General features: G+C 69.2%; 57 protein-coding genes and 2 pseudogenes (1 of these 59 running past the window's edge). 45 read left to right on the top strand and 14 right to left on the bottom strand.

The window, feature by feature from the left end; genetic code table 11:
* Positions 1-24: 24 nt before the first annotated feature.
* Together DP939_RS06240 and DP939_RS06235 are read right to left on the bottom strand one after the other, a co-directional pair.
* Positions 25-447 carry a VOC family protein gene (locus tag DP939_RS06240; RefSeq protein ID WP_113979638.1) on the bottom strand — a complete coding sequence of 141 codons (423 nt, stop codon included), beginning with the start codon at positions 445-447 and terminating at the stop codon, positions 25-27.
* Positions 448-736: 289 nt separating this feature from the next.
* Positions 737-1,855 carry a S1 family peptidase gene (locus DP939_RS06235; protein WP_113979637.1) on the bottom strand — a complete coding sequence of 373 codons (1,119 nt, stop codon included), beginning with the start codon at positions 1,853-1,855 and terminating at the stop codon, positions 737-739.
* Between the two features lie 167 nt (positions 1,856-2,022).
* On the opposite strand from DP939_RS06235, the gene DP939_RS06230 reads away from it, so the two are divergent.
* Positions 2,023-2,574, top strand: coding sequence for a dihydrofolate reductase family protein (locus DP939_RS06230; protein ID WP_199564986.1), 552 nt, complete (start codon positions 2,023-2,025; stop codon positions 2,572-2,574).
* Between the two features lie 47 nt (positions 2,575-2,621).
* Here DP939_RS06230 and DP939_RS49075 read toward each other — a convergent pair.
* Positions 2,622-2,678, bottom strand: a pseudogene (locus DP939_RS49075) (hypothetical protein); the annotation flags it as partial.
* A gap of 122 nt (positions 2,679-2,800) precedes the next feature.
* On the opposite strand from DP939_RS49075, the gene DP939_RS06220 reads away from it, so the two are divergent.
* The 4 genes from DP939_RS06220 (at position 2,801) to DP939_RS06205 (ending at position 5,323) form a co-directional block, all read left to right on the top strand.
* Positions 2,801-3,436, top strand: a complete 636-nt coding sequence (locus DP939_RS06220) for an NAD(P)-dependent oxidoreductase (RefSeq protein ID WP_113979635.1) — start codon at positions 2,801-2,803, stop codon at positions 3,434-3,436.
* Between the two features lie 45 nt (positions 3,437-3,481).
* Positions 3,482-4,033 carry a PadR family transcriptional regulator gene (locus DP939_RS06215; RefSeq protein ID WP_113979634.1) on the top strand — a complete coding sequence of 184 codons (552 nt, stop codon included), beginning with the start codon at positions 3,482-3,484 and terminating at the stop codon, positions 4,031-4,033.
* 90 nt (positions 4,034-4,123) lie between these two features.
* Positions 4,124-4,711, top strand: a complete 588-nt coding sequence (locus DP939_RS06210; RefSeq protein WP_113979633.1) for a lipid II flippase MurJ — start codon at positions 4,124-4,126, stop codon at positions 4,709-4,711.
* Between the two features lie 72 nt (positions 4,712-4,783).
* Positions 4,784-5,323: an MBL fold metallo-hydrolase gene (locus tag DP939_RS06205; RefSeq protein ID WP_113979632.1), complete on the top strand. Its 540-nt coding sequence runs from the start codon at positions 4,784-4,786 to the stop codon at positions 5,321-5,323.
* A gap of 14 nt (positions 5,324-5,337) precedes the next feature.
* Here the strand turns inward: DP939_RS06205 and DP939_RS06200 are convergent, their stop codons facing one another.
* Genes DP939_RS06200 through DP939_RS06190 form a run of 3 tightly spaced genes read right to left on the bottom strand, consistent with a single transcriptional unit; the run spans position 5,338 to position 6,665 of the window.
* Complete coding sequence (locus DP939_RS06200) at positions 5,338-5,676, bottom strand: hypothetical protein (protein WP_147267893.1); 339 nt, start codon at positions 5,674-5,676, stop codon at positions 5,338-5,340.
* Complete coding sequence (locus DP939_RS06195) at positions 5,673-6,452, bottom strand: hypothetical protein (RefSeq protein WP_113979630.1); 780 nt, start codon at positions 6,450-6,452, stop codon at positions 5,673-5,675. The genes DP939_RS06200 and DP939_RS06195 overlap by 4 nt, the downstream gene beginning before the upstream one ends.
* A 27-nt stretch (positions 6,453-6,479) precedes the next feature.
* The gene (locus tag DP939_RS06190) at positions 6,480-6,665 is read right to left on the bottom strand and encodes a hypothetical protein (RefSeq protein ID WP_113979629.1); all 186 of its coding nucleotides are present in this window, start codon (positions 6,663-6,665) and stop codon (positions 6,480-6,482) included.
* A gap of 33 nt (positions 6,666-6,698) precedes the next feature.
* Here DP939_RS06190 and DP939_RS06185 point away from each other — a divergent pair, with 33 nt between their 5' ends.
* A complete protein-coding gene (locus tag DP939_RS06185; RefSeq protein ID WP_113979628.1) occupies positions 6,699-6,932 on the top strand; it encodes a hypothetical protein in 234 nt (77 codons plus the stop codon).
* A gap of 74 nt (positions 6,933-7,006) precedes the next feature.
* Here DP939_RS06185 and DP939_RS06180 read toward each other — a convergent pair whose 3' ends face one another.
* Together DP939_RS06180 and DP939_RS06175 are read right to left on the bottom strand one after the other, a co-directional pair.
* Positions 7,007-7,861 (bottom strand): enoyl-CoA hydratase/isomerase family protein, encoded by an 855-nt coding sequence (locus DP939_RS06180; RefSeq protein ID WP_113979627.1) that lies wholly within the window; start codon positions 7,859-7,861, stop codon positions 7,007-7,009.
* Between the two features lie 76 nt (positions 7,862-7,937).
* Positions 7,938-8,948 carry an Lrp/AsnC family transcriptional regulator gene (locus DP939_RS06175; protein WP_113979626.1) on the bottom strand — a complete coding sequence of 337 codons (1,011 nt, stop codon included), beginning with the start codon at positions 8,946-8,948 and terminating at the stop codon, positions 7,938-7,940.
* 112 nt (positions 8,949-9,060) lie between these two features.
* On the opposite strand from DP939_RS06175, the gene DP939_RS06170 reads away from it, so the two are divergent.
* The 16 genes from DP939_RS06170 to DP939_RS46740 all read left to right on the top strand — a co-directional run bounded on the left by DP939_RS06170 (position 9,061) and on the right by DP939_RS46740 (position 24,380).
* Positions 9,061-10,344 (top strand): metal-dependent hydrolase family protein, encoded by a 1,284-nt coding sequence (locus DP939_RS06170; protein ID WP_225878079.1) that lies wholly within the window; start codon positions 9,061-9,063, stop codon positions 10,342-10,344.
* Positions 10,341-11,822: an MFS transporter gene (locus DP939_RS06165; protein ID WP_199564985.1), complete on the top strand. Its 1,482-nt coding sequence runs from the start codon at positions 10,341-10,343 to the stop codon at positions 11,820-11,822. The genes DP939_RS06170 and DP939_RS06165 overlap by 4 nt, the downstream gene beginning before the upstream one ends.
* Positions 11,823-11,835: 13 nt before the next feature.
* Positions 11,836-12,222 (top strand): RidA family protein, encoded by a 387-nt coding sequence (locus DP939_RS06160; protein ID WP_113979625.1) that lies wholly within the window; start codon positions 11,836-11,838, stop codon positions 12,220-12,222.
* Entirely contained in the window at positions 12,219-13,184 is a 966-nt protein-coding gene (locus DP939_RS06155) for a threonine ammonia-lyase (protein ID WP_113979624.1), read from the top strand. The genes DP939_RS06160 and DP939_RS06155 overlap by 4 nt, the downstream gene beginning before the upstream one ends.
* Complete coding sequence (locus DP939_RS06150) at positions 13,181-13,714, top strand: hypothetical protein (protein ID WP_199564984.1); 534 nt, start codon at positions 13,181-13,183, stop codon at positions 13,712-13,714. The genes DP939_RS06155 and DP939_RS06150 overlap by 4 nt, the downstream gene beginning before the upstream one ends.
* A complete protein-coding gene (locus DP939_RS06145; RefSeq protein WP_113979622.1) occupies positions 13,714-14,292 on the top strand; it encodes a thiamine pyrophosphate-dependent enzyme in 579 nt (192 codons plus the stop codon). The genes DP939_RS06150 and DP939_RS06145 overlap by 1 nt, the downstream gene beginning before the upstream one ends.
* Complete coding sequence (locus DP939_RS06140; RefSeq protein WP_113979621.1) at positions 14,289-15,668, top strand: aldehyde dehydrogenase family protein; 1,380 nt, start codon at positions 14,289-14,291, stop codon at positions 15,666-15,668. Before DP939_RS06145 ends, DP939_RS06140 begins: the two co-directional genes overlap by 4 nt.
* Positions 15,669-16,138: 470 nt before the next feature.
* Complete coding sequence (locus DP939_RS06135) at positions 16,139-17,032, top strand: TauD/TfdA family dioxygenase (protein ID WP_113979620.1); 894 nt, start codon at positions 16,139-16,141, stop codon at positions 17,030-17,032.
* Positions 17,033-17,563 carry a ribonuclease E activity regulator RraA gene (gene rraA / locus DP939_RS06130; RefSeq protein ID WP_113979619.1) on the top strand — a complete coding sequence of 177 codons (531 nt, stop codon included), beginning with the start codon at positions 17,033-17,035 and terminating at the stop codon, positions 17,561-17,563.
* Entirely contained in the window at positions 17,554-18,465 is a 912-nt protein-coding gene (locus DP939_RS06125) for a MurR/RpiR family transcriptional regulator (protein WP_113979618.1), read from the top strand. The genes rraA and DP939_RS06125 overlap by 10 nt, the downstream gene beginning before the upstream one ends.
* A 2-nt stretch (positions 18,466-18,467) precedes the next feature.
* On the top strand, positions 18,468-19,142 hold the full coding sequence (locus DP939_RS06120; RefSeq protein ID WP_199564983.1) for an HAD family hydrolase: 675 nt from the start codon (positions 18,468-18,470) through the stop codon (positions 19,140-19,142).
* A 186-nt stretch (positions 19,143-19,328) separates the two neighbouring features.
* A complete protein-coding gene (locus tag DP939_RS06115) occupies positions 19,329-20,285 on the top strand; it encodes a carbohydrate ABC transporter permease (protein WP_113979617.1) in 957 nt (318 codons plus the stop codon).
* A complete protein-coding gene (locus DP939_RS06110) occupies positions 20,282-21,100 on the top strand; it encodes a carbohydrate ABC transporter permease (RefSeq protein ID WP_113979616.1) in 819 nt (272 codons plus the stop codon). Before DP939_RS06115 ends, DP939_RS06110 begins: the two co-directional genes overlap by 4 nt.
* A gap of 31 nt (positions 21,101-21,131) precedes the next feature.
* On the top strand, positions 21,132-22,421 hold the full coding sequence (locus DP939_RS06105; protein ID WP_113979615.1) for an ABC transporter substrate-binding protein: 1,290 nt from the start codon (positions 21,132-21,134) through the stop codon (positions 22,419-22,421).
* Complete coding sequence (locus tag DP939_RS06100; RefSeq protein ID WP_113979614.1) at positions 22,418-23,509, top strand: ABC transporter ATP-binding protein; 1,092 nt, start codon at positions 22,418-22,420, stop codon at positions 23,507-23,509. The genes DP939_RS06105 and DP939_RS06100 overlap by 4 nt, the downstream gene beginning before the upstream one ends.
* Positions 23,510-24,083: 574 nt before the next feature.
* Positions 24,084-24,380, top strand: coding sequence for a hypothetical protein (locus DP939_RS46740; RefSeq protein ID WP_199565048.1), 297 nt, complete (start codon positions 24,084-24,086; stop codon positions 24,378-24,380).
* 400 nt (positions 24,381-24,780) lie between these two features.
* On the opposite strand, the pseudogene DP939_RS47610 reads toward DP939_RS46740, so the two are convergent.
* A pseudogene (locus DP939_RS47610) lies at positions 24,781-25,198 on the bottom strand (transposase); the annotation flags it as partial.
* A 631-nt stretch (positions 25,199-25,829) separates the two neighbouring features.
* Between DP939_RS47610 and DP939_RS06080 the strand changes: the two are divergent.
* The 23 genes from DP939_RS06080 to DP939_RS05970 all read left to right on the top strand — a co-directional run bounded on the left by DP939_RS06080 (position 25,830) and on the right by DP939_RS05970 (position 51,438).
* On the top strand, positions 25,830-26,609 hold the full coding sequence (locus tag DP939_RS06080) for an SDR family NAD(P)-dependent oxidoreductase (RefSeq protein ID WP_113979613.1): 780 nt from the start codon (positions 25,830-25,832) through the stop codon (positions 26,607-26,609).
* Between the two features lie 409 nt (positions 26,610-27,018).
* On the top strand, positions 27,019-27,435 hold the full coding sequence (locus DP939_RS06075) for a cupin domain-containing protein (RefSeq protein ID WP_113979612.1): 417 nt from the start codon (positions 27,019-27,021) through the stop codon (positions 27,433-27,435).
* Complete coding sequence (locus tag DP939_RS06070) at positions 27,432-27,758, top strand: hypothetical protein (RefSeq protein ID WP_113979611.1); 327 nt, start codon at positions 27,432-27,434, stop codon at positions 27,756-27,758. Before DP939_RS06075 ends, DP939_RS06070 begins: the two co-directional genes overlap by 4 nt.
* Positions 27,755-28,156 carry a cupin domain-containing protein gene (locus DP939_RS06065; RefSeq protein WP_113979610.1) on the top strand — a complete coding sequence of 134 codons (402 nt, stop codon included), beginning with the start codon at positions 27,755-27,757 and terminating at the stop codon, positions 28,154-28,156. Before DP939_RS06070 ends, DP939_RS06065 begins: the two co-directional genes overlap by 4 nt.
* Complete coding sequence (locus DP939_RS06060) at positions 28,149-28,868, top strand: cupin domain-containing protein (protein WP_113979609.1); 720 nt, start codon at positions 28,149-28,151, stop codon at positions 28,866-28,868. Before DP939_RS06065 ends, DP939_RS06060 begins: the two co-directional genes overlap by 8 nt.
* A complete protein-coding gene (locus DP939_RS06055; RefSeq protein WP_113979608.1) occupies positions 28,865-29,251 on the top strand; it encodes a cupin domain-containing protein in 387 nt (128 codons plus the stop codon). The genes DP939_RS06060 and DP939_RS06055 overlap by 4 nt, the downstream gene beginning before the upstream one ends.
* A 19-nt stretch (positions 29,252-29,270) precedes the next feature.
* Positions 29,271-30,773 (top strand): GMC oxidoreductase, encoded by a 1,503-nt coding sequence (locus DP939_RS06050; RefSeq protein ID WP_199564981.1) that lies wholly within the window; start codon positions 29,271-29,273, stop codon positions 30,771-30,773.
* Positions 30,742-31,977 carry a DegT/DnrJ/EryC1/StrS family aminotransferase gene (locus DP939_RS06045; RefSeq protein ID WP_113979607.1) on the top strand — a complete coding sequence of 412 codons (1,236 nt, stop codon included), beginning with the start codon at positions 30,742-30,744 and terminating at the stop codon, positions 31,975-31,977. The genes DP939_RS06050 and DP939_RS06045 overlap by 32 nt, the downstream gene beginning before the upstream one ends.
* Entirely contained in the window at positions 31,974-33,527 is a 1,554-nt protein-coding gene (locus DP939_RS06040; RefSeq protein WP_113979606.1) for an iron-containing alcohol dehydrogenase, read from the top strand. The genes DP939_RS06045 and DP939_RS06040 overlap by 4 nt, the downstream gene beginning before the upstream one ends.
* Positions 33,524-34,087: a VOC family protein gene (locus tag DP939_RS06035; protein WP_199564980.1), complete on the top strand. Its 564-nt coding sequence runs from the start codon at positions 33,524-33,526 to the stop codon at positions 34,085-34,087. The genes DP939_RS06040 and DP939_RS06035 overlap by 4 nt, the downstream gene beginning before the upstream one ends.
* Positions 34,080-34,574 (top strand): quercetin 2,3-dioxygenase, encoded by a 495-nt coding sequence (locus tag DP939_RS06030; RefSeq protein WP_113979605.1) that lies wholly within the window; start codon positions 34,080-34,082, stop codon positions 34,572-34,574. The genes DP939_RS06035 and DP939_RS06030 overlap by 8 nt, the downstream gene beginning before the upstream one ends.
* A gap of 47 nt (positions 34,575-34,621) precedes the next feature.
* Positions 34,622-36,286: an FAD-binding oxidoreductase gene (locus tag DP939_RS06025; RefSeq protein WP_113979604.1), complete on the top strand. Its 1,665-nt coding sequence runs from the start codon at positions 34,622-34,624 to the stop codon at positions 36,284-36,286.
* A gap of 8 nt (positions 36,287-36,294) precedes the next feature.
* A complete protein-coding gene (locus DP939_RS06020) occupies positions 36,295-37,980 on the top strand; it encodes a CocE/NonD family hydrolase (protein ID WP_147267892.1) in 1,686 nt (561 codons plus the stop codon).
* A gap of 40 nt (positions 37,981-38,020) precedes the next feature.
* Entirely contained in the window at positions 38,021-38,893 is an 873-nt protein-coding gene (locus DP939_RS06015) for an arylamine N-acetyltransferase family protein (RefSeq protein WP_113979602.1), read from the top strand.
* Positions 38,894-39,067: 174 nt separating this feature from the next.
* Entirely contained in the window at positions 39,068-40,444 is a 1,377-nt protein-coding gene (locus tag DP939_RS06010; RefSeq protein ID WP_113979601.1) for an MFS transporter, read from the top strand.
* A 572-nt stretch (positions 40,445-41,016) separates the two neighbouring features.
* Positions 41,017-42,039 (top strand): ABC transporter substrate-binding protein, encoded by a 1,023-nt coding sequence (locus DP939_RS06005; protein ID WP_113979600.1) that lies wholly within the window; start codon positions 41,017-41,019, stop codon positions 42,037-42,039.
* Positions 42,036-43,094: a FecCD family ABC transporter permease gene (locus DP939_RS06000; protein WP_113979599.1), complete on the top strand. Its 1,059-nt coding sequence runs from the start codon at positions 42,036-42,038 to the stop codon at positions 43,092-43,094. The genes DP939_RS06005 and DP939_RS06000 overlap by 4 nt, the downstream gene beginning before the upstream one ends.
* Positions 43,091-43,843 (top strand): ABC transporter ATP-binding protein, encoded by a 753-nt coding sequence (locus tag DP939_RS05995; RefSeq protein WP_113979598.1) that lies wholly within the window; start codon positions 43,091-43,093, stop codon positions 43,841-43,843. The genes DP939_RS06000 and DP939_RS05995 overlap by 4 nt, the downstream gene beginning before the upstream one ends.
* Positions 43,840-45,564, top strand: a complete 1,725-nt coding sequence (locus DP939_RS05990; RefSeq protein ID WP_113979597.1) for an ABC transporter ATP-binding protein/permease — start codon at positions 43,840-43,842, stop codon at positions 45,562-45,564. The genes DP939_RS05995 and DP939_RS05990 overlap by 4 nt, the downstream gene beginning before the upstream one ends.
* On the top strand, positions 45,564-47,303 hold the full coding sequence (locus DP939_RS05985) for an ABC transporter ATP-binding protein (protein ID WP_113979596.1): 1,740 nt from the start codon (positions 45,564-45,566) through the stop codon (positions 47,301-47,303). Before DP939_RS05990 ends, DP939_RS05985 begins: the two co-directional genes overlap by 1 nt.
* 456 nt (positions 47,304-47,759) lie before the next feature.
* Positions 47,760-49,079, top strand: a complete 1,320-nt coding sequence (locus DP939_RS05980) for a YcaO-like family protein (protein WP_113979595.1) — start codon at positions 47,760-47,762, stop codon at positions 49,077-49,079.
* Between the two features lie 11 nt (positions 49,080-49,090).
* Complete coding sequence (locus DP939_RS05975; RefSeq protein ID WP_113979594.1) at positions 49,091-50,113, top strand: LLM class F420-dependent oxidoreductase; 1,023 nt, start codon at positions 49,091-49,093, stop codon at positions 50,111-50,113.
* Positions 50,110-51,438, top strand: coding sequence for an MATE family efflux transporter (locus DP939_RS05970; RefSeq protein ID WP_158578480.1), 1,329 nt, complete (start codon positions 50,110-50,112; stop codon positions 51,436-51,438). The genes DP939_RS05975 and DP939_RS05970 overlap by 4 nt, the downstream gene beginning before the upstream one ends.
* On the opposite strand, the gene DP939_RS05965 is transcribed toward DP939_RS05970, so the two are convergent.
* From DP939_RS05965 to DP939_RS05945, 5 genes are all read right to left on the bottom strand, one after another.
* Complete coding sequence (locus DP939_RS05965) at positions 51,371-51,880, bottom strand: GNAT family N-acetyltransferase (RefSeq protein WP_158578479.1); 510 nt, start codon at positions 51,878-51,880, stop codon at positions 51,371-51,373. The genes DP939_RS05970 and DP939_RS05965 overlap by 68 nt on opposite strands.
* Before the next feature lie 89 nt (positions 51,881-51,969).
* Positions 51,970-52,572 (bottom strand): superoxide dismutase, encoded by a 603-nt coding sequence (locus DP939_RS05960; RefSeq protein ID WP_113979591.1) that lies wholly within the window; start codon positions 52,570-52,572, stop codon positions 51,970-51,972.
* A 59-nt stretch (positions 52,573-52,631) separates the two neighbouring features.
* Positions 52,632-53,150 (bottom strand): Fur family transcriptional regulator, encoded by a 519-nt coding sequence (locus tag DP939_RS05955; RefSeq protein WP_158578478.1) that lies wholly within the window; start codon positions 53,148-53,150, stop codon positions 52,632-52,634.
* Positions 53,151-53,303: 153 nt separating this feature from the next.
* Positions 53,304-54,299 (bottom strand): ribonucleotide-diphosphate reductase subunit beta, encoded by a 996-nt coding sequence (locus DP939_RS05950; protein ID WP_113979589.1) that lies wholly within the window; start codon positions 54,297-54,299, stop codon positions 53,304-53,306.
* On the bottom strand, positions 54,299-56,232 hold the 3' portion of the coding sequence (locus DP939_RS05945; RefSeq protein ID WP_225878078.1) for a ribonucleoside-diphosphate reductase subunit alpha. The gene runs 433 nt beyond the window's last position; the window shows 1,934 of its 2,367 coding nt (coding positions 434-2,367); its start codon lies off the right edge, out of view — the gene reads right to left on this strand; its stop codon occupies positions 54,299-54,301. Before DP939_RS05945 ends, DP939_RS05950 begins: the two co-directional genes overlap by 1 nt.

Genomic DNA, 56,232 nt, shown 5'->3' with positions numbered 1-56,232 from the left:
CTCCCGCACCGCGAGTGTCGGTGTTCAGCCGTTGTAGTCGCTGACGACGTCGATGACCCAGGTGATGCCGTAGCGGTCCTTGAGCATGCCGTAGAGCGGGGCCCACTGCGCGGGTGCCAGCGGCTGCACGATGGTGGCGCCTTCGGAGAGCCTTTCCCAGTAGGTGGTGATCTCTTGTGTGGTCTGGCCGCGCAGGGACAGGAAGAACGCGTTCTCGCCCGGGTTCCACGGCGTTTGCGAGGGCACGTCGTAGGCCATCACGTGGAAGCCGTTGGCGGCCAGTACCTGGCCCCACATCACCTGGTCCGCCTCGGCGGGGTCTTGTACGTTCCCGGCGTCCTTGTAGGTGACGGCGGCGAGGTCGCCACCGAAAACGGACTGGTAGAACTCGAGTGCCGCGCGGGCCTGGCCACGGAAGTTCAGGTGGGTCACGGACGTGACGGCCATTATTGGGCTCCTGATCGTTGGTCGTCGTTTCTGGGCGCCGTTGTCCGGCGCGAGACAACACTCACAGGGGAAGGGGTCGGATAGTGGCCGCTTCTCCGGGCGATATCGGGTCATGCCGAAGACCTCGGATCGACAGGACCCCGCCCTGCCGGGGGCCGGGCGGCCCGGATAAGAAACGTGTGATCGCGGCAGTGTGTGCGACGGCCACCGGGCGGGGGCCGCCAAGGCCGCGCCCGCGGAGGCCGCTGGATTCAGCGTGACCGGTTGCGGGGCGGCCCTGGAACGGCGGTCACTGCGCGGTGAGCAGGGTGAGTCCGTAGACGGCCAGGACCTCGTTGATCGGCTGGTAGTAGCTGGCCCCGCCGGTGGAGCAGTTGCCGGTGCCGCCGGAGAGCACGCCCTGGGCCTGGTTGCCGGCCACGAGCGGCGCTCCGGAGTCGCCGGGCGCGGAGCAGACCGACGCGCGGATCAGGCCGGTGACCGTGCCGTCGGGGTAGTTGATGGTGGCGTTGTACTGCTGGATGGTGCCGCAGCGCGCGCCGACGGTCACCCCGAGGGAACAGGCGCTGGAACCCGGCTGCGCCTCGGTGGAGCCGGCGATCCGGATGCCGGTCGGGCGACCGACCAGGCCGACCGCCTTCAACGCCGGATCGAGAGACGCCCAAGCGTAGTCGTCGCCAGGATAGGACCAGCCTTCGACCTTGCCTATCGTGCTCGGGGGCGTGCCGTCCGGTCGGGGCTTGAGGCAGTGGCCGGCGGTGACGAATCCCTGTTTTTCGCCACGGCGCACCGTGAAGCCGATCACGCAGGTCCGGAGGCCGGTGAGGTAGAACGGGTCGCCGCCGCGGACGTCGCGGTACGGTACCGGCCGCTCGGCGGTGACCTCGACCCGTACGGCGGCGCGGTCCACGCCGCTCGCCCGCACGAACGCCTCCCCGGCAGCCGCGTCGGCGGCCAGCACCACGACATGGTTGGCCCGTACGTCCGCGTGCCAGCCGCGGATCGCCTGGCCTGGGGCCGGTGCCCGGTTGAGCGTGCCGACGATCGACTCCAGGTCGGCCAGCGACCGGCCGACGAGGACGGGCCGCGCGCCCGCCGCGGCGAGGGCACGGACGTCGGCGGCATCGGTGGTGGCGACCACCAACGCGCCGGTCTCGTCCACCCAGGAGCCACCGAAGCGGCCGGCCAAGCGAGCGCGCAGCGCGGGCGCCAGCTCGGCCGCCCGCTGTTCGCGGGCCGGCCGTTCGGCGGCCTGCGCGCGGGTCAGGCCCAGATCGCGGCCCACCTGCTCGGCCATCCCCGGCGGGTACCCGGAGGGGGCCGGCCGTGCCTGGGCGGGAGTTGCGGACAGTACGAGCGCCACCGCGGCGAGCACCAGGCCCGCGGCGGCTGGACGGTTCCTGCGCATGGCGACTCCTCACATGGCGGTGCCGCCACGGTACGGCGTGCGCCCGCGCTGGGGACCTACCGATCACGCCATCGCACGGCGCTATACACGGCCCGCCCTCACCTGCTGATCTTGCCGAGGAACACGTCCAGGACGGCGCGCAGGGGGACAACGGGATCCGGGACGTCATGATGAGCATCGACGACCCCGAGCAGGAGAGGTGTTTCGTCAGCCGCCTGTGGGAGGCCGGGGCCTTCCTCTTGGGCCGCGACACCGACGAGATCATGGCCGGATACCGGCCCACCGCCGAGGAGATCCCCAAGCTGAAGGCCGAGCCGGGCAAGGGGATCGTCGCCGCCGGCGGCACCACGTTCATGCGTTCACTGATCGAACTCGGCGTGGTCGACGAGTACCGGCTGTGCGTGCTGCCCGCCGTCGCCGGCAAGGGCGCGCCGCTGTTCCCCGTACTGGACCAGGCTCTCAACCTGCGCCTGGTCGAAAGCACCGCCTTTCCTCCGGAATCCTCGAACTGGTCTACACGCCGGCCGGCAGGTGACACCCAGCGCCTGCCCGTCCCCGGGGCCGTTCCACGCTCCGGCCAGGTCCCGCGTGCCGCTGAACCGGGCCGCCGGGTCCGAGGTCAGCCGGCCGGGAGGGGGGCTTGGCCGAGCACGCGGGCGCCGTTCGCGGCGGAGGCGCGGACCGCGGCGAACCCGGAAGCGATCATCTCCTGCTCGTAGGAGCGCAGCACCGGGATCAGCGGGCCGCCACGGGTCAGGGCGGCGGTGAGCGCCGCCGCGTCGCGGAGGGCATGGCCGGCCCCGGCCCCGGCCGCCGGGCTCATGGCGTGGGCGGCGTCTCCGAGCAGCGTGACGCGGGTGGTCTCCCACGGCGGGATGGCGTGTTCGAGCTGGAGTATTTGTGACTAGTCGCGTTTGACTACTTCTTTGCACTACTATCGCGGCTATGAGGATCGCTGTGCTGGGGGCCACCGGGCCCACGGGGGTTCAGATCGTTCGGGAGGCGGTCGCCGCCGGGTATGAGGTGACCGCTGTGGTGCGAAGGCCCGAAGCGGTGGAGGGGGAGAAGGTTCGGGTGGTGCGGGGGGATGTGCTGGAAGCGGGGTCGTTGGAAGGGGCCTTCGACGGGGTGGGGGCGGTGTTGTCCGCGGTCGGGTCGCATTCGGGGCGGAAGCCGACGTACGTCTACTCGCGCGGGATGGCGAACGTCCGGGCCGAGATGGTGGAGGCCGGGGTGCGGCGGCTGGTCGTGGTCGGGGCCGTGCCGGTGCAGACTCCGCAGGAGAGTGCGCCGCTGGATCGGTTCGTCGTCCATCCGTTGCTGCGGTCGCTGTTCGGCGGGGGTTATGACGATCTGCGCAGGATGGAGGCCGAGCTACGCGCCGGCGGCGGTGAGGTGGACTGGACGGTGCTGCGGGTGCCGAGGTTGCTCAACGGTCCGCCGCGGGGGGAGTACCGCGTCGCCGTCGAGCGGCCCTTGCGGGGTGCCCGCGACATCAGACGGGCCGACCTGGCCCGCGCCATGCTGGCGGCCATCGAGGATGCCGCACTGGTGGGGAAGGTGGCCACGGTCGCGAGGTGAGCACCGTGTTTGACTAGGCGGGCATGGTCAAGCTGAACTATTCGGGTGAACAGCGCACGGCTCTTCGTCCTCAGCATCCTGGCTCGCCGGGGGCCCATGCACGGCTACCAGATCCGGCAGGAGGCCAAGCTCGACCGCACCGAGTTGTGGACCGACATCAAGCCCGGTTCGCTGTACAACGTGCTGCACCGCATGGAGCAGGTGAACTTCGTGGAGGTCGTGCGCACTGAGCGTGGGGGCGGTGGCAACTCGCCCGAGCGCACCGTGTACGCGATCACCGACGAGGGCCGGGCGGAGCTGCTGATCCAGCGGGACGCGGCGCTGCGCGACGTCCGGGTGCGTCCTGATCCGGTGGACCTCGCGTTGCAGTACGTTCCCGACCTCAGTGAGCAGGAACTACGGGACGCGATCGACGCCCGGCGGCAGGCCCTGCTCGCCAACCTCGCGATGATGCAGCAGGAGCACCGCACCGCCCGGCCGTACCTGACCGGGCTGGAGCCGATGCTCTTCGAGCACAATCTCGCCCGCCTGCGCGCGGAGATCGCCTGGCACGAGGCGCTTCTGGAAGAACTGCCCACGTTGCTGGCCGACACCTGAACGAACGCCGCCCGACCCGGACCGGCCTCGTCCGGGTACCGGCATGCGGGAGCGGTCTGGGAGCGCCGCCCCGCGGCCGTCTCAGCGGGCGTGGGCGTCGGCCCTCATCTGACCGTTTTGCTGTTCGCGCACGGAAACGCCGCACCCGGCGCGGCCCACCTCACCGGCCTCGTGCTGGCCGCCTACGGGCTCGCACTGGTTCCGTTCGCCGGCTACCAGATCATGCTGCGCGTCTACTACGCCCTTGGCGACACGCGCACCCCGGCCCTGATCAGCGTGACGGTCTCCGCCGCTCTCCTCGTCACCAGCCTGGTCGCCGCGCGACTTCATCCGGGCACGGACATGGTCATCGCCCTCGCCGGATGCACCGCCATCGCCTACGCCTTGGGATTCGCGATCGTCGCGCAGTCGCTGCGGCGCCGCATCGGCCGCATCGATGGCCATCGCCTGCTCAGCTCTCACTCGCGCATGCTGGTGGCCGCGGTGGTCGCCGGGCTCACCGCCGCGGCGGTCGCTTCGGGCCTCAGCCCGGCTGCCGGTACGGGACCGGCCGGTTCGCTCGCCGTCGTTTGCGCCGCGACAGCCGTCGGCGCCTGTCTTTACACGGTGCTCGCCCGCCTCCTTCGGATCAGCGAGTTCACCGCCCTGACAGCCGGCTTGCGCACCACCCGTACCTGATCAAGGTCGAGGTCTCTTGGCGGGCAGGGAAGAGGCCGGCCCGAGGGGGCGGCGGCCGAGTTCGCCGCGCGGATGCTGGACCCGTACGCGGCCGACATCGCGCTGCGCATGGAGCACGTCCAGGAGGCACCGCCCGAGCTGCGGACGCACGCGTTCGCCTGCGCCTCCGAGCCCCGGGAGCTCTGGTCGCGGGACGGGGTCACGGTGGAGGCGGTCGCCGTTCACCACGAACCGGTCCGCGACGCGGTCGCCTACCGGGTCCGCACCCCCGACGGCACGGTCGTGATCTCGGGCGACACCCGCGTGTGCGACGAGGTGGAGGCGCTCAGCCGGGACGCGGACGTACTGGTCCACGAAGCGTGCCGGACCACGGCGCTGCGCGCCGCCGTCGCCGGGACCCCGTTCGAGAAGATCTTCGCCTACCACGCCGACACGGTCGCGCTCGGCGGCCTGGCGATGCGCGCCGGGGTCGGGCACCTGATGCTGACCCACCTGATCCCGGCTCCGGACGACGAGGCGGGGGAGGGCGCGTTCGAGCAGGACGTACGCCTGGGCGGCTACGCGGGCACCCTTTCCGTGGGGCGCGACCTGATGACGGCGACCATCGGCTGATCACCCGGAAAAGATCAGCCGGTCAGGTAGAGCCACTCGAAGTGGGCGCTGCCGAAGGACCGGCCGGAGGCGTCCTGCTGGGGCCGGCCGGCCACCGGTAGGCGCGGCCGATCGAGCGTCGCCGCGATGAGATCCCTGGTGAACTGATCGCCAGGACGGTGGTCCGCAGCCGTGCGGACGAGTCCGAGGTTGTGCGTCACGAACAGCAGAGCGAGCCCTTCCTCGTCCTGCAGCCGGCCGATCGGCGCCCTGGTGGACGCAGGACACGGTTCGCCTTGCTGTTGCACCTGCCGCGAATGCCGCCTGCAGGCACCACCCATCCCGGAGACGCGGTGCCGCACCGTCGCGGTCACGGTTCGGATGGGGCGCCGATCGCGTCGGCCCATGCGCGGATCTTTTCGTCGAAACCGGTGAAGTGCCTGCGCTGGAGCACGCCGCTGGGGTCGATGTGGCGTGAGCCGGAGAGGCCGAACCGGTGGAGGAGGCCGAGGACGAGTGGTCGTGCCGTCATCGTGAGGTGTGGCGACAGGCACCTGGCCAGGTCGATCGTGCGGCGCGTGGAGACGGCCTCGGAGAGCCGGTGGTCTCCTGCCGGTCCGTACGTCGAGCCGGCGTGGTTCCACACCTCCATCGCCGCGCCGGCGCCAGGGGTGATGGTCGCTTCGGCGGCGGCTTCGCCCAGGACCATGGTGCGATGGGCGAAGGCCGCCGTGAGGCGCAGCAGGGCGATCGTGATCCACGCGATCGCGCCTTCGCCGAGCACCCAGACTTCGCTGTCGTCCGTGGGGCTGTCGCGAAGTGTTCCCAGTTGCAGCGCGCCGAGCGCGGAGCCGTCCGCGTGGAGTTCGCAATAGTAAGTGGTGGCCGGTCGGCCGGGGCTTCGCGAGGGTATGAAGGTCAGCTTGTCCGCGTACGTCTCCGGCTGTTCGGATGCGATGGGGATCGGCGCCGGCCAGTCCGCGACGTGCTGTCGGAGCCATCGCCGCAGCTCATCGCCGCTCGCCGGGACGAGCTCGACCGGCGTCGGCTGGATCGGCACCGCGCCGACCACGAGCCAGGGCGACTTGCCATCGATCTGGGCGGTCGCGTCCGTGACGAGGCGCCCCAGGCGCTCGTAGTGTTCGGTCACTGTTGGTGTTCCGTGTGCATCGGGGCATTACTCCGCATCCGGTGGCAGTGGGGCGTCGTAGGTGTTGAGGACCATGGAGATCGCGGCGTACCGGGCGATCAGGAAGACGAGTTCCGCCGTGCCGCGCTCGCCGAAGCAGGCGACCGCGGAGCGGTGGAGCGCCCCTGGGAGCGTACGGAGGGCGATTGAGGAGGAGCCCGCGGAAGGGCGCAACCGCGCGATGCGCTGACGGCGTTCGCGTCGCGGGTGGCGACCGAGGCGTTCCCGTCGTCGGGCTACGCGACCTTCCGCCGGCGGCCTCCCTGGGACGGCCCGGCGCCCCGGCTGCCTGAGGCCGTGCGCGAGCGTCCGGAGCGCATGCGGGAGGAGCGCTTCGCGAAGCTCGCGGCCAAGGATGACCCGTCGGGCACGGTGAACGAGGCACAGAGCGTCGCGATCATCGCCGACGGAGTGGACGCGTTTCTACGCGCCTGCCGCTGACCGCTGACCGCGAAACTCGCCGGGGCTGACCGGGCTCGACGACACGAATCCGGATGGCCCGCCGAACCCTCAGTTCAGAACAGCTTGCGGGCGTCGGAGTCGGCCAGCAGCTCCGGGTCGGGCACCAGGGACTTACTGGCCACGTTGGCGAGCATCTGGTGCGCCATGTGGAAACCGAAGTCCTCGGCCACCAGCTTCTTCCAATGCCGCGAGAGGATGTTGTGCGTCGCCCACCTGGTGTAACGTGGCCGTTTCATGATGAACCGGGCCAGTTCCCACGCCCGGTCGAGGAGCTGCTCGCGGGGCAGCACGTCACTGACGATGCCCCATTCGAGAGCCTTGTCCGCGGGGATCGGCTTGGCCGCGTAGATGTGGTACGCCGCGCGCTTGGGGCCTATCAGCGTCTGAAGCGCCAGGCCCTGGCCGTCTCCCGGCGGCGAGCCGAGCCAGAAGTGCGGGTCCATGAAGTCGGCGTCCGGTGCCGCGAACGTGACATCGCTCATCATCGCGAACTCGGTGTGCACCCCAGGGCCGTTGACGGCGGCGATCGTCGGGATGTCGATGTTGTTGACGAAGCTCTCGATGAGCTTCCAGCCGTCGGCCATGCGCTGGTAGATGTGGTCCGGGTCCAGGTCGGAGGCGGGCTTGGGGTTGAGTCCCTTCGGGTTGCCCGTCATCCACCTGTCACCGGTGCCCGTGATGATCAGCACGTGGTTCTCGGGGTCGTTGCCGATCTCCTGCCACACGCGCGTCCACGCGTTGTGCGCGGCCGCCGTGTGGGCGTACGGGCCGTCGTTCGTGTGCAGGCGAACCTCGATGATGCCGTCCTCGCGCCTCATCCGGAAGAAGTCCGCATACCTGGCCGAGTACTCCTCGAACGCGGGCGGGGCGAGGTAGCCCTCCCAATGCTCGGCCGGATCGAATGCCATGTCACTAACCTCCAAGCGGGGCCGTCGTCACTCGACGGACTCCGCAAAAGTACACCAGTGAGTGTGGATTTCGACCCTACCCGTTCTCCTCGGAGATGAGCGGCACGGCGCGGACGGATCGCCCCTCGGCGTCCAGGATGCGTCCCAGCAGCTTGGTCATGCTCAGCACGACCGAGCGGTCCTGCATGCGCAGCGCCGGCAGTTCCTGGCCCATGTGCCATTCGAGGTCGTGCACCTCGGCCGTCGTTCGCAGCGACGCGTCGACGATCATGTTGAAGGGCCCGGCGACGAACGTGGCGGACCGAACCCCTGGAAGCGAGCGAATGCGTTCCTCCGCGGCGCCCAAGTCCTGGATGTCCAGCGAGCCGAAGTACACCGCGGAAACCGACCGGCCGGAAAGATGCCGGGAGGCGTCGCAGCGGAAGGTGATGAGCCCGGCCCCCTGCAGGCGCGACAGCCGGCGGCGCACGGACACCGGGCTGAGGCCCACCTGCTCGGCGAGCCGTTCGAACGACATCCGCCCGTCGGCGTGCAGCGCGCGGACGATGCGTAGGTCGGTCTGCTCGATGCCGTCGGCCTCGCCGGGCTGCAGCCGCGGATGGGAACCGAGGCGACGCCGCTGCTCGGGATCGAGCGCGCCCTCCCGCCAGCGGCTGGCTTCGAGGGCCGATCGGGTGATCACATGGCTGCGGACCTTCGCGATTCCCGGCACCTGGCCCACCAGGCCGAGGAGGTAGCCCGAGAGCGAGGCGAGGTGGGGCGCCTGCGCCAGCACGAGCACGTCCCTGCCGCCGCTGGTCACCTTGACGGTGGCCGCCTGCGGGTGTTCGGCGAGGGTGCGCGCCACCTCGGTGATCCGCCCCGGCGCGCAGTCGATCTCCACCAGCGCGCATGCCGGGGTCGCGCTTCCCGAGAAATGGGCGGCGACCCAGGCGACGCCCTCGGACTCCATGCGCGCCCAGCGGCGGCTCACGGTCACCGGGTCGACCCCGAGCACCTCCCCGAGCCTGCGCCAGCTCTCGCGCGGGGCCGAGCGCATGGCGTCGACGATGGCGACATCCAGCTCGTCAAAAGATGTGGTTGACATTTCCTGCAGAAACCTGGGCTCTGATGAAGATTTCCTGCGATTCGCGGCCGAATTGCAGAATCACTCTACCGTGTCGCTCGTCATGGTAGAGCGAGCGAGAACAGGTCGGCGAGTGGGACTCAACAACGGGGCCGCGCTGCGGGTCCACAACGTGCGGCTCATCGACGGCGTCAGCCCTGAAGTGGTGGACGATGCCGTGCTGGAGTGCGACGCCGACGGCCGGATCGCCTACGCGGGACCGGCGGCGCGGGCGCCCGCGGGGCACGCGGACGTCAGGACGATCGACGGCCGAGGCGGAACGTTGCTTCCTGGGCTGTTCGACTGCCACACCCACCTCGGGGTCCCCTCCGACCGGTCGCTCGTGGAAGCAGCCCTCCTGACGGACCCCGTCATGGGCCTCCTCCAGACCGCCGAACGCATGAGCCGGACACTCGCGTCCGGAATCACGTCCGTCCGGGACCTGGGCGGCCTGCCCGCCGGGTTCCGCGACGCCGTCGCCGCCGGACTGGTCACGGGGCCTCGCGTACAAACGTCGGTCGGCGTGATCAGCCACACCGGCGGGCACGCCGACGGCACCCTGCCCAGCGGAAAGAGTCTCGGCCTGGACTACTGCGAACTCGCCGATGACGTACCGGGCGTCCGCAAGGCCGCGCGGCGGATGCTGCGCGCCGGCGCCGACGTGATCAAGATCTGCACGAGCGGCGGGATCAGCAGCGCCCATGACGATCCCGATGACCAGGACCTGCTGGACGAGGAGATCGCGGCGGTCGTGGACGAGGCGCAGCGGCATGGCGGACGCCCGGTCGCCGCACACGCGCAGGGACGAGCCGGCATCCTCGCCGCGATCCGTGGCGGCGTCCGCTCGGTCGAGCACGGCTTCGGCATCGACGACGAAGGCTGCGACCTCCTCGGGGAGCGGGACGCGTTCCTCGTACCGACCCTGTCGGCGGTCTTCCAGCGGATGGACCCGAAGAAGACGGCGCCGTGGCGCTACCAGAAGAAGCTGCGCTGGAATGAGCGCGCCAAGGAGAACCTCGCCGGCGCCATCGCGCGGAAGGTGAACATCGCGGTCGGGACGGACGCCGGCATCACGCCGCACGGGCAGAACCTCTACGAGCTGTCGTACCTGGTCGAGCTGGGCATGTCGCCGATGGACGCCATCCGCGCGGCGACCTCCAACAGCGCCCGCCTGCTCGGCGTCGACGACCGGCTGGGCGTCCTGCGGCCGGGTCACCTCGCCGATATCGTGCTGTGCGCCGCGGACCCGCTCGCCGACATCCGCTCGCTCGGCGATCCCACTCGCATCACCCTCGTCGCCCAGCAGGGCGTCGTGCGCACCACCCGTCTCGACCGTTCCACCGGCGACGCGCCCAGCACAGAGAGACAGCACTCATGACCGATCTCAGCCCCCCCACCACGACCAGCAGGCCGGCGGTCGTGCTCCACGACGGATGGACACCCCGGGTCATCGGCTATGTCGCGATCCTCGTCCTCGTCAACGTCATGCTCGACAGCGCGATCGGGGCGCCGACGTACGTGCTCCCCGAGCTGGCGCGGGCCTTCGGCACCGATCAGTTCGCCTGGATCGGCTCGAGCGCGATGTTCGCCGGCGCCCTTTGGTCGCCGCTGCTGGGCAAGAGCGCGGACATCTACGGTAAGCGCAAGGTGCTCGTGATCGCACTGCTCGTCGCGGCGCTCGGCGGGCTCGTGTGCCTGACCGCGCCGAACCTCGGCGTGTTCGTGCTGGGACGCCTCCTGCAGGGCGCCGTCGTGGCGGCGCTGTTCCTCTCGGTCGCCATCGTCCGCGACATCTGCGCGCCGAAATTCTCCATGGTGGTCACGGGAATCGTGACGGCCGGGTCGGCCGCGTTCGGCATCGTGACGCCGTTCGTCGTGGCGCCGGCGATCGAGGCCTTCGGCTGGCAGTCCGTCTTCGTGATCTCCACCTCGTTCGCGGTCGTCGCCGCGCTGCTGGTCCGCCTGCTCGTACCCGACGGGGGGAGCCGGACGCCCGGCAAGGTCGATGTCACGGGCGCGCTCGTCCTCGCCCTCGGTGTCGCGGGCGTGCTCGGCTACATCAGCCTCGGCCAGGTCTTCGGCTGGCTGGGCGGGGTGTCGCTGCTGGTGCTCGCGGCGGGTGTCGCCGCCCTGCTGTTCTGGTCCCTGGTGCTCAGCCGCAGGCCGGAGCCCATCATCAACGTTCGTGGCATCTCCCTCGTGTTCGGGGTCATGCTGCTCGTGGTCGTCATGGGCACGGGCGCCTATCAGAGCAAGCTTCAGCTGATCAGCATGCTCCTGGAGGTCTCGCCCGAGCAGGGGCTGGGGTACGGTCTCGCCAGCCCTCTCGCGCTCGGGCTGATGTTCGGCATCCCGTCCATCGGCATCGTGCTCGGCGGTATCGGCGCCGGGGTCCTCGCCACCCGCATCGGCCCCGCGCGGTGCCTGGCGGTGGGCGTCCTGACCGGTACGGCCGGCACCGCGCTGATGCTCTTCGGCGGCGGCCCGAGCAACCTCGCCGTCGCCGTACCGGCCTCGTTCCTGCTGAGCATGACGGCCGGCAACCTCATGACCTCCGCGTTCAACCTGGCCTCGATCCTCGCCCCGAAGGCGCGGCAGGCCACGGTCTCCAGCATGGTCATGTTCATGGTCGCCATCGGCGCGGTGACGATGAACTTCGTCGGATCCGCGATCCTCGGCCAGACGGCCATCGTCGTCGACGGCGAGACGGTGAACTCGGTGACCGGCATCTACGCCTACATCGTCACCGTCGGCGCCGTGTTCGTGCTGGCCGCGATCCCGGCGGCGTTCCTGGTCCGCAAGGTGCGCGGCCAAGCCGTCGCCGCCACGGAGACCACCTCTCTCGGCCACCTCTGACGCTGTAAGGAAAATGATGATCGACTCGGCCCCCTCCAGCCCCGCACAGGCGCAGCACCCGTACAGCCCGGTTCGCGAAGCCTCCGGAGAGCTCGTTTTCATCTCCGGGCAACTGGGCCTGGCCAACGGGGCGCTCGTCGGCGGCGGCGTCGCCAAGGAGACCCGGCAGGCCGTCGCGAACCTGCGAGCCCGGCTCGCCTCGGCGGGCCTCGGCCTCAACGACGTCGCGAAGATCACGGTCTACCTGGCATCCATGTCCGACCGGAACGCCATGGACCAGGCGTACCAGCAGTTGCTGCCGGAACCGCTGCCCGCACGCACGTGCATCGCCGTCGCGGAACTGCCCTACGGGGCCCGCGTCGAGCTCGACGCGATCGCCGTACGGGGCCCGAAGCCATGACGGTCACGACTCATGACATCGTCGACGCGCAGGCCCGGATCGCCGGCGATGTCGTCCGGACACCGCTGCTCGCAGCGCCCTGGGCTCGAGGCGAGCTCTATCTGAAGGCCGAGAGCCTCCAGCCGATCGGCGCGTTCAAGATCCGCGGCGCGCTCAACGCGGTACGGCGGCTCCGCCCGGAGGCGCGGGCGCGCGGGGTGGTCACGCATTCGAGCGGGAACCACGGCCAGGCCGTCGCCTGGGCCGCGCGAGCGGCCGGGGTTCCCGCGGTCATCGTCATGCCGGAGGGCGCGGCGGAGGTCAAGGTGAACGCGACCAGGGAGCTCGGCGCCGACGTGATCTTCGCCCCCGGCGCCCGCCGCGAGCTGGTCGCCGAGGAGGTGCGGGCCGACCGCGGGATGGCGATGATCCCGCCGTTCGACCATGCCGACGTGATCGCCGGGCAGGGGACGCTCGCCCTGGAGTTCCTCGAAGAGCTCGACGAAATCGACACGGTACTGGTGCCGATCGGCGGGGGCGGGCTGATCTCCGGGGTCGGCGTGGCGGTCAAGCAGGTGTCACCAGGTACGCGGGTCATCGGCGTGGAATCGGAACTGGCCGCCGACGCGCGTGACTCCCTCGCGGCCGGCCGCCGGATCGCGTGGAACGCGGAGGACACCTCGCGCACGATCGCCGACGGGACGCGGACACCAGTGGTCGGTGAGCTGACGTTCCCGCTCATCCAGGCGACCGTCGATGAGATCGTCACGGTGAGCGAGCGCGAGATCCTGACCGCGGTCGGGGTGCTCGCCCGTCGTTCCCGTCTCGTCGTCGAGCCGAGCGGTGCCCTCGGTGTCGGCGCCTACCTCTCGGAGCCCGGCGGGTTCGGGCGAGCCGTCGCGGTCGTGTCCGGCGGCAACATCGATCCCGCCCTTCTCGCCGAAGCCCTCGCCCTTCCCGACTTGGAGGAATCACACCCATGACATACGCGAAAGCCGTCGCCGACGGCATCTGGGCGGCCGGCACGGCACGTGTCGGGTACATCCCGTCCGTGACAGTGGCGCCGATCATCAATTCCCTGGTCGCGTCGGATGACGGGGCGAACGGCGTCTCGCCGCGCGTCACGCCGCTCTCGCGGGAGGAAGAGGCGATCGGCGTGATGGGAGCGGTGGCGTTCACCGGCGAGCTCGGCGCCGTGGTCATGCAGGACAACGGCTTCGGCAACGCGCTCACGGCGCTCACGACGTTCACGCTCGCCTACCACCTGCCGCTGCTCGTCTTCGCCAACACCCGCGGCGGCCTCGGCGAGTACAACTCGATGATCCACTCCATCAGCCAGCCCGTGCCGGCCATCCTGCGCGCCGCCGGACTCCCCGTCATCGAGCTGGATCGCAGGAGCGGCCCCGAGGACTGGCGGGACGCCGTGCAGGAGGCCGGGGTGCACTCGGTCATGACGTATCGGCCCGTGATGGTCCTCGGGTCGTTCTGGAACACCGACGGGAAGGTCGCCTGATGAAGCGCATCGAAGCACTCGAAGTACTGGCGAGCCTGACGAGCCGGCATCCCGTCGTCGTGACCTGCGCGGCGACGAGCCGGGAGCTGGCGTCGGTGAAGGACAGCGACAACCACCTCTACCTCCTCGACGCGATGGGCCTGGCGGGATCGGTGGCGACCGGGCTGGCGCTCAGCGTGGGCCCGTCCGTGCCGAAGGTCGTCTGCGTCGAAGGGGACGGTTCGCTGCTCATGAACCCGAACGTCCTGCCGACCGGCGGCTACCTCGCGCCCGGCAACCTGCTCCTCGTCCTCCTCGACAACGGGGTGTACGCGTCGACCGGGGCCCTGCCGACCTACTCATCGAGAGTCGACCTGGAGAAACTGGCGGCGGCCGCGGGCTGGGTCACGCGCTCGGCCGACACCACCAGCGGGCTGAGCGCCGCCTTCAACGAACTGCTCGCCGTGCGGGAACCGGCGTTCCTGCACGCCCGTATCGAGCCGGGGAACGCCGAGGGTATCGAGAAGCTGCTGATCGACCCGGTCGCGATCACGGGCCGGTTCGCTCTCTGGCTGCGTGAGGCGGGGAACGCGGTATGACACGCGCGGACGCCGGTATCGTCACCGTCGACCCGGCATCGGGCGACGAGCTGGACTTCTACCCGTACACGACTCCCCAGGGCATCGACCGGGTGCTCGACGTCGCCGCGGCCTCGCCCTGGGAACGGTCCGGCCTGGAGGAACGCGTCACCTCGATCGAACGGCTCGGCGACCTCCTCACGGAGCGGCGGGAGCCGCTCGCGACGCTCATCACCCTTGAGATGGGCAAGCCGATCACGCAGGCGCGAGCCGAGATCGACAAGTGCGTCGCCGCCTGCCGCTACTATTCCGAGCGGCTTCCCGAGATTCTGCGGCCGGAGACCTTCGACCTAGACGGCGACACCGCGATCGTCCGGGTCATGCCGCTCGGAGTGGTGTTCGCGCTCCTCCCATGGAACTACCCGTGGTGGCAGGTGATCCGCGCGATGCTGCCTGCGATCGCGGCCGGTAACACCGTCGTGCTCAAGCACGCGGAGTCCGTCACGGGAAACGCGATGGCGATCGAGAAGGCGTTCCTGGACGCGTTCGGCCCCGGCGTCCTGCAGACCGTCGTCGTCGACCCGGCCACGGCGTCGGACATCATCGGTGACGGCCGCGTCGCCGCCGTCACCTTCACCGGCAGCGATCGTGTGGGCGCCCTTGTTGCCGCGCGCGCCGGCGCCGCGCTCAAGAAGTGCGTGCTGGAGCTCGGTGGATCTGACCCGTTCATCGTCCTGGCCGACGCGGACGTCCCCGCCGCGGCCGCCGCCGCGGTGCGATCCCGGTTCCTCAACAACGGGCAGAGCTGCATCGCGGCAAAGCGGATCCTCGTCCACCGTGACGTGCGTGACGCGTTCGTGGCGGCATTGGTCCCGTACGTTCGCGAGCTGAGCGTCGGCAACCCGGCGGACGAGACCGTTGACGTCGGGCCGCTCGCGCGCCATGACCTGCGCGACGTGCTACGTGAGCAACGCGCCCAGGCCCTGGCGGCCGGAGCCCGGGTGATCGCCCAGGCCGAAGCGCCCGAAAGTTCCCGCGGCGCGTGGTTCTCGCCGACGGTCGTCGAGGTGGACGGGCGCGACTCCGTTCTCCTCTCCGAGGAGACGTTCGGGCCGCTCGGCGTGCTCACGACGGGCGCGCACGACGACGAGCTGATCGCCATCGCCAACTCTTCACGCTACGGGCTGAGCAGCAGCCTGTGGAGCGCCGACGACGATCACGCCGCCTCCGTGAGCACGCGAATCCATACCGGGGCCGTCTTCATCAACACGATCTCCGCGACCGATCCGCGCCTTCCCACCGGCGGTGTCAAGGCCAGCGGCCATGGGCGCGAGCTGGGCAAGTGGGGGGTGTACGAGCTGGCCAACCTTCAGGCGGTGCGCATTCACACGACGTGAGAGCCTCCCCTCGCCCTGGCGCCCTCCAAAACGAGCCGGGTGGCCACGACATCACCTCGCCCCCCCACCCCGGAACCGGTCCACCTCTCCCGATCCGGCTGTACGCCGATCTGCTACGAGCCCGGCTGCCCCCGCACATCCCGCCGCCGGCCGGGCCCGACGCCCCAGCGCCCCCGACTCCGCCCCCCGGCAGCGGCACCAACGCGGCGGCGCGACTCCCGTCTTGGGGGTCGGCTTCTTCTGGTCCTGGCGGGGCTCGGATGAATGATCCGAAGATCAGGAGAATGAAGGATCGCCGATGCGGGTGCAGGTGTGGTCGCATCGCCGCCGCGTCACCGGGATTGCCCGGAAGTGTCCAGGTAATGGATGACAAGAGAAGAATGGTATACCCCGCTTGACCCGCCTCTGCGCCGGATCTAACGTCTCGAACGATAGGAAGTTTCGGGATTTCTCGTCCGAAGGGGACGGTGATGAGCGCAGATGGGTTGACGGTGGTGCGTGCGCCCGAAGGGCTTCGAGCCGCTGCGCAGGCGGTCGAGAACGGCCACTCCGTCGCCGGTGTGGCCGCGATGAGCCGCGACGACACCGGGGACGTCCTGCGCGAGGTGTGCCCGGATGCCGTCGGGGCGCTCGCTTCGGTGTCCAAGGCGTTGTCCGATGACGGGCTGGCGCTGCTCCAGGGGGTGCCGACGGACTCGGACGTCCTGCTGGCGCTGATGTGCCAATTCGTCGGCGGGCTGGTCGCGGCGACGGAGCGGCCGGTTCGCTACATCGATCATGTGACGCCGTCCGACGCGACTGATCCGCGACAGCGTCCGCACAGTCAGCGGCGCACCGCGTTGATGCCGCACACTGACCAGTCCGCGCGCGGGGAGCCTCCTCACTATCTGGTACTGGCCTGCGTCGCCAACGACGCGGAGACCGGAGGCGAATCCGTGCTGGTGCGGATCGAGCCGATCGCCCAGTGGCTCGCGGCCTCGGATCCGCGAAGCTACGACCTGCTCCAAGAGCCGGAGTTCCCGATCTTCAACGTGCCGAAGCGGGACTTCGCGATCACCGCGCCCCTGCTCACGGTGGAGGAGCGCGACGGCACCCGCCGGCACGCACTGAGGTTCCGCGACGAGGCCGTCCGCGCCGGGATGCGGGAGATGAACCGGCCCAGCGACGCGCATGTGGCGGCTTTCGAGCGGCTCTCCTCGGAGATCCACGACGAACGCTGGTGGTCGGTCCATCGCCTGGTACCCGGCGAGGTCCTCTTCCTCGACAACCGGAGGGTGCTGCACGGGCGGAAGGCGATCCTCGGCGAGCGGCATCGTGATCTCAAGCGGTTGAACGGGCGGTACTGGCCGGGAGTCGGATTCTGAATGAGCGCGAGCGACTGGACGGGCACGCAGGACGGCCGTGGCGGGACAGGGTCTCCGGGGCCGTCCAAGACGGGCGATCTCGCCGACGCACGGATACGTGATGTCCAGGTATTGAGTGTTCAGATGACCCATTTCGGGGCGGTCCGCGAGTTCGGCGGGACGGTTGAGACGGTCGAGGTCGATGACGACAACGCCCTCGTCCGGCGGGTACTGGAAGGCGCGGGAGAGGGCCGGGTGCTGGTGATCGACGCCCACGCCACCACGCGGTGCGCGATCAGCGGGCCCACCCACGTCGAGCTCGCGCTCGAACACGGCTGGTCGGGGATCATCGTCAACGGCCCCGTCCGCTATGTGCGCTGGCTCGCCGGTATGCCTTTCGGGATCATGGCCCTGGGATCACACCCCCGTCAGCCGGCCAAGACCGGTGCGGGCGTCGCCGGCCGGCCCGTACGGTTCGGTGGCGTGACGTTCATTCCCGGCTCGCACCTGTGGGCCGACGACGACGGGGTGGTGGTCGTGCCATGGCGATAGACCAGAAGCCGGCGGACGGCACCGGCCCGAGGGCCCTCGGGTCCGGTCAGGTCTACTCCCGGGTCAAGTCCTGCGGCAATACGCTGAACAGCTCAGAGGCGCGGGTCCTCGGGTACGTTCTGGCACGACCTGACCAGGTCGTCGACTCCTCGCTCGCCGAGATCGCGACCGAGATCGGGACGGCGACGTCAACGGTGGTGCGAGCGTGTCAGAGCGCCGGCTTCACCGGCTTCCAGGACCTCAAGCTGGCTCTCGCCAAGGACATCGCCCTGCGCGACGAGCAGGTGGTGCACTCGGCGGGCATCGGCGTAGAGACGAGCGCGGCCCAACTGGTCCGCCGCATCCTCTTCGCCACTGCCCAGACGCTGCGCGACGCCGTGGAGACGGTCGATGCCCTGGCCCTTGAGGGCGCGATCGAGAAGACGGTGTTCGCCTCGCGGATCCTCGTCGTCGGCAACGGCGCGTCGGCCAGTCCCGCGCAGGACGCCGCCTACCGCCTGTCCGCCCTCGGGTACTGGGCGATCGCACCGCAGGGCGCGATCGAGCAGCACCTCGCCGCGACCCGGCTGTCCAGCGGCGACGTGGCATTGCTGATCAGCCACACGGGGCGGACCATGGAGACGATCACGACGGCGCGGGAGGCGGCCAGGGCCGGCGCGGCGCTCATCTCGATCACCAGTTTCGCGGCGTCTCCCCTGGTGGAGGTCTCCGACTTCGCACTGGTGGCGGGCGGCCCGGACCAGGGCCTGCAACTGGAGGCGCTGACCAGCCGGTCGACCCATCTGGCCGTGTTCGACGCCCTGCTCGTCGGCGTCGCGGTACGGCGCGGCAGGTACTCGAAATCCGCGCTCGACCTGATGTCCCGCATCAGTGACGAGCACTCCGCCCAGACATGGAGGTAGGCGTGCGCGTTCACCTGGAGGATGAGGGAGCCAAGGTCGCCGTACTCGACATGGCCGGCACCACCGTCGAGGAGAACGGCAGCGTACCCGCGGCCGTCGAGCGGGCGCTTCGGTCGGTCGGCGTCCCGCCCGCCCCCGCGCGGCTGCGCGAGCTGCGGGGTATGCCGAAGCAGCGGATGTTCGAGCTGCTCGTCCCCGACGCGATCCGGGCTCGTGCCGCCTACGAGGAGTTCGTCCGCGCCGTCGTGGAGGCCGTCCGTTCCGGCACCGTCACGGCCAAACCCGGCGCCCTGTCGGTGTTCGGCAGGCTGCGCGCCCATGGCATCAAGATCGCGCTCATCACCGGTTTCCCTCGCGAGATACGCGACCTGGTGCTGGAGGAGCTGGGCTGGTCCGGGTTCGCCGACCTCGTGCTGTCCCCTGAGGACGTGGGCAGGGGCCGCCCCTACCCCGACCTCGTCTGGGCCGCCGCCGCGCGGCTGGAGGCCACCGGCGTGCGGTCCATCCTGGTGGCCGGCGACACGCGCAACGACCTGCTCGCCGCCTACCGTGCCGGAGTCCCGGCCGCCATCGGCGTCCTCGGCGGCGCCCACGACGAAGATGAACTCCGCCGGGTGCCGCACGCCGCCATCATCAGCGGAATCACCGACCTACCGAACGCGATCGCACTGGACTGACCGGCCGCGGAGCCGCCATGAGCGCGTATCCGCCGCCGTCCTCTTCCCCACCGTCGCCGATCCGTCCGCCCGCCGCGCCGTTCACGCGTACCGGCGTCCACTCCGCGTGCCCACGGGCCCACCACCAGGTGGGAGCCCCGGCCCGCCATCTCTGGCGTCCCGCACCTCACACCTAGGAACTCGGTCATGCACCTACTCGCCCGCACGTCACCGGAACCAGCGGGCCGGGCCGGCGCGCAGCGTCCGGAGCGAGGGCCGGTGCTCCGGTCCGCGCCCTACGGCCGCATTGAACGGCTGCTCGTCGCGCCTGCCGTGATCGGGCTGGTCGTCGCCGTCGTGATACCGGTCATGCTGGTCGTCGCGCTCGGCTTCTTCTCCTACGATCCGCTGACCGGGGCGCTCGAACCGGTCGGGACGGACAATTTCCTGCGCCTGCTGAACGGCTCCGAACTGCTGCCCGCGGCGCTGCACACGCTCGCGTACGCGGCGATGACCGTCCTTCCCATCATGCTGGCCGGACTGCTGCTGGCGCTCGGCATCAACACCGTCGCCAGGGGCCGCGGGCTCCTGCGCACGGCGTACTTCCTGCCCGTGGCGGCGACGCTCGCCGGGATGTCGGTCGTGTGGCGATGGATGTTCTACCCGGACACCGGGATCATCGACTCCTCCATCGGACGTGTCCTCGGCGTGCACGACTGGCTCAACTCGACGTCGCTCGCGCTGCCCGCCGTCGCGGTCGTCGGCTGCTGGCAGGGGGTGGGATCAACGATGATCATGTTCTTGGCCGCCCTGAGCGGTGTGCCCCGCGCTCTGCTGGAGGCGGCGACCCTCGACGGCGCCGGGCCGTGGCACCGGTTCTGGGCGGTGACCTGGCCCGCGATCGGCCCGGCCACCGTCTTCGCGCTGATCACGACGACCCGTGACTCGCTCCGGGTGTTCGACCAGGTCGCCGTGATGACGCAGGGGGACCCGCACGGCGCCAGCACCACTCTGGCGTATCTGATGTGGCAGCGCGGCATCGGCTTCTCGGACCTTGGCGGCGCGTCCGTCGTCAACGTGGTGCTGCTCGCCCTGGTGCTGCTGACCATCGTCGCGCAGGTGCGGGTCGTCGGCAGGCGCTGGGAACTGGCGGGTGCCCGGTGAGCGGCCTCGCGCCCGGCCGCTGGGCCGCGCACGCGACGCTGCTCGCCGGGGCGGTCATCGTGCTGGTGCCGTTCTACGTGATGCTGCGGGCCGCGTTCGCACCGCCGCACGAGGTGCAGGGGCTCGGGCTCGGCTTCACCCCGACCTTGGAGAACTTCCGCGTCGCGTGGAGCGGCGCGGACTGGCCCCGCTATTACCTCAACAGCGTGCTCGTCACCGGCCTGATCCTGCTCCTGCAGGTGGCGACCGCGCTCCCGGCCGGTTACGCGCTGGCGCGGCTGCGGCTGCGCGGCGGCGGCGCCGTACGCGCCCTCGTGCTCTGCTGCCTCGTCGTACCCGGCCAGATCACCGCGATCCCGGTGTACGTGGGACTGTCGCGGGCCGGTCTCGGCGACACCCTCGTAGGGCTCGTCATCCCCTTCGGCGCGTCGGCGTTCGGTGTCTACCTGTTCCGTCAGTTCATCCTGTCGATCCCGCAGAACGTCTTCGACGCGGCCCGCATGGACGGGGTCGGCCCCGTCGGCATGGTCTGGCGCGTCGTCCTGCCCAACGTCCGGCCCGCGATCCTCGCGTTCGGCGTGTTCAGCGTCACCCACCACTGGAACGACCTGTTCTGGCCGTCGGTCATCCTGCGCACGGACGTCTACGCGACCGTGCCGTTCGGGGTCGCCCGGTTCGCCGCCAACGAGAGCGGGGCCGAGTACGGGCCGCAGATGGCCGCGGCGGCGATGGCCGTCACCCCTCTCATGATCGTTTTCCTCTGCTGCCAGCGCCAGTTCCTCAGAGGGCTGGCGTTGACCACCTCGCTCGACTGATCCCGCACTTCGCCCTTCAGGGAGTCGTCCCATGCTCATCACCCGTCCGGGCCGCCGTGTCTTCGCGACCCTCCTCCTCACCGCGGCGCTCACCGCCTGCACGCCCGGCACCGAGCGCGTCGCCTCCAGCGCACGCGAGGTCGAGATCATCCTCCCGAACTTCCCGCAACTGATCACAAGTGTGGAGCGGACCCTGGACCGGGGCTTCACCGACCGCACCGGAATCAAGGTCCGGTTGATCAAGGTGGGTGATACCTCGTACACGGGAGTCGACCAGCGCGTGCAGAACGACCTGATCGCCGGGCGCGTGCCCGACCTGGTCATCACCGGGCTGAACTCGCTGCGCACCTACGCGGACGCCAAGCGGGCCACCCCGCTGGACCCGCTGATCTCCGGCGACCGGTCCTTCGACCTGGCGGACTTCTACCCCCGGCTGCTCGACCTCGGCCGCTTCGACGGAACCGTGTACGGGATCCCCTACGGCGTTTCGACCTACACCCTCTACTACAACGCCGACGTGTTCCGGAAGGCGGGACTCGACCCCGGCGAACCGCCTCGGACGTTCTCGGAGCTGCGCGAGGCGGCCGCGGCCATCAAGTCATCGCGGTCCGCGCCCAACGGCGTCGTCATCCGCTCCGACCACATCGGCTCCTACGGCTTCCAGAACTTCCTCGGGTCCGGCGGCGGCGGCTTCATGAACCCCGAAGAGACCCAGGTCGCGTTCAACTCCTCGGCGGGTGCCTCGATCGTGACGTTCTGGGCTGATCTGCGGCGCCGCGGCCACGGGCGTACGTTGCCCAACCAGCAGGCCGGCGACGCGTTCACCCGGGGCGACGCCGGCATGGTGCTGCAGTCGTCCTCCTACAGCGCCACTCTGCGCGCACAGGTCACGTTCGACGTCCGCAGCGCGCCGTTCCCGATCCCCGACGGCGGCACGCGCAGGGCGGTCGCCGGGGGCGCCGCCATCGCGAGCTTCACCGCCGACCGGGCCCGGCTCCAGGACCAGTGGACCGTCATCAAGGAGCTGGTCGGCCCCCGCGGCGTCACGAACCTCGTGAACGCCAGCGGATTCGCCCCGATCAACAAGAAGGCCGCGACCGACCCCCGATATCTGGGCGGGTACCTCGAACGAAACCCGCTGGCCAAGCCGGCATGGGACCAGATGGCCCATCTGGTCCCCTGGTACCAGTTCCCCGGCACGCACAACGTCGAGATCGCCAAGAGCATGACCGACCAGATCAACGGTGCCATAGCCGGTGACCGGACGCCGCGGGCCGCGCTCGACGAGGCGGCCGCGACGGTCAGCGAGCTGATCAAATGACATCTCGCACGGCCGGCGCCGAGCCGGTCACGAACCCGCCGGCGATGTCCGGGAACTCGGTCGAATGCCGGGCGATCCGCAAGGTCTACCCCGACGGCACGGAGGCGCTGCGCGACGTCAGCCTCTTCTTCCCCGCCGGAAAGATCAGCGTGCTGCTGGGGGCCTCCGGGTGCGGCAAGACGACGCTGCTGCGCTCGATCGCCGGGCTGAGCGACGTCACCGATGGCACGATCCACATCGGGGACGCCGACGTGACCCGCGGATCCCCGCTGTCACGAGGGGTCGCCATGGTCTTCCAGGGCTCGGCGCTCTATCCGGACAAGACCGCGTACAAGAACATCGAGTTCCCCCTGCGGATGGCCCGGGTGCCGAGGGCGGAACGGCGGCGCCGGGTACACGAGGTCGCCGAGCTGCTCGATGTCACCCATCTCCTCGAACGCAGGCCGGGCGAACTTTCCGGCGGTCAGCGGCAGCGCGTCGGCATCGGGCGGGCGCTCGTCCGCCGCCCCGGTGTGGTCCTCATGGACGAGCCGTTCTCCGCGCTCGACGCCGAGCTGCGCACACGTATGCGGACCGAGTTGCTCGCGCTCCAGCGAGAGATCAACATGACCATCGTGTACGTCACGCACGACCAGGCCGAGGCGCTCAGCCTCGCCGACCGCCTGGTCGTGCTGTGCGACGGCGCGGTCGAGCAGGCCGGAGAGCCGGAGGCGGTGTTCAGGAAGCCGCGGACCGGCTACGTGGCACGGTTTCTCGGAGCGATGAACATGCTCCCGTCCGGGCTCGTATCCGAAGCCGTGCTCCGCGAGCGCGGGCTCACGGGACGGGACCTGACCATCGGATTCCGGGCCGAGGACATCCGGCCGGGCCCCCCGGGCGGGCCCGGCGACATCGACCTCGCCGGGACGCCGACGGTGACCGAGCTCCTCGGCAGGGAGCGGCTGGTCCACTTCGCCCACAAAGGCCAGACGCTCCGCGCCCGGGTACACGCCGACGACCCGGTCACCGATCCGATGCCCCTGCACATCCGTCGCGACCACCTGCACTTCTTCGACACGGCCGACCAGCGGGTCGAGCCCCGCTCATGAGCGACGACGTCACCGAACTCGCCCACAAGCTGCTCGCTGCCGGTATCCAGACCCGCGAGGGCGGACGGGACCACGAGCGCATCGCCAACAGCATCTGAATGCCCAAGCTCTCGCCATCCGTGCGCAGAGGCTCCACAGGAAGAGTTCCTCAGCCATTGCCGGCACGCGCGTTGTCGAGCGGTCAGGTCGGCGACCCTCATTCGCCGAGCCTGTCGGGAACACGACCGGCTGAAGCGCCGGAAACAGCGACCAAGGGAGAATAGGTGCGGTTGGGAAGGCAGGTAGCCGAGCGGGCACAGGCCCCGTTGATCACGTAGATGCTGACGCCCTGTGATCACCGAGGAGACCTGTGCCCACGCTTCCATCATGGCTGACCGAGCCGATCTGGGACCGATTCGCGATCCTGCTGCCCGAGCGGCCGGAATACCACCCGGCCCGGCTTCAAGGCCATGGCCGACCAGACCGCGAAGCAGATGGCCAACCGGGCGCGGATCGACCGCGCCACCCAGGCCATCGAGCAGCATCTGGAGCCGGCCGCGCCGGCGCTGCGGCAGTTGTGACCACCAGAAAGCTGATGATCGCCACCGGGCTGAGCGCCAATTACGTCCGCAAGGGCCTGCAATGGGTCAAGGACAAGGCGGCCTTGGAGTACCTGACCCCGCTCACCTGGACCCCGAAGGAGGGCCATCGGTTTTCCGCCGACCCCGCCGCGCGTGGACGTATTCGCGCAGTCATGCGGCTTGGTCGAAGAGGCTGGAGTACTGGGCAGCAGGGCCGCGGCCAGTGCGATTCCCAAGGCTTTTGTGATCACGCCTTAAGCTTCGCTTCGCACGCTTCGGGTTTCTTCGGCCTCGTGAAGGATCCTCCATAGGAGCCTGCTCCCAGAGCCGCCTACGACCGTGAGACGATCTCGGCGCTACACCCCTCATGGCAAAGGCCGGCGCCTCGCGACGATCGGGCGCATGTTCGGTATCGGCCTGAAAATGCCGCTCGCGCCCTCCGGCCCCATTCCCGGCATTCAGGAGTCGCGTGCAAGCCCTACCACGCCCGGGGTGGGTAGTACGCCTGGACCCGCATGCAGAATTGCCAGCTACTGACCCAAACCGCATGATCACGGGCGTCCCATCAGGTTATGACACAGGCACTCAGCTTGTCTTTTAACCTCTGATCTTCGCATTTGCCCTGGTAGGCGAAACGGGGGTCTGTCCAGTAATCGGTGGTAGCGCTGAGTGCTCGCCTGCCAGGCTGGGTCGTGCCGAAGATCGACAGACCCTTGCCGCATCATAGCCCTGGCTGTGGGCTGGGACGTTGGCGGAGGTCTTGACGCTTTGGGCGTCGATCACGCACGCGGTGGGCTCGGGTTCGCGGCCCGCGGTGGTACGCAGGGAGCGGCGGAGCAGGCTGGACAGCCGGTCGAAGACGCCGTCGGTCTGCCCAGTGGGCGAAGTAGGCGTAGACGGTGCGCTAGGGCGGGTAGTCGTACGGAAGGTGGCGCCAGGGGATGCCGGTGCGGTCGACGTAGAGGATGGCATTGAGGATGGTGCGCAGGTCGTGCTCAGGTGGCCGGCCGATGGGCAGGGCACCGGTGCGGTGTTCGGCGCGCCAAGCGGTCAGGACGGGTTCGATGAGGGCCCATCGGGCGTCGGACAGATCGCTGGGGTACGGTCGGTACGGTCGCGGTTTGGTCATGTCTTCGGGATACTGCCGGGCGAGGTGGCCGGCCAGACGGCTGTTCGGCCGTCGATCAAACGTGGGCGAAGCACCGCGCTTCGGGATGAGACAGGGATCTTTCGGCACCAGACGGGCGTATCGCCGGTACGGGAATCGCTGATTCGGTGTCAGTAAAGCCGAAACGCATAGGAAACGGACAGTCGCATCGGCGGGACAAAGCTCGCTATACGGTACCGATACGGCCTAAACGCCCACTCGGTGGGCGTTTAATCCTGTCCGCTTCCGAGTGCAAGTGCCGTTGCCCGGCGTGGTGCTGGTATTTGTACACCCGCACCCAATCGCGCAAGTGATATCGTGGATCCCGAACTCACGGGCCACCTTGACGACGGTGCGGTTACCCTCCGAGGCGGCACGGAAAGCCTGGTCTTTGAGCTCCTGGGGGTGAACCTCTTATGAACACACTTGGCCACTTCCTGCCCTTCCGGATTGTCTATATGCCTATGTGGCTGCTGTCCGGAACCTTCGGGCACCTTACACCTTGCGCTGCAGGTCGATCACATCGCGAAAACGTCACTCATGGCCTTGATTGAGGGCGAGTTTCAGCTATAAAGTGAATCCGATTAAAGGCGAGCCTGAGGAATTGGAGCGCATGGAACTCAAACTGAAGGGCAAGACTGCGCTGGTCACTGGCGCCAGCAGGGGTATTGGCCTCGAGATAGTTCAGGCGCTGGCCGAGGAGGGAGTGCAGGTCGCCGCCTGTGCTCGCACGGCCAGTGAGCCGTTGTCCGAAGCGACATCGTTGACACGGCAGGTGGACCTGACCTCGCCGGCGCAGGCGACGGAACTGGTGAATTGGGCGCTCGGTGAGCTGGGCGGCATCGATATTCTGGTCAACAACGTCGGCGCCTCGCCCGCTCGCACCGACGGATTCCTTGCGATCAGCGACGACGACTGGCAGCACGCGTTCGAACTGAACTTCTTCAGTGCGGTGCGCACCACCCGTGCGGCCCTGCCGAGCCTGCTCGAACGTCGGGGGACCATCATCAACATCGGTACGGTCAACTCCCGGCTGCCGTTGCCCAGGCTGATGGACTACTCGGCCGCCAAAGCCGCACTGGCCAGCTTCGGCAAGTCGCTCGCCGACGAGGTGGGCGAAGCGGGCGTCCGGGTGAACACCATCTCACCGGGGCCGACGCGAACGGCAGTATGGACGGCGTCCGACGGGATGGCGGCCGGACTGGCCAAGAGCGCGGGGATGGACCACGACGAGTTCCTCGCGCAGGTACCCGCGATGACCGGAATGAACACCGGCCGGTTCACGGACCCGGCGGAGATGGCCGTGCTCGTGGTGCTGCTGGCTTCCGGTCGAGTGCCCAACATGAACGGCTCAGATCTGGTACTCGACGGCGGAATGCTCAAACAACTCTGATCTGGCCGCGCTAGACCCGAGTCGCACTCTGGACCCGAGTCGCACTGGGGGCGGGAGCACAATCAGTTGTTTTCCCGCCGCCATGCCATCCACCGGGAGCTGTTCCGCGCCACCGAATGCGTCGCGAATGAGCCGATATTCGACTGATGCCGCTGAAATGCAGCTTGATCACCAGCTTTAGCATCCCCGGGCACTACCTATGAAGTAGGCAATTGAAGCGGCTCCTATTCGGATTTGATAGACACCCGAAGGGTCGTTGTCCAAGCCCTTAACGGCGCTGGCATTCCAGCGCGTCTTATCGGCGAAGGAAACGGGATTTTCATCATCGTTTCGCCGAGCGTCGGTCTCCCGCTTTAATGTTGGATGGCTGGCTCATGCACTTCGATAGCTTGCGAATTGAAGGAGAGGCATGGCCAGGCACGTGTTGATTGCGAATATCGACAAGCCATCGGCCGTCTACGGCGTTCACGGCGCGGATGGCGCGTCCGAGTGGAAGTGCTTCGCCCGGCGCGACAACCTGTTCGGATCGTGGGAGGCCATCGAGTGGGCCGCACTTCCTCCGCGCGGGATCAGTGGCGCACACATCCACACCCGCACCGAGGAGCTGTACTTCATCATCTCCGGCACCGGGGTCATGCTCCTCGATGGCCACGAACACCCGGTCAAGGGTGGTGACCTGATCCTTAACGGCCTCGGTACCCGGCACGGCTTGCGGAACGTGGGCGATGACCGATTGGAGTGGCTGGTCATCGAAGTGTTGGGACCGCCAATGACAACCGTCTATTCCAACCATCAGAAACAGGTCGACAGTAGGGGGCAACGATGAGCAACGCCGTAGTGATCAACCTCCGCGAGGTGCGGGAGGTCGACGCCGGGGACTTTCTCAGCGGCCCGCTCGGGCGCATCCGCCTGCCGCAGCTCCAGCCCGGTCAGCAGGAGACACTGATCGCCGAAGACCACGAACACACCCTGTTCACCGTGCGGGGTGACGGGCACGCGATCTCCGGATCGGCGACCGTCCCGCTGCGCTCCGGCGTGGCGCTCACCTTGCCGCTGGGCAGCAAGGTCACCGTCGAGGCGGGTGGCGAAGGGCTCGAACTGTTCATCGCCAGTCTCGCCACCCCACAGGCCGCAGCGGCGGCCCAGTGATCGTCACCCACACCGAAAGCCTGAGCCAGGCGGCGGACGGCGGCGCTTGGCGCTGTCTGGCTCGGCGCGGCATGCTGCACAGCGAATGCGAGGCCATCGACTACCTCCGGCTGCCGCCGGGCGCCCTGCGGGACGGGCGCGGCCGCGAGGGCGTCGAAGCGATCTGGTTCGTCCTCAATGGACAGGGACGGTTCGTTGACGGTACGGACCGGTCCTTTCCGTTGCGCCCCGGGGATCTGCTGTTCTCAACTGGGGGGAGTCGCGGGTCGGTGCACAACGATTCCACCGGTCAGCTCGAACTGCTCTCGCTCGCGTTGCTGCCCGCCGCGGTGACCGACAGGCTTCCGCTGCGGAGCCCGGTGGCGCCGTGGCCGCTGGTCGGAGACGGGCATGAGTGACCGGCTGGTGGTCACCACATTGGACGAACCGTCCGAGGTCTATGAGATGCACGGCGGCGAAAGGGTCGCCCGGTGGAAGTGCCTCGCCAGGCGGAACAATCTGTTCGGGCCGTGGGAGGCGGTGGAGTGTTCCTCTCTGCCACCGGGCGCGGCCAGCGGTGTACACCTGCACAGCCGGACCGAGCAGTTCGACTACGTCGTGGCCGGCTCCGGTGTTATGACGATCAACGGCACGGACCACCAGGTCGCCGCCGGTGACCTGATCACGACCTGTCTCGGCACCCGGCACGGCATCCGCAACACCGGCACCGAGGACCTGGTCTGGCTGGTCATCGAGGTGTCCGGCCCGGGAATGGCCGACGGCGTACCGGATCGGGGCGCCGACGGTGTCCGCGCCGAGGTGACCGACCTCCGCGGAGTCCGCGACGTCAACGCTCTGGACTATCTCGCCGGACCGTTACGCCGGGCTCGGCTGGTGCGCCTCGATCCGTCCGAGACCGAGTCGCTGGTGGCCGATGAGTGGGAGCACGTGCTCTTCACGCTGACCGGGACCGGGACCGCGAGGACAACGTCCACCACCGTTCCGCTGCGCAAGGGAGTGTCGGTGGGAGTGCCGTTCCTCGGCGCGGTCGCGATCGAGGGCGGCCCGGACGGACTGGAGTTCTTCGTGGTGAGCCTTGTCGTCCCAGCGAGCGCGGGCAGTGCGAAATGATCGTTTCCAGCACACACGACGGCCTCACCCAGACCTTCGATGGCAGCTTCGGCAACGCTTTGTGGCGGTGCCTCGGCCGCCGGGGAATGTTGTTCAGCGAGTGCGAATCCTTCGACTACGTCCAACTCGCACCCGAGTCCGTCCTCGACGAACGCGGCCGAGGCGACATCGAGGAAGCATGGTTCGTCCTGCGCGGCAACGGCGAGTTCATCGAGGACGGGAAAGATCCGCTGCCCGTCGAGGAAGGCCGGCTGGTCCTCCTCTCCCACGGGACCGGTGGCCGGTGGCGCGCTTGCGAGAACTCCCCGTTGGAACTGCTGGTTCTGGCCCTGATGCCCGCTTCCGTGAGCCGGCGGCTCCCGGAGCGCACGCCTGCCGAATGACAAGAGAAGGGAGGATCAGGTGAGCGACCAACACATCGAGGTCGACGTGCTCGTAGTCGGTTCCGGGCCGGTGGGCGCCACGTTCGCGCGCACGCTCGTCGACGGCGGCCGCGGCGTCATGATGGTCGATGCCGGGCCACAGCTCTCCCGCCGCCCTGGCGAGCACCTGAAGAACCATCTCGCGTACCAGCACAGCCACGAACGGTTCGGCGCGTTGATCCGCGGGCACCTGCACCCGTTGTCGCCGCCCGCCCGCGTCGCGGGTCTGTCCGACCAGCTGATCAGTTTGGACGCGGGCGTCGCCACCTACGCGGTCGGGGGCATGGCCACCCACTGGACGGGGGTGACTCCCCGGCACCACCCGACCGTCGAGCGGTCCCAAGCCATCCCCGCGACCGAATGGGACACGCTTTATGGCCACGCCGAGGCGCTGCTCAACACGCGCACCGACCTGACCGAAAACGCGATCTCCCATCAGGTCGTGTTGGACGCGCTCACCGCCGAGTACGCGGAGCTGGCCGACCCGTACGGCGTCCAACCTCTCCCGATGGCCGCGCAACGCCGCACGGACAACCCCCGGCTGGTGCGCTGGACCGGAATGGACACCATCCTCGGGCCGCTCGCCGACGGCGACACGGACGCGTTCCTCCTGCGCGAGCAGCACCAGTGCACGCGACTCGTGCCGGCGACGGACGGATCGCGAATCGAGTACGCCGAGATCGTTGACCACATCACCTGCCGGACGGTCAAGGTCGAGGCGAGCACGTACGTGGTCGCCTGCGGGGCCGTGCTCACCCCGCAGTTGCTCTACGCCTCCGGTATCCGCCCGCCATCGCTCGGCCGCTACCTCACCGAGCAGCCGGTCGCCTTCTGCCAGGTGCTGCTCCGGGACGACGCGGTGCCCATCCCGCTGGACGACCTCGACCCCAACGTATGGATCCCGGTGTCGCCGGGCCGCCCGTGGCACTGCCAGATCCACCGCGATCTGCCCTACGACGACATGGTGACGGACCCGGACGTCGACACCCGGCTGGTGGTCGACCTGCGTTGGTTCGGACTCGTCGACCCGAGGCCGGAGAACCGGGTGTGCTTCTCCGACACCACGGCGGACGTCTGGGGCATGCCGGAGGCGGGCTTCGAGTTCTCCCTCAGCGAGGACGACCGTGCGCGGCAGCACCGGATGATGGCGGACCTGCGACGGGCCGCCGCCTCGCTCGGCCGGTACCTGCCCGGATCCGAGCCGCGATTCATCCTTCCCACGCTGCCGTTGCACATCGCGGGGACCGTGCGGATGGGATCCGACCCGGACACCAGCGTGGTCGATCCCCATTCCCGGGTCTGGGGCGTCGAGAACCTCTACCTAGGCGGCAACGGCCTCATCCCGACGGGCACCGCGAGCAACCCGACGCTGACCAGCGTGGCGATGGCGCTGCGGGCAGCGAACGGGATTCTCGCCTCGAGGAAACAACCTTCGACAGAAAGGCGCGCGCATGAGCGGCCCGGGATACTTGTTCCTCGGTGACGAAGAGAAAGCGCTGGTCAATCAGGCGCTGGACGCACGGCAGCTGAACCGATACCGCTTCGACGAAGCGGCCGGACCCTCCATGGTCTACACACTCGAGCGCGAGTTCGAGGAGCGCACGGGTACCCGCCACTGCCTCGCTGTCAACAGTTGCACGTCCGCGTTGCTCACCGCGCTGGTGGCGCTCGGCGTCGGTCCCGGTGACGAGGTGATCGCCCCTGGCTACACGTTCATCGCGTCCATCGCAGCGATCGTCCACCGGGGTGCCGTCCCCGTTCTCGCCGAGATCGACGAGTCCCTCACCCTCGATCCGGAGGATGTGCGGCGCCGGATCACCCCCGCGACGAAAGCCATCGTCGCGGTGCACATGCTGGGCGCTCCGGCCGCGATGGACGAGCTGCGGCGGATCGCGGACGAGCACGGCCTGTTCCTGATCGAGGACGCCGCCCAGGCCTGCGGCGGCCTGTACCGAAACCGTGCGCTGGGCACCATCGGGGACGCAGGGGCCTTCTCGCTCAACCTGTTCAAGATCATCACCAGCGGCGACGGTGGTCTGCTCACGATCGCGGACGACAAGGCGTACGAGCGCGCTTTCGCCTTCCACGATCATGGGTTCAAACCGCTGCGTCAAGGCCTCGCCGACGCCGACTCGCTGTTCGGGATGAACCTGCGGATGCACGAACTCAGCGGTGCCGTGGCACTCGGCCAGCTCCGCAAGATCGACGACATACTGGGGACGCTCCGCAAGCAGAAGACGGCCCTTGTGGAGGCGATCGGCGATCTGCCGGGCGTGACGCGCCGGCGTCTCAACGACCCGGACGGGGAATGCTTTTCCTTCCTGGTCCTGCAATTCGAGTCCGTCGAGGCGGCGCGCGCGGTGGCCGACAAGCTCGGCACGTCCACGCTCATCGACTCGGGCCGCCACTACTACGGGAACATGCCCCAGCTGCTCGCACGCCGGACACCCACCGCCTCGGAACATCCCTTCGCCTGTCCGGCCCACCCCACCGACCGGCGATACGAACCGAACATGCTCCCCCGTACCGACGACATCCTCGGCCGGTCGATCACGGTGTCGGTTGGGGTGGACGACGCCTATATCGGTTCCGGATTCGGCATCAACCTGTTCTCGTCATCCGACGACATCGCGGCCGTGGCCGGTGCCGTGCAGTCAGCTGTCAACGAAGTGGTTGCGAGGACATGAACACACACGCGACGGAAACCCCGCTGACGGAAACACCCGCCCCGGCCCCCCGGTGGCGGGTCCAGGCCGAGCAGCCCATCACCTACGAGGTCCTGATGACGGACGGAGTGCTGGACCCGTCCAATCCGGCACTGGTCGAGGCGGGCACCACCATCCGCACCGACCGCGTCCGCCGGTTCATCGTGATAGACGCCAATGTGCACAAGCTCTACGGCGACGCCCTCCGCGAGTATCTGGGGCATCACAACTGTGAGTACCGCCTGTGCGTGCTGTCGTCCTCCGAAAAGGTCAAGACGATGGAGTCGGTGTTCACCGTTGTGAAAGAACTCGACTCGTTCGGCATCTCACGCAGGCATGAGCCGATCATCGCCATCGGTGGTGGAATCCTGCTGGACATCGTGGGCCTGGCCGCCAGCATGTACCGGCGCAGCACCCCTTACGTCCGGGTCCCGACCTCCCTCATCGGGCTGGTCGACGCCGGAGTCGGCATCAAGACCGGGGTGAACTTCGGCAGCCACAAGAACCGGCTCGGCACGTACTTCGCGCCGGCCGTCGCGTTGCTGGACCGTGGTTTCCTCGCTTCTCTGGAAGATCGGCACATCAGCAACGGCCTCGCGGAGATCCTCAAGATCGCGCTGATCAAGGACGCGACGTTGTTCCGGCTGCTGGAGGACCACGCCGAACTACTGCTCGCCGAGCGGCTCACCGGCCAGACGCAGACCGGCGACATCGTGGCGAGACAGGTCTTCAGCCGCGCGGTGGGCGGCATGCTGGAGGAGCTGGAACCGAACCTGTGGGAGAAGCAACTGGAACGGCTGGTCGATTACGGCCACTCGTTCAGCCCCACCCTGGAAATGCGGGCCCTTCCCGCGCTCCTGCACGGCGAGGCCGTCACCGTCGACATGGCACTCACCACGGTGCTGGCCGAGGAACGCGGTCTGGTGTCCACACAGGACCGTGAACGGATCTTCGCCTTGATGCGCAGGCTCCGCCTGCCTGTCTCGCACCCGTTGCTGGAAGCCGGTCTGCTGGAGCCCGCACTGCGGGAGACCACCCGGCACCGGGACGGGCTGCAACGGATGCCGATCCCAGTCGGCATCGGCGGTGCCTGCTTCCTCAACGACCTCACCGTCGCCGAACTCGCCCGTGCGGCCGATCTCCTGCGCGAACTGGACGAGGACCTGGTCATCACCGATGTCCACGACGGGGACGAGTCTGCCGGGAACCGGGTGATCCGTCGGGACGGGATGAGCCGCACCTGGGAGGTCATCACCTGGTCGTCGCTGGCGCCCGGCGCCGTCCGGGAGGAAGTCGTGCAGAGCGGTACGGACAAGTTCTGCTTTGTCCTCGTCGGCGCGGGCGAACTGCACGTCGACGAGGTCCCGCACGAAGTGCGCCCCGGCTACCTGGTCGCAACCCGAGCCGGTGCCGTGCACCGGTTCGTGAACCAGGGAACGGAAAACCTGTGCTGGCTGGATATCGAGGTATCCGGTCCGCCCGGCGCGGCGTCCCTGTCCGCGGACGTATCGGCGCCGGAGGTCGTCGCGTGACCCCCAAGCGTGGCATCCCCGGGGCGACCGCGGTGCACCACGTCGCCTACACGGTGCCAGACCTGGACCAGGCCGTCGAGTTCTTCATCGAGGTCATCGGCGCGGATCTGGCTTACCTCCAGGATTCGGTGCGGGACCCCGAGGGGGACTGGATGACCCGCAAGCTCGATGTAGACGCCGCGGCCACCGCCCGGATCGCCATGCTGCGGCTGGGACCGGTGAGCAACCTGGAGCTTTTCGAGTACACCGCACCGGATCAGCGCAGGCAGCTTCCCCGCAACAGTGACTGGGGTGGACACCACCTGGCGATCCATGTCGCGGACGTCGACGCCGCCGCAGCGTACTTGCGCGCCCAGCCGGGCGTCCGGGTGCTCGGCGACCCGGAGACCATCACGGACGGCCCCATCGCCGGCGACCGCTGGGTGTACTTCGTGACGCCGTGGGGGATGCAGATGGAATTGATCAACCTTCCCCCGGGGCTGCCGTACGAGCAGCGGACGGATGTGCGGCTGTATCTGCCGCAATCGCCCTGGTCCTCTTGCCAGGAGCGTCATGAGTGAGCAAGTGAACGAGTCCTCCGTGCAGTCGGCGCTCGTCCCGGCGGGCGAGGGGGAGTCGATCTGGTTCGACGGCAATGTCTACACCGTCAAGATCAGCGGCGACGCGACCAACGGCGCGTTGTCGGTCCTGGAGTCCTCGATCCCGCCGGGGAACGGCCCGCCGCTGCACATTCACACCGAGTCGGACGAGGTGTTCCACGTACTGTCCGGCCAACTGGAATTCCAGGTCGGTGCCGCGAAGTTCACCGGCAAGGCCGGGGATTACGTCTTCGTTCCCCACGGCACCCCGCACTGCTTCAAGAACGTCGGCGTGCACGTCGCTCATACGATCTTCGCGTACACCCCTGCCGGGTTCGAAAAGTTCTTCCAGGAGTCGGGTGATCCGGCGGTGCCGAACATGCCGATCCCGCAATGGAGTCCTGAAAGGTTCGAACGGGCGGTGGCGATCGCCCCGCGTTTCGGGTGGGAGGGGCCGAAGACCAAATAGAGGGTCCTCACCATTACCTCTCCTGCGAAACAAAGGATGTCAGCGCGATGACCGACAAGTTCATAGGACACGATCGGCGCAGTTTTCTGGTCGGTGCCGGCGGGGCGGCGGTGGCCGTCGGCTTGCCGCAGGTCGCGGCGGCGGCCACCGATGCCCCGGCCGGGCAGTCGACCGGCTCCGTAGTGGTCCGGCCCGGCGATACGAGATATCAGGACTTGGTCCGTGGCACGAATCAGCGGTGGGTCGGCAAGCCGGACAGAGTGCACGTGGCCCGGTCGACCGCGGACGTGGTCGCCGCCGTACAGCTCGCGGTCGACCAGGGGAAGCGGCTGACCGTGCAGGGCGGTGGGCATTGCTACGAGGACTTCGTGTTCAACTCGGACGTCGAAGTGGTGATCAACCTGTCCGAACTCGACCAGGTCGCATTCGACCCTGCGATGCGCGCATTCGCGGTCGGCGGAGGCGCGACCCTGCTGGACGTCTACGAGAAGCTGTACCGGATCTGGGGCGTGACCATCCCGGCAGGCCAGTGCGCCACGGTCGGCGTCGGCGGACACATCAGTGGCGGCGGATGGGGTCTCTTGTGCCGGGAACTCGGCTTGAGCGTTGACCACCTGCACGCCGTCGAAGTCGTCTGGGTCGACGCCAACGGCAAGGCACGTGCGGTGATCGCGACCTCGAACGCCGGGGACGTGAACCGGGAGCTGTGGTGGGCGAATACCGGTGGCGGCGGCGGTAACTTCGGTGTGGTCACCCGGTATTGGTTCCGGACCAAGGACGCGACCGGCACCGACCCGGGCAGGCTGCTGCCTCGCCCGCCGGCCGACGTGCTGCTCGCGGCGATCTCGTGGCCATGGGAAACGTTGACGGAGAAAGACTTCACCACCATCGCCGCCAACTTCGGCGACTGGCACGTGCGGCACGCGGCGCCGGGAGCACCGCAGGCCGCCTTATTCAGCTACCTCAACCTCAGTCACCGGTCCAACGGTCAAATCGGGTTGCTGACGCAGGTAACCGGTAACGCGAAGAACGCCGAGGAGCTGTACGCGGACTTCCTCGCCGACGTGACCCGCGGGGTGACCCTGCGGCACGGCGCGTTGACCAAGGCGATGGGTGAGTTCGCTCCCGCACCGGAATTCGAGACGCCGCAACGCTTACCGTGGCTGCAGGCGACCCGGTACCTCGGTGCGGCCAACCCGATCCTCGCCGACCCGACGCTACGTGGTGACTTCAAGTCGGCCTTCAACCGTGCCCGTTACACCGATGAGCAGATCGCTGTGTGGTACAAGCACCTGTCTCGAACGGACTTCCACAACCCACGGGCGATGCTCATGGTCAGCAGCTACGGAGGCAAGGTCAACTCGGTCGGCCAGAGCGACACCGCGTTCGCGCACCGCGACTCGGCGTTCAAGGTCCTGTACCTGTCCTACTGGAATGACAAGGCGGACGACGCCGCGAACATCCGCTGGCTGAGGGACTTCTACTACGAGGCATATGCCGGGACCGGCGGCGTTCCGGTTCCCGACGCGGTCACCGATGGCTGTTACCTCAACTACCCCGACATCGACCTGAACGACCCGTCGTTCAACCGGTCCGGCGTCGCGTGGCACACGTTGTACTACAAGGACAACTACCGCAGGCTGCAGGCCGCGAAGGCGGCGTACGACCCACGTAACGTGTTTTGGCACAGCCAGTCGGTCCGGCTGCCGTGAAGACCGCGATGGACATCGTGGTGGAGCGGGACGTCGCCGTTCCCATGCGGGACGGCACGGTCCTGCGGGCGGACGTCTACCGTCCGCCCGGCGGCCCGTATCCCGTGCTGGTGCAGCGGACGCCGTACGGCAAAGAGGTCGCGCAGACCGTCGTGTACCGGCATCCGTCCTGGTACGCCAGACGCGGGTACATCGTTGTCGTGCAGGACACCAGGGGCCGGTTCGGCTCGGGGGGCGTGTTCGATCCGTTCCGGCACGAGGCGGCGGACGGTGCGGACACCGTCCGCTGGGCGGCCCGGCTCGCCGGCGGCACCGGGCAGGTCGCGACGTACGGCTTCTCGTACGCCGGTGCGGCGCAGCTCCTGGCGGCGACCGAACAACCGGAGGGGCTGGTGTGCACGGCGCCCGGGTTCACCTCCAGCGACTTCTACGAGGGCTGGACCTACACCGGAGGTGCGCTGAACCTCGCCTTCGTGCTGTCGTGGACCTTGCAGATGCTGGGTAGCCAGGACGCGGTACGCGACGGCAGGCACACGGAAGCACTGGCCGTGGCGAAGGCCGCGGGCGAACTGCCGGGTGCGTTCGGCCGGCGGCCGCTCGCGGAGTTCGAGGAGCTGCGCAAGGCCGGCATCGATTACTTCTTCGACTGGCTGGAGCACGACACCTGGGATGAGTACTGGCAGGCGGTGTCGGTGCGTGCCCGCTACGACCGGATCATCGTGCCGCAACTGCACTTCGGCGGCTGGTACGACACCTTCGTCGAGGGCACGCTGGAGAACTACGCGCGACTGGCCGAGCAGGGTGCGGTACAGAGGCTGGTCATCGGGCCATGGGCACACGTGCCCTGGTCCGCGACCATCGGCCGGTTCGACTTCGGCGAAGAGGCGCACAACACCCTGGACCTCGCCCAGCTGGAGTGGTTCGAGCACTGGCTCTCCGGCCGGGACGACGAGCCGGACAGCCCGCCGGTCAAGCTGTTCGTGATGGGAGCCAACACGTGGCGCGAGGCGACCGCGTGGCCGCCGCCGGGTACCCGGGAGCAGCGATGGTTCCTGCATTCCAGCGCCGACGGCGGGCTCGGCGCGAACTCGGTGTCCGGGGACGGTGTGCTCGACCGGCGCAACCCGGGCGACGAAGAGCCGGACGTCTTCGTGTCGATTCCGGCCCTTCCCGTGCCCAGCCTCGGCGGGCGGGCGTCGGCCGACGCGTCGATCGTCCCGGTGGGGCCCGCCGACCAGCGGCCGGTCGAGGCCCGCAACGACGTCCTGGTGTACACCACGGCTCCAATGACCGAGCTCCTCGAAGTGATCGGCACCGTCTGGTTGACGTTGTACGCGGCCATCGACACCCCGGACGCGGACTGGATGGTCAAACTGGTGGACGTCTTCCCCGACGGCACGGCCGTGAACCTGTGCGACGGCGCCCTGCGCGCCCGGTTCAGCCCGGGCGGGCCGGTCAAGGCGGGTGAGGTGCACACCTACCGGATCAAGGTGGGTTCGACCGCCGCCCTGGTGGCGCCGGGCCACCGGCTCCGCCTCGAAATCGCCGGCAGCAGCTTCCCCCTCTACGACGTCAACCCCAACACCGGTACCAGGCCGGCCGCCGCGGGCGCGTTCGAAGGCCGCCCGGCGGCCCAAACTGTCTTCCACGACTCCGTCCGCGCATCACACCTGGTGCTCCCTGTGCATTCGTGAGTGATCGCAGGGTCGCTCGCCTAGGGTGAAGGACAGATCAATGACATTCATCGAGCCCATCCCGTTCCCGGTCACCGACCCGGTGGCTAACTTCGACATCACCGCTTTCGACTTGGACGCCTACCTGGGGAGGATCGACCACCCGCGTGTCGAGCCGTCGGCGGAGACGCTGCACTCGCTGCACGCCGCGCACGTGCGGGCCATCCCGTTCGAGAACATCGATGTGGTGCTGCGCCAGCACCGCGGCGTCGAGCTGCCCGCCATCATGGACAAGCTGGTCCGCCGGAACCGCGGCGGCTACTGCTACGAGCACGGCCTGCTGTTCGCCGCCGCGCTGGAGGAGCTCGGGTTCACGGTCCGGCGCAGCTTTGCCAGGGTGCAGCCGGATCGGGAGCGCGGTTCGTACATCCACATGCTGATGGTGGTGCCCGTCGACGGCGTCGAGTACCTGGCGGACGTCGGTTTCGGTGCCTGGGTGATGCACCCGACCCCGCTGATCGACGGCGCCGAGGTGGACCAGGCAGGCCGGCGACACCGGATCCGCCGGGACAACGGCCAGTGGCTGTTCGAGAAGCGCACCGCCGACGGCTGGGACGCGCTGCACGCCACCCTCGGCCTGCCCGCCCGGCAGATCGACTACGAGGTGTTCCACCACTACACCTCCACCCACCCCCGTTCCCCGTTCACCGGTCAACTGGTGGTGATGCGGTTGGCAGACGAGGTGGGACGAAGGTTTGTCGGACGCCGGCTCGTCACCGAGTACGCCGACGGTCGGCTCGAGACCACCGAGATCACCGCCGACCGGCTCGCCGACAACCTGCGCGCGCTGGACGTGGAGCTGACCCCGGCCGAGCTGTCTGCTTTGCGCGAGTTCTACGAGTCCACAAAGGAAACGCAACCCGAACCACTGTGACGGCCTAAGAGCCCGGCAAGTGCCTACGTGGCATTTTTTCGGTTCCGTGTTCTAAGTATTTTTGCGTTATGGGCAAGGGAACGTGCATGTCAAGGCGGCGTTGACGGGCCAACGGCATTGAGCCGCGGGCAGTGTGAAATATGCCGCTCGCAGCTCTGGAGGGGTTACCCGGACATGAACCGTCTCGCAACGGTCGGCATCTCACTGACCGCGTTGTTCCTTGTTCCCTTCACCTTCAGCGGAACATCCGTCGCGCTCACCCGGATCACCGAGGATCTGCACACCACGTTCGCGGCCACGCAATGGGTCGTCAATGGGTACAGCGCGACCTTCGCCGGCTTCATGCTGGTGACCGGCTCTTTCTCGGACCGGTACGGCCGCCGCAGAATGTTCCTCGCTGGCGTCGCGTTGTTTTCGGTATGCGCGCTGGTGAGCGCGATGGCCGCCAACATCGTGGTGCTCGACCTGGCCCGTGTCGTGGCCGGGATCGGCGCGGCGGCCATGGTGACCGGCGCCAGTGCGGTACTCGGAGAGGCCTACACCGGTGCGGAGCGGACGAGGATCTTCGGTCTGTTCGGCGCGACCATCGGGCTGGGTCTTGCCTTAGGGCTCACTATGGCCGGGCTGCTGATCGAGTCGTTCGGCTGGCGCAGCGCGTTCGGGCTTCCCGGCGTGATCGGCCTGATCACGTTGGCATTCTTCAGGTTCTTACCCGACTCACACAAAACCGCGACGGCCCGGATGGACTGGACGGGCCCGGCGGCTTTCACCGTCGCGCTGATGCTGCTGATCCTGGTGGTCGCGGAGGGGCCGGAGCTGGGCTGGACGTCCTCGCTCGTGCTGATCGCGTTGCTGGGCTCGGTGACCTCGTTCCTGCTGTTCGTCAGAATCGAACGGCGAGCCTCCGACCCCATGCTGGATCTGCGGCTGCTGACCTCCCCGAGGTTCCTCGGGCTGTGCGCCACCATGGTCGCCATCGTCTCGGTGTTCGCCCCGCTGGTGGTGTATCTGCCCTCGTACTTCATGGCGACCGAAGCCGTGACGGCGGCACAGGCGGGTGCTCTTGTCGTCCTGTTGACCGGGCCGATGCTGGTGGTGCCGATCCTGTGCGGGATGGTCACCCGCTGGGTGAACCCGTCGACCCAAGTGATCGCGTCCTTGGTGCTCGTCGGCGCGGGCGCCGCCTGGTTCGCCGCCACCGACGGGTACGTGGGGCCGCTTCTCCTGATAGGCGTTGGGATCGCCATCGCGATCGGCCTGCTAGACGGCCTGGCGGTCGGCAGTATGCCGGCCGAGCAGGCGGGTATGGCCGCGGGCCTGTTCAACACCACCAAGCTGACTGGGGAGACCCTCGCCGTCACCGTGGTCGGCTCGGTACTGGCTGCTCGGACCTCCGGAACCCTGGCCGGTGCGGAGTACCCGGCAGCAATGGACCTTGCGCTATGGGTGCTCGGCGCCTTGTGCCTCGGCGTTGCCTTGCTCGTCGCGATGCTTTTCCGAACCTCGAAGCCGGAGACGCGGGAGCTGGAGCGGCGGCCAGCGATGTCTTGACGCCGGTGCGGGCCAACTCAAATGGGTGTAGCTCGCCGGACAGATCGCGGCCAAGGCTTGCCCCGAGGCCGACACCGGCCGCGCCCGCGTCGGTCTCACCCAGCCGATGCCCCTGCCCGCGGACCTGGCCGCCCAGGGAACGGGTATACGTCTGTTTCGATGGGCGTTCGCTGAACTTCCGGATGCTCGGCCGCATACCTGCCAACGTACGAGTTGTGCCAGGGAAGTTCGTTGCACCGACCTTCTCGTCGGGTCGTCGGGTCGTCGGGTCGTCGGGTCGTCGGGTCGTCGGGTCGTCTGGAGGGATGAGGGCCGTTATCGCACTGATCGGAGGCTATGAACTGCCCATGGCGCAGATCCGCCGGCTCCCCGCCGGACTTTGATGCAGCGCAGCAAATCTCGGTCGCGTCTGCGTGATCAGGTTGCCGGCCCCGCTGGGGGCGTGCAGACGAGCCGAATCGTGCGTCGGTGTCGGGATGGGGGAGGGCGATCGTGCTTGACCCCATGGGCCGGCTCAGCCTACTTTTGCAAGTGATTTGCATTTGCACTTGATTGGCAAGGAGTCATGGTTCATGAGGCGGCTCGCCCTGCTGTTGTCCGTGCTCACCCTGACAGCCTGCGGCGCGCAGCCCGCCGATCCGCCGGACGGCGCCGCCGCGCGGACCACAGAGTCGCGACAGGCGGACGGCTTCCCTGTGACCGTCGAGAACTGTGGTCGCAAGCTGACCTTCGACAAGCCGCCGGCCAAGGTCGTCACCGGCTACCACCCCGCGCTGGAGACCTTGATCGCCCTCGGGCTACAGGATCATGTCGCCGGCCGTACGAACTTCACCGAGACCGCCTTCCTCCCCGGCCAGGAAGAGATCTACGACAAGATTCCTGAGATCTCCCCGATGATCACGTTGCCGCAGAAGGAGATCATGCTGGCGCAGGGCGCCGACTTCGTGCTCGACAACTCCTCGACCAGCTTCGACCCCGCGGGCGGATTCGCCACGGCCGAGGAGCTGACCGCGGCCGGATCGCCCGTCTACATCCTGGGCGGCTGGTGCACACCAGAACAGCAGCTCGACTACACGATCGAGGACATCTTCACCGACCTGCGCAATCTCGGCGCGATCTTCGGCGTTCCCGACCGCGCCGGCAAGCTGATCAGTGAGCTACGCGGCAAGCTCGACGACGCGACCAAGCGGGTCGCCGGACGTCCCAAGGTCAGGGTGCTGGCCACCGACGGCGGCACGGGGCCGGTCAACGCCTACGGTGGCTCCGGGTTGACCAACCAGATGATCGAGCTGGCGGGCGGGCAGAACGTCCTGGCCGACGTCAAGGCCGACTACACCGAGGTCAACGTCGAAAAGATCGCCGCCACGGACCCGGAGGCGCTGCTCGTCAGCGAGTACGCCGTGCTCATGGGCGAACAGAAGCCCAGCGCGCCCGTCAAGGCGGCGCAGACCTTCGCCATCGCCAGGAACAGCGCAGCCGCGAAGGACAAGCGCTTCCTTCCCCTTCCGGCGGCGGCCCAGCACCCTGGTTACCGCAACCTCCTGGCCGTCGTCGAGATCGCCAGGTTCCTGCATCCCGGTGCCTTCACCGGATGAGCCCCCTTACGGCACTCCGCCGGCGCGATGCGAGCGGCATCTCCGGCAGGCTGTGGCCGGTCGTCGCCGTGCTCGCCCTGGCGACCGTCGCGTCCACGCTGCTCGCGGTGAGCGTCGGCGCGGTCTCCGTCGCCCCCGGGCAGGTGTGGGGCATCGTCGCCGACCGCCTTGTACCCGGCTCGGTCTCTGTGGCCTGGACGCCCGCGCAGGCGCAGATCGTCTGGGAGTTCCGGCTGCCCCGGGCGCTGCTGGCGTTGCTGGTCGGCGCGGGGCTGGCCCTGGTCGGCGCGGTGTTGCAGGCGCTGGTGCGCAATCCGCTGGCCGACCCGTTCCTGCTGGGCGTCTCCTCCGGCGCGTCCCTGGGCGCGGTGCTGGTCTTCGTGTTCGGGACCTCGGTGCTCGGCGGGCTGTCCCTGTCCGCCGCCGCGTTCCTGGGCGCGCTGCTCGCGCTGGTCCTGGTGTACCTGCTGGCGCAGCGCTCCGGCCGGATCACCCCGTCGCGGCTGCTGCTGGCCGGGGTCGCACTGGCGTACCTCTTCCAGGCCGCCTACAGCTACGTCCTGCAGCAGGCACAGAGCGGCAGGGCGGCGCAGCAGGTGTTGTTCTGGTTGTTGGGCAGCCTCGGCGGGGCGCGCTGGGAGATGCTGCCGATCCCGGCCGCCGTCCTGCTCGCCGGGGCCGCCTACCTGCTCTTTCAGTACCGTCCGCTGAACGCGCTGTCCTCAGGTGAGGAGAGCGCGATCTCGCTGGGAATCAATGTGACCGCGCTGCGGGTGCGGCTGTTCGTGCTGACCTCGCTGCTGGTCGGCGTCCTGGTGGCCACGAGCGGGGCGATCGCCTTCGTCGGGCTGATCGTGCCGCACGCCGCACGGATGATCGTCGGTGCGGACCATCGCCGGGTGCTTCCGGTCTCCGCCCTGCTCGGTGCGGTCTTCCTGCAACTCGTCGATGTCGCCGCGCGCACGGTCGCCGCTCCGCAGGAGCTGGCGCTGAGCGTGGTCACCGCCATCTTCGGGGTGCCGTTCTTCCTGTGGCTGCTACGGAGGCGCGGATGACTCTCACCCTTAACGGCGTGGCCGTCCATGTCGACGGCCGTCCCATCGTGCACGAGGCCGGCCTTACGGTCGGTCCCGGTGAGTTCGTCGGGCTGATCGGCCCGAACGGCTGCGGCAAGTCGACGCTGCTGCGCAGCGCGTACCGGGCCCTGCGCCCGGCGGCCGGACTGATCACCGTCGAGGGGGACGACCTGGTAAGGCTGTCGCCGCGCGAATCGGCCCGGCGTACCGCGGTCGTCGCTCAGGAGGCCCCCACCGAGCTGGACTTCACGGTGGCCGAAATGGTCGCCATGGGACGCACCCCGCACAAGCGGCCCCTGGACCGCGACACCCCGGCGGACGAGCTGATCTGCGCCCAGGCGCTGGAACGCGTGGCGGCGGGCCACCTGGCCGGGCGCGGCTACGCGACGCTGTCCGGCGGCGAGAAGCAGCGTGTGCTGATCGCCCGTGCGCTGGCCCAGCAGAGCCGGCTGCTCCTGCTGGACGAGCCGACCAACCACCTCGACATTCGCCACCAGCTCGAAATCCTGCGCCTGGTGCGGGGCCTGGGCATCAGCACCCTGGCCGCGCTGCACGACCTCAACCAGGCCGCCGCCTACTGCGATCGCCTCTACCTGATGGACGCGGGCCGCGTCCTGGCCGGTGGTCCGCCGGAAGAGGTGCTGACCCCCGAGCGGATCTCCCAGGTGTACGGCGTTCGTGCCGTACGCCGTACCCAGCTCGTCTTCGAGCTCAAGGAGGAGCAGTGATCATCCGACTGCTGAGCCTGTCACCGGCCGTGCGCCTGCGGCTGGCCGGGCTGGTGGGCCTGCTGCTGACCATCACCGCCACCTACGTCGGCCAGGGCGTGCTGATCGCCCAGTCCCTGGCGCGGATCTTCGCCGGCCGGCCGGTGGCCTCGATCCTCTGGCTGCTCGCCGGGATCGTGGTGTTGCAGGTGGTGCGCAGCCTGGCGCTGGCCCTGCGGGAGAGCGCCGCGCTGCGCGCCTCGGCAGGGGTCAAGAAGGAGTTGCGCCGGCGGCTGACCGCCAAGCTGCTGGCGCTCGGACCCGGGTGGGCACAGCGCGGGCGGACCGGCGCCACGCAGTCCTCGCTGGTGGACGGCATCGAGACGGTGGACGCCTATGTCGGCAGGTTCCTGCCGCAGATGGTCGCGGCCCTGGTCGGCGCGGTCGGGGTCACCGCGTTCCTGTTCGTGCTCGATCCGGTCATCGGGGTCGTGGTGCTGGGGTGCGCGGCGCTGATGCCGGTACTGCCCCTGGTCTCCGACAAGGTGCTGCGGGGCCGTAACGCCGCCTGGTTTCGCGGCTACAAGGGCTTGTACGCGGAAAACCTCGACGCCCTGCAGGGCATGGCCACGCTCAAGGCGTTCAACGCCAGCGGCCGGCGTGGCGTGGAACTGGCGAGGCTGGCCGAGCGGTTCTGCCGCGACTCCATCCGGCTGATGGCCATCGTCGTGCTCTACCTCGGCGGCGTGGCCTTCGTCATCGGCCTGGGCACGGCCGTGGCCCTGGGGGTCGGCGCGGTACGGCTGGCCGCGGGCGACCTGACCGTCACCGGGTTGCTGCTGATCCTCATGCTGACCGCCGAATGCTTCCGGCCGCTGCGCGAACTGGAGGCCGCCTACCACTCCAGCTACAACGCGATCCCCTCGCTGAACGCGGTCTTCGAGGTGCTGGACGCCCCGCTGTCGCCCGAGGGAAGCCGCGTGCGGGAGCGCTCGGGGCCACCGGAGATCGCCTTCGACGCGGTGACCTTCACCTACCGGGAACGGACCGAACCCGCTCTTGACCGCTTCTCCCTCCGGGTCGCTCCCGGTGAGCGCGTCGCGCTGGTCGGCCGCTCGGGCGCGGGCAAGACCACCGTGGCCGCCCTGCTGCTGCGCTTCTTCGACACGACCGAGGACATGACCGGGGGCCGGATCACCATCGACGGCCTCGACATCCGCGAGCTGCCGCTGGAGCGGCTGCGCTCGCTCATCGCCGTCGTGTCACAGGACACCTACCTCTTCCACGGCACCGTCCGGCACAATCTCACCCTGGCCAGGCCGGATGCGACCGATGAGGAGATCGAGGCCGCCATCCGCGCGGCTCGCGCCCACTTCGTGCACGACCTGCCCCAGGGACTGGCCACGGTCGTCGGAGAACGCGGACTGAAGCTGTCGGGCGGCGAACGGCAGCGCATCGCCATCGCCCGCGCCCTGCTCAAGGACGCCCCCATCCTCGTACTGGACGAGGCCACCTCCAGCGTGGACGCCGCCAACGAATCCGGCATCCAGCAGGCCCTCGACGCACTGACCGGCGGGCGGACCACCTTGATGATCGCTCATCGGCTGTCCACCGTGCGCGATGCCGATCGGGTCATCGTCATGGCCGGCGGGCGGATCGTCGAAGAGGGCGACCACACCGGTCTGCTCGACCGGCGCGGCGCCTACGCCCGGCTGGTCGCCGCTCAGGAAGGAGCCGCGTGATGATCCGCAGTCTGCTGCCGCTGGCCCGGCTGCTCGGTCCGCACCGGTGGTTGCTGGTCGCGGCGATCCTCAGCGGGATCGCCCACCATCTGGTCGTCCTGGCCTCGGCGGGCGTCGGCGCCTGGGTGGTCAGCCAGGCCATCACGGGGGCCGCGCCCGATGACCTGCGCGGTGGGCTGATCACGCTCGGGGTTCTGCTGCCGCTGCTCGCGGTCACGCCCTGGCTGGAGTCCTACCTCGCCCATGTGGCCGCCTTCCGGGTGCTGGCGGACGTACGCGGAAGGGTGTACGAGGCCTTCGACCGGCTCGCTCCCGGCTACCTGCTCCAGCGCCGCTCGGGCGATCTCGGGGCCGCCGCGATCTCCGACGTCGAGCAGCTTGAGCTGTGGTTCGCGCACACCCTCAGCCCGCTGGTCAGCGCCGCCACCGTACCCGTCGCGGCGCTCACCGCGCTCGGCGTCTTCCACCCCGGGCTCGCCCTCGCCCTCGCGCCCGCGCTGGTCCTGCTGGCGCTGTTGCCCGCCTGGCTGCGCCGGCACGCCGAGGCCCATGGAGCCGAGCTGCGCGCCCGCGTCGGCGAGCTGAACGCCGAAGCCGTGGACACCCTCCAGGGCCTGCGCGAACTGATCACCTCGGGAGCGGGCGACCGGCAACTCGACCGGATCGCCGAACTGGACGACCGGCTGCTGGACGCCAAGCTCGCCCACGGCCGCCGCTCCGGCCTCGAACACGCGGTGACCAACGCGCTCACCACGCTCGGGCTGCTGGCCGTACTGCTCACCGCCGCCCTGCTGGTGACCGGCGGGACGCTCTCCGCCACCTATTTCCCGGTGGCCGTCGTCCTGGCCGCGACCACCTTCGCCCCGGTCATCGCGGTCACCGACGTCGCCCGCGACCTCAACCTCGTGATCGCCGCGGGCGACCGCATCATGACGATCCTGAACACTCCGGCCCCGGTCACCGACCGCGTCACCGCCCCACCGCCCGGCCCCATCGCGCCGCACGTCGCCTTCTCCGGGGTGCGCTTCCGGTACGGCACGACGCCGCCCGACGCGGTCACCGACGTCACCTTCGACGTCGCCCCCGGCGAGACCGTCGCGCTGGTGGGCCACTCGGGGGCGGGCAAGTCCACCTGTGCGAGCCTGCTCATGCGCCTGTGGGACGTGGACGCCGGCGCGATCACCATCGGCGGCCACGACATCCGCGATTTCCCTCAGGAGGAGCTGCGGCGGCTGATCACGCTGGTACCGCAGGACGTCTACCTGTTCAACATCCCGCTGATCGACAACATCCGCCTGGGCAGGCCGGAGGCGACCACCGAGGATGTCATCGCCGCCGCCCGCGCCGCGCAGGCCGACGAGTTCATCACCGGCCTTCCCGACGGCTACGACACCCTCCCCGGCGAACTCGGCGCACGCCTGTCCGGCGGCCAGCGCCAGCGCATCGCCATCGCCCGCGCGATCCTCAAGGACGCACCGATCCTGATCATGGACGAAGCGGTCTCCAACCTGGACACCGAGAGCGAGCAGCAGGTCTCGGCGGCCATGGCGGGCGTACGCCGCAACCGCACCACCTTGGTCATCGCCCACCGCCTCTCCACGATCCTGACCGCCGACCGCATCGTGGTGCTGGACGGAGGCCGAGTGGCCGAAACAGGCACCCACCATGAACTGATCGGACGCGCCGGGGCCTACGCTGCCCTGATGGCCTCCCAGCTCACCGGCGCGGGAGGAGCATAAAGCACGCTACGCCTACGCCTCATGACGGCTCGTCGTACGGAGGGCGTGCCCCCATGCCGGGGCGACGTGCTGCTCGGCACGGGCAGCCACCGGCGCAGCCGCGGCCTGTACTCCCGCGTTCCGGACAGGGGAAGTGCGACGAGTATGGCCTGGTCGAAACTTCCTGAATGGGCCATTGAGTTCTCTGTCCTCCTGTGTATTACTTAATGCAATCAAGTGGTATTTGCATATGACTCGCAATAGCTGCGCGTCGTATGCGACGACCGAAGGAGGAAGCGAATGGCGCACCCCGGATTCGTCGAGCCCGATGAGCCGCAGTCGGGCATCAAGTCGCACACCCCTGCGGTGGACTCGCCGTTCGAGTGGCGTGAGGACGGCGACGACCAGTAATTGATCTTCCCCCGGGCCGGGACCCCTTCCATGGTCCCGGCCCACCTGCCATGAGAGGGGAGCCAGGTGGATCCAGCCGATGACGGTGAGGAGGCCGCGCTACGGCTCGGCGTGGTCACCCGGATACGCCGCGACCGGCCACGCGAGCCGGTCGTGCCCGCCCTCGTCTCCTACACCGCCCGCCTGAGCGCCGCGTCGATCGACGCGGTGGCCCACGGCGCGTCGATCGGTGATCCGGGCGCGGCCCGGCGGGCGGCGCTGGGTGAGGCGATCGAGCGGCACTGTGGCAATGCCGTCCCCGGCGGCCTGTTTCGCTCGCCGTACCGCGACCTGGCCGGACCCGCCCTCGACCCGCGCACCTTCGCCCTCTACTCCCGTGCCCAGTATGCGAGCCGCGGGTTTCCTTTCGTGCCCATGACGGCCGACCTCGACATCGCCTGGGCACCCGCCCAGGACCTGGTCGACGGGTCGCGGGTGCTGGTCCCGGCCTCCCTGGCCTACGTCAACTACTTCACGGGCCCGCGTAGCGCCGAGCCGCCCACGAACTATCCCGTGCTGGCGGGGACCGCCGCCGGGACCTCGCCGGAACAGGCCCGCGTGGCGGCGCTGCGGGAGGTGCTCGAACGCGACGCCGTCACGCTGTGGTGGATGAGCGGCGCGCCTGCCGCGCCGCTGCCGCCGCCGGACGGCCCGCTGGCCGCCGCGATCCTCCAGGCGGAGAAGTCGGGCCTGCGTGTGTCGCTGTTACGCGTCCCCTGCCCATTCGACGCGATGGTGGCGGCGGCGTTCGTCGAGGACCCCGAGCGGCGCGTGGTGGGCTTCGGCAGCGCGTGCCGCGCCACCGCGGGCGAAGCCGCGGCCAAGGCGTTCACCGAGGCCATCGGCACCTACGAGACCGGCAGGGAACTGCTCGACGAGGACAGCGGCTTCTGGCGGGCGGTACGCGAGAGGCGCATCGACCACCGGCCCTACCGCGCCCATCGGCCGGACCGCGCCTACCTCGACGGCGTACGGCCCGGCTGGCGCGACGTCAACGATGTGGGCCTGCACGTGCAGCTCCACCTCGACGAGCGCCTCCAGGGCGAGCGGCTGGACCGGCTGCGCGACCCCACCGGACCCACCGGCCCGCCGGAGGCGACAGGGCCGTTGCGCTCCCTGCGCGAACAGGGCCTGCGCGCCTACGCCGTGGACCTGACGACGCCCGAGGTCCGGGCCGCCGGGCTGAGCGTCGCCCGCGTCCTCGTGCCCGGCCTGTACTGCAACGCCCCCGCCGCCTTCCCCTTCCTCGGCGGCCCACGACTGCTCGCCGAGCCCGTCGAACGCGGCTGGGTGACCGGCCCGCTCACCGAAGACGATCTCATCCGGCAGCCGCTGCCGTTTGCCTGAAAGGAGCACGTATGCGCTTGGGACTCGCCCTGGGCTACGGCGGAGAACCGATGGAGGAGGTGCTGCCGGTCGTCCGGCACGCCGAGCGGATCGGTGTCGACTCGGTGTGGAGCGTGGAGGAGTACGGCCCCGACGCCGTCAGCGTTCTGGGCTACTTGGCGGCCACCACCACGCGGATCGAACTGGGCACCGCGATCATGCAGATACCCGCCCGGACCCCCGCCGCGACGGCGATGACCGCGATGACGCTCGACGTCCTGTCCGGCGGCCGGTTCCGGCTCGGGCTCGGGTTGTCCGTGCCCTGGATCGTCGAGGGCTGGCACGGCCTGCCCTGCGACCGCCCGCTCCAGCGGACCCGGGAGTACGTCGAGATCGTCCGCAGGGCGGTCGCGCACGAGGAGCGGGTACGGCACGACGGCGCGATCTACTCGCTGCCCTACACCGGCCCCGGCTCCACCGGCAGGGCACGGCCGATCCGCTCGGAGATGGCGCCACTGCGGTCACGGATCCCGCTCTACCTGGCCGCCATCGGCCCCCGCAACCTCGCCCTGACCGGCGAGATCGCCGACGGATGGCTGTCGGGCATGTACGCCCCCGAGCACGAGGCCGCCCTCCTGGCCCCGCTCGACGAGGGGATCGCCAGGGCCGGGCGCGACCGCGCGGATGTGAAGATCTGCCCCATCGTCTACGCGGCCCGCGCGGACACCGTGCGGGAGGGCCGCGACAAGTTGCGTCCGCTGTACGCGCACCTGATCGGAGCCGTCGCCCCCGGCGTGCGCAACACCTACTTCGACGTGGCCTGCCAAATGGGCTATCAGGGCCCGGCCGAGGACATCCGCAAGCGCTTCGCGGACGGCGACAAGGCGGCGGCCACCGCCGCCGTTCCCGACCGGCTGGTCGAGGAGATCGCGCTGTGCGGCCCGCTCGACGCCATCGCGGCGCGCGTTCGCGAGTGGAAGGACTCAAGGGTGGACACCCTGATCGTCCTGGACCGCGACACCGAGATCCTGGACGCGGCCCAGGCCGTCCTGTGACGGCGCCGGCCGCCGGTCCGAGCGTCGGTCGGCTGTGGGCGCTGGCCGTACCACTCCTGGTCGCCGGACTGACGCAGATCATCGTCAACCTGGTCGATACCGTGCTGCTCGGCCGGCTCTCCACCGAGGCGCTCGGGGCGTTCGCGCTCGCCGCGCCGGTCTACCTGGTCGCGCTCGTCGTCGTACGTGGCTGGGCGACCGCGGTGCAGGTGCTGGTGGCGCGCGAACACGGCGCGGGACGCCCCGGTTCGGTCGCCCGGGTGGTCCGCGTGGGGCTGCTGACCTCGATCGTCGTGGGGGCCGGCATCGGCGCGGCGCTGTACGCCGTGGCCGGTCCCACACTGACGCTGCTCGGCGCGGCCCCCGAGCTCATCGGCCCCGGCACCGGTTACCTGCGAATACTCGCGCCCGCCGTGCCGTTGGCCGCCGCGTCGTTCGTGCTGCAGAGCGCGTGCGCGGGCATCGGCGTCACCCGCGCCTCGATGTACCACGCGCTCCTGGTCAACGTGGTCAACCTGCCCCTCGGCGTCCTGCTCATCTTCGGTGCCGGACTCGGCGTCACCGGCGCCGCGCTGGCCACCCTCGCCGCCACCGCCGCCGGTACGGCCTTCCTGCTCACGTACGCCCGCTCCCGCCTGCCGCGAAGCGGCCCGGAGCCAGCCGAAGACGTGACGCGCCGGCTGTGGGCCATCGGCTGGCCGGAGATGAGCACCATGGGGCTCGGCTATCTCAACGAGGCGCTGATCGCGGGCTTCGCGGCCCGCATGAGCACCGCCGACCTGGCGGCGTACCGCATCGTGGACAACCTGCTGCTCGTCGTCTTCACCGCGCTGAGCGCCGCGGCGGCGCCCATCACGATCATGGCCGGCCAGGCGCTGGGCGCGGGCGACAAGGCGGCGGCGACCCTGTGGCGGCGCAAGGGGGTCGTCCTGCTGTTCGTGGTCTTCGCCGCGCCTGCGGCACTCGCGCTCCTGGCCGGTCCCTGGCTGCTCGCACTGGTCACCACCAACCCGGTGGTGGCGGACCTGGCCTGGGCGGCGGTACCGCTCGCGGTGCTCAGCATGGCCCCTATGGTGCCCGCCATGGCGTACGGCTCGTTCCTGCGCGCGATGGGCGACACCCGATCCGTCATGCTCGCCAACGCGGCCGGGGACTACCTGATGTTGCTGCCACTCGCATGGCTGCTCGGCGTGCGGGCCGGGCTCGGGCTGCCTGGAGTGTACGTCGCCTGGATCGCGTTCGGCCTCACGCTCTCCCTCATACTCGCCCTGCGTGTCCGCGCTCACCTGCGGCGCGGGACGGTGAGCACGCTTCCCGCAGCATGATCAGCCTGGACCGGCCATGCGGGGCCGGGTGGCAGGCGGCGACTCGCCAGCCGCGGTGGCGGTAAAGGCCCAGCGCGGCACCGGCTCGCGGGTGGGTGAGCAGCCACCAGGAGGCGGGCGGCGCGGCGGCCAGCAACCGGTCGTGCAGCATCGCACCGAGCCCCCAGCCGCGCGCGGCGGGCAGGACGGCCAGCTCCTTCAGGGTGAGGTCGCCGCGCGGCAACCGCGAGGCGAGCAGGGCGAGCCTTGAGCAGGGTACGGCGTAGGCGAAACCGCAGACCTGATCACCATGCAGGGCCGCGACGGCGAGGAATCCCGGCCTCAGCGCGTCGGTGGCGAGCCGCGCGGCGACCGCACGAGCCTCCGTGCGGGGCTCGGACCAGGGCGGACGGGTGAAGACGCCCTCCGCCACCTCGGCCACGGTGTCCAGCAGGCGATGCACGTCTCCGGCCGGGATGAGACGGACTTCGCAGGGAGCGGCGCCCGCCCGGCCCGGCGGACCATGCTGGGACCGGGCGCGCGCCGCCGGCATCAGGCGCTACGTGCCGCGTCGTAGCGGGCGATGACGTCGTTCCAGTTGATCAGGTTCCACAGCTTCTCGACGTAGTCCGGGCGGACGTTCCGGTACTGGAGGTAGTACGCGTGCTCCCAGGCGTCGAACACCAGCAGCGGCGTGGTGTTCATGCCGATGTTGCCGTGGTGGTCGTAGACCTGCTCCACCACCAGGCGGCGGCCCAGCGGCTCCCAGGCCAGCACGCCCCAGCCCGATCCCTGCACGGTGGCCGTGGCCGTGGTGAGCTGCTTCTGGAACGCCTCGAACGACCCGAAGTGCTCGTCGATGGCCGCCCCCAGGTCACCGTCGGGGCGGTCACCGCCGTCCGGGGAGAGGTTCTGCCAGAAGATCGTGTGCAGGACGTGGCCGGAGAGGTTGAAGGCGAACGTCTTCTCCAGCCCGACGAGCCCGCCGAATTCGCCCTTGTCACGGGCACCAGCGAGCTTTTCCAGCGTGTCGTTCGCGCCCTTGACGTAGGCGGCGTGGTGCTTGGCGTGGTGCAGCTCCAGGATCTCCCCGGTGATCGCCGGCTCCAGGGCGGCGTAGTCGTAGGGCATGTCCGGAAGGGTGTACTCACCCATGGCGTCTCTTCCTTCGCGGTCCTAGTTGCATACTCATCGCAACAACCATAGTTGCGCAACTATCCGGCGTTGCGGGAGGCCTGCCGACAGCCTCCGCATCTTCCCCGCAGGAACTGGCCGGAGGGCTCCACCTCGAAGCCGCAACTCGATTTGATCAGCTCCGCCGCCGTGCCCAGCCGGTCGGCCGGCACCTCGACCAGCAGTCCGCATCGTTCGCAGAAGAGGTGATGATGCGGCGTCGTGGCCAGCCCGAACATCGCCTCACCGGCGTGCGTGAAGCTGTGCAGCACGCCGTGCTCGCGCATCATCGTCACATTGCGATAGACGGTGGACAGGTCCACCTTCGGGTGCGCATCGGCCACCAGTCGATGCAGGTGCGAAACGCTGAGATGGGTCGCCGTCTCGCAGAGGACGGCCAGAATCCGCAGCCGAGGAAGGGTCCGGCGCAGGCCGATGCCGGTAAGGATCTCACCGGCATCGGCGTACGGGCCGGGCTTGGCCGGACCACAGGCGTCGTAGCGCGGATGGCCGAGGCGACGCCGGCCCGGGTCGGCCGACCATACGTCGAGATGCTCCATCAGCCGCCACCCATAGATGCATATTAGTAGCAGTTGCAAACAATATGCAGGATGAGAGTGACATCTCTCGCAACTCATGTCATTTCAGGTGAAATCGGCCACCCGGATCTGCTGCCCCGCGCGCCGCGACGCTCGTCGACCGCCGAGCCCGGATCAGAAGTCGGCGTCGAAGCTGACCGAGCCGGTCACTCCCACCTGGTAGGCCGAGACACGGCGCTCGAAGAAGTTCGCCAGCTCCTGCACGTCCTGGAGTTCCATGAAGGCGAACGGGTTCTTCGCCCCGTACAGCGGCTCGATGCCGAGTTGGGTCAGCCGCCGGTCGGCGACGTGCTCCAGGTACGTGCGCATGTCCGCGGTCGACATGCCCGGCACCCCCTGCCCCAGCAGGTCTTCGGCGAACTGCGCCTCGCAGTCCACCGCCTCGGCGAGCATCTGCCTGACCTGCTCGGCCATCTCCTCGTCGAATAGGCCGGGCTCCTCCCGGCGTACGACGGCGACCACGTCGAAGGCGAAGGCCATGTGCATGGACTCATCCCGGAAGACCCAGTTCGTGCCCGAGGCCAGGCCGTTCAGCAGCCCGCGGGAACGCAGGAAGTAGACGTAGGCGAAGGCCCCGTAGAAGAACAGGCCCTCGATGCAGGCGGCGAAGCAGATCAGGTTGAGCAGGAACGCCCTGCGGTGTTCCCGTGTCTCCAGCCGGCGCAGGTCCCCGATGGAGTCGATCCAGCGGAAACAGAACTCGGCCTTACGGCGGATGGAGGGGATGTTCTCCACCGCCGCGAACGCCTCGTACCGCTCTTGTTCGTCCGGGACATAGGTGTCCAGCAGGTTCAGGTAGAACTGGACGTGCACGGCCTCCTCGAAGAGCTGCCGCGACAGGTACAGCCTGGCCTCGGGGGCGTTGACGTGCTCGTACAGGTTGAGCACCAGGTTGTTGGCCACGATCGTGTCGCCGGTGGCGAAGAACGCGACCAGCCGGCCGACCAGGTGCCGCTCGGCGGGCGACAACTTGGACAGGTCGGCGAGGTCGGAGTGCAGGTCCACCTCCTCCACGGTCCAGGTGTTCTTGATCGCGTCACGGTAGCGATCGAAGAACAGCGGGTAGCGCATCGGGCGCAGGGTCAGGCTCATGCCCGGGTCGAGCAGCATCACTGGCACGCCTCACAGGATTCGGGGTTCTCCAGGGAGCAGGCAACGACCTCATCGAGCTTGTCCGCGACGGGGACGGTGGCCTGCTGGATCCGGGTGGCGGGGCGGGAACGCAGGTAGTAGGTGGTCTTCAGGCCGGACTTCCAGGCGTACAGGTACATCGAGGAGAGCTTGTCGATCGTCGGTGCGCTCAAGAACAGGTTGAGCGACTGGCTCTGGTCGATGTACGGCGAGCGCGCGGCGGCCATGTCGATGAGCGCGCGTTGCGGCAGCTCCCAGGCGGTGCGGAACAGCCGCCGCACGTCGTCCGGTAGTTCGGCGATGCCCTGTACCGAGCCCTCGGCCTGCCGGATGGCGGCCCGTACCCGCTCGATCCACAGCCCGCGTGCCTTCAGCTCGGCCACCAGGGCGTTGTTGATCTGCAGGAACTCCCCGCTCAGGGTCTCGCGCTTGAACAGGTTGGACACCTGCGGCTCGACGCACTCATAGCACCCGGCGATGGAGGCGATGGTGGCGGTGGGCGCGATGGCGATCAGCAGCGAGTTGCGCAGGCCGTGGGCGGCGATCCGCTCGCGTACGGCGGCCCAGCGCTCGGCCTGGGTGCCGTCCACGCCCCACAGATCGTGCTGGAGCTTGCCGCGCGCCGCCCATGTCTGGTCGTAGGCGGGGTGCGCGCCGAACCGCTCGGCCAGCCCGGCGGAGGTCTCCAGCGCGGACAGGTAGATCTCTTCAGAGATCCGGGTGGACAGCTCCCTGGCCTCGGCGGAGTCGAACGGCAGCCGCAGCTTGAAGAACACGTCCTGCAAGCCCATGACGCCCAGGCCGACCGGACGCCAGCGCGGGTTGCTCGCCGCGGCCTGCGGGGTCGGGTAGTAGTTGATGTCGATCACCCGGTCCAGGAAGGTGACCGCGGTGCGCACGGTGGCGCGCAGCCGTTCCCAGTCGACGCCTCCCCCGGCCAGGTGCGCGGCGAGGTTGATCGAGCCGAGGTTGCAGACGGCGGTCTCCTCATCGCTGGACACCTCGATGATCTCGGTGCACAGGTTGGACAGGTGGACCACGTTGCCCGGCTCGGCCGCCTGGTTGCACAGCCGGTTGGCGGCGTCCTTGAAGGTCATCCAGCCGTTGCCGGTCTGGGCCAGGGTGCGCATCATCTTGGCGTACAGGTCGCGGGCCTTGACCTGGCGGACGTACCGGCCGGCCTCCTCGGCCGCGCGGTAGGCCGCCTCGAACGCCTCGCCCCACAGGTCGGGCAGTTCCGGCAGCTCGTGCGGGTCGAACAGCGACCACACGCCATCGGACTCCACCCGGCGCATGAACTCATCGGGGATCCAGTTGGCCAGGTTCAGGTTGTGCGTACGGCGGGCGTCCTCGCCGGTGTTGTCGCGCAGCTCCAGGAACTCCTCGACGTCCGGATGCCACGGTTCCAAGTAGGCGCAGGCCGCGCCCTTACGCCTGCCGCCCTGGTTGACCGCGGCCACCGACGCGTCCAGGGTGCGCAGCCACGGGACGATGCCGTTGGAGTGCCCGTTGGTGCCGCGGATCAGCGCGCCGCGCGAACGCACCCGCGACCAGGAGATGCCGATCCCACCGGCGAACTTCGACAGTTGCGCCACCTGGGCGTACCGCTCGTAGATCGAGCCCAGCTCGTCGCGGGGCGAGTCGACCAGGTAGCAGGAGGACATCTGGGTGTGCCGGGTGCCGGAGTTGAACAGCGTCGGCGAACTCGGCAGGTAGGCCAGCGACGACATGAGCCGGTAAAAGGCGATCGCCTCGGCGGGGGTCTCGGCCAGCCCGCACGCCACCCGAAGGAGCCAGTACTGCGGCGTCTCGACCACCAGCCGTGTGGACGGGTGGCGCAGCAGGTAGCGGTCATAGACCGTGCGCAGGCCGAAGTACTCCCAGCGCAGGTCCGCGTCCATGTCGATGGCGT

It is taken from the genome of Spongiactinospora rosea (assembly GCF_003315795.1).
Lineage (GTDB): Bacteria > Actinomycetota > Actinomycetes > Streptosporangiales > Streptosporangiaceae > Spongiactinospora > Spongiactinospora rosea.
The sequence above is the reverse complement of the archived record's forward strand: the minus strand, read 5'-3'. Positions and strand labels throughout refer to the sequence as shown.

Bases quoted from the DNA above. Each gene is read 5' to 3' on its own strand.
- DP939_RS06160 (WP_113979625.1), top strand. From the start codon at position 11,836: ATGATGATCGACTCGGCCCCCTCCAGCCCCGCACAGGCGCAGCACCCG.
- DP939_RS06165 (WP_199564985.1), top strand. From the start codon at position 10,341: ATGACCGATCTCAGCCCCCCCACCACGACCAGCAGGCCGGCGGTCGTG.
- DP939_RS06100 (WP_113979614.1), top strand. From the start codon at position 22,418: ATGACATCTCGCACGGCCGGCGCCGAGCCGGTCACGAACCCGCCGGCG.
- DP939_RS06080 (WP_113979613.1), top strand. From the start codon at position 25,830: ATGGAACTCAAACTGAAGGGCAAGACTGCGCTGGTCACTGGCGCCAGC.
- DP939_RS06235 (WP_113979637.1), bottom strand. From the start codon at position 1,855: ATGCGCAGGAACCGTCCAGCCGCCGCGGGCCTGGTGCTCGCCGCGGTG.
- DP939_RS06000 (WP_113979599.1), top strand. From the start codon at position 42,036: ATGAGCCCCCTTACGGCACTCCGCCGGCGCGATGCGAGCGGCATCTCC.
- DP939_RS06005 (WP_113979600.1), top strand. From the start codon at position 41,017: ATGAGGCGGCTCGCCCTGCTGTTGTCCGTGCTCACCCTGACAGCCTGC.
- DP939_RS06105 (WP_113979615.1), top strand. From the start codon at position 21,132: ATGCTCATCACCCGTCCGGGCCGCCGTGTCTTCGCGACCCTCCTCCTC.
- DP939_RS06025 (WP_113979604.1), top strand. From the start codon at position 34,622: ATGACCGACAAGTTCATAGGACACGATCGGCGCAGTTTTCTGGTCGGT.
- DP939_RS06015 (WP_113979602.1), top strand. From the start codon at position 38,021: ATGACATTCATCGAGCCCATCCCGTTCCCGGTCACCGACCCGGTGGCT.
- DP939_RS06045 (WP_113979607.1), top strand. From the start codon at position 30,742: ATGAGCGGCCCGGGATACTTGTTCCTCGGTGACGAAGAGAAAGCGCTG.
- DP939_RS06135 (WP_113979620.1), top strand. From the start codon at position 16,139: ATGAGCGCAGATGGGTTGACGGTGGTGCGTGCGCCCGAAGGGCTTCGA.
- DP939_RS06040 (WP_113979606.1), top strand. From the start codon at position 31,974: ATGAACACACACGCGACGGAAACCCCGCTGACGGAAACACCCGCCCCG.
- DP939_RS06220 (WP_113979635.1), top strand. From the start codon at position 2,801: ATGAGGATCGCTGTGCTGGGGGCCACCGGGCCCACGGGGGTTCAGATC.
- DP939_RS06070 (WP_113979611.1), top strand. From the start codon at position 27,432: ATGAGCAACGCCGTAGTGATCAACCTCCGCGAGGTGCGGGAGGTCGAC.
- DP939_RS06145 (WP_113979622.1), top strand. From the start codon at position 13,714: ATGAAGCGCATCGAAGCACTCGAAGTACTGGCGAGCCTGACGAGCCGG.
- DP939_RS06010 (WP_113979601.1), top strand. From the start codon at position 39,068: ATGAACCGTCTCGCAACGGTCGGCATCTCACTGACCGCGTTGTTCCTT.
- DP939_RS06155 (WP_113979624.1), top strand. From the start codon at position 12,219: ATGACGGTCACGACTCATGACATCGTCGACGCGCAGGCCCGGATCGCC.
- DP939_RS06030 (WP_113979605.1), top strand. From the start codon at position 34,080: ATGAGTGAGCAAGTGAACGAGTCCTCCGTGCAGTCGGCGCTCGTCCCG.
- DP939_RS05950 (WP_113979589.1), bottom strand. From the start codon at position 54,299: ATGCTGCTCGACCCGGGCATGAGCCTGACCCTGCGCCCGATGCGCTAC.
- DP939_RS06230 (WP_199564986.1), top strand. From the start codon at position 2,023: ATGATGAGCATCGACGACCCCGAGCAGGAGAGGTGTTTCGTCAGCCGC.
- DP939_RS06125 (WP_113979618.1), top strand. From the start codon at position 17,554: ATGGCGATAGACCAGAAGCCGGCGGACGGCACCGGCCCGAGGGCCCTC.
- DP939_RS06175 (WP_113979626.1), bottom strand. From the start codon at position 8,948: ATGTCAACCACATCTTTTGACGAGCTGGATGTCGCCATCGTCGACGCC.
- DP939_RS06020 (WP_147267892.1), top strand. From the start codon at position 36,295: ATGGACATCGTGGTGGAGCGGGACGTCGCCGTTCCCATGCGGGACGGC.
- DP939_RS06205 (WP_113979632.1), top strand. From the start codon at position 4,784: ATGCTGGACCCGTACGCGGCCGACATCGCGCTGCGCATGGAGCACGTC.
- DP939_RS46740 (WP_199565048.1), top strand. From the start codon at position 24,084: ATGATCGCCACCGGGCTGAGCGCCAATTACGTCCGCAAGGGCCTGCAA.
- DP939_RS06075 (WP_113979612.1), top strand. From the start codon at position 27,019: ATGGCCAGGCACGTGTTGATTGCGAATATCGACAAGCCATCGGCCGTC.
- DP939_RS05955 (WP_158578478.1), bottom strand. From the start codon at position 53,150: ATGGAGCATCTCGACGTATGGTCGGCCGACCCGGGCCGGCGTCGCCTC.
- DP939_RS05985 (WP_113979596.1), top strand. From the start codon at position 45,564: ATGATCCGCAGTCTGCTGCCGCTGGCCCGGCTGCTCGGTCCGCACCGG.
- DP939_RS06060 (WP_113979609.1), top strand. From the start codon at position 28,149: ATGAGTGACCGGCTGGTGGTCACCACATTGGACGAACCGTCCGAGGTC.
- DP939_RS05975 (WP_113979594.1), top strand. From the start codon at position 49,091: ATGCGCTTGGGACTCGCCCTGGGCTACGGCGGAGAACCGATGGAGGAG.
- DP939_RS06140 (WP_113979621.1), top strand. From the start codon at position 14,289: ATGACACGCGCGGACGCCGGTATCGTCACCGTCGACCCGGCATCGGGC.
- DP939_RS06180 (WP_113979627.1), bottom strand. From the start codon at position 7,861: ATGGCATTCGATCCGGCCGAGCATTGGGAGGGCTACCTCGCCCCGCCC.
- DP939_RS06055 (WP_113979608.1), top strand. From the start codon at position 28,865: ATGATCGTTTCCAGCACACACGACGGCCTCACCCAGACCTTCGATGGC.
- rraA (WP_113979619.1), top strand. From the start codon at position 17,033: ATGAGCGCGAGCGACTGGACGGGCACGCAGGACGGCCGTGGCGGGACA.
- DP939_RS06150 (WP_199564984.1), top strand. From the start codon at position 13,181: ATGACATACGCGAAAGCCGTCGCCGACGGCATCTGGGCGGCCGGCACG.
- DP939_RS05960 (WP_113979591.1), bottom strand. From the start codon at position 52,572: ATGGGTGAGTACACCCTTCCGGACATGCCCTACGACTACGCCGCCCTG.
- DP939_RS05995 (WP_113979598.1), top strand. From the start codon at position 43,091: ATGACTCTCACCCTTAACGGCGTGGCCGTCCATGTCGACGGCCGTCCC.
- DP939_RS06240 (WP_113979638.1), bottom strand. From the start codon at position 447: ATGGCCGTCACGTCCGTGACCCACCTGAACTTCCGTGGCCAGGCCCGC.
- DP939_RS06115 (WP_113979617.1), top strand. From the start codon at position 19,329: ATGCACCTACTCGCCCGCACGTCACCGGAACCAGCGGGCCGGGCCGGC.